The organism is Dysosmobacter sp. Phy, assembly GCF_054476235.1.
In genome coordinates this window covers 2534106-2587467 of the sequence record NZ_CM136997.1, presented here as the reverse complement: position 1 = coordinate 2587467, position 53362 = coordinate 2534106, and the positions used below count along the sequence as shown (strand labels likewise).

At 63.3% G+C, this 53362-nt stretch carries 60 protein-coding genes and 1 tRNA gene (2 of these 61 only partly in view); 13 read left to right on the top strand and 48 right to left on the bottom strand.

Annotated elements, in window-relative coordinates:
- A protein-coding gene (gene hprK, locus ACVDHE_RS12845) for an HPr(Ser) kinase/phosphatase (protein WP_458884782.1) crosses the window boundary here: on the bottom strand, positions 1-777 show its 5' portion. The gene continues 171 nt to the left of window position 1, outside the view; the window shows 777 of its 948 coding nt (coding positions 1-777); its start codon is at positions 775-777; its stop codon lies off the left edge, out of view.
- 254 nt (positions 778-1031) lie between these two features.
- Here hprK and rpmB point away from each other — a divergent pair, with 254 nt between their 5' ends.
- Together rpmB and ACVDHE_RS12835 are read left to right on the top strand one after the other, a co-directional pair.
- Complete coding sequence (gene rpmB, locus ACVDHE_RS12840; RefSeq protein ID WP_213038355.1) at positions 1032-1220, top strand: 50S ribosomal protein L28; 189 nt, start codon at positions 1032-1034, stop codon at positions 1218-1220.
- A 50-nt stretch (positions 1221-1270) separates the two neighbouring features.
- Positions 1271-1510: a DUF6485 family protein gene (locus ACVDHE_RS12835; RefSeq protein ID WP_458884781.1), complete on the top strand. Its 240-nt coding sequence runs from the start codon at positions 1271-1273 to the stop codon at positions 1508-1510.
- A gap of 63 nt (positions 1511-1573) precedes the next feature.
- Here ACVDHE_RS12835 and ACVDHE_RS12830 read toward each other — a convergent pair whose 3' ends face one another.
- Positions 1574-2131 carry a helix-turn-helix domain-containing protein gene (locus ACVDHE_RS12830; RefSeq protein ID WP_458884780.1) on the bottom strand — a complete coding sequence of 186 codons (558 nt, stop codon included), beginning with the start codon at positions 2129-2131 and terminating at the stop codon, positions 1574-1576.
- Between the two features lie 109 nt (positions 2132-2240).
- Between ACVDHE_RS12830 and ACVDHE_RS12825 the strand changes: the two genes are divergently transcribed.
- Positions 2241-2822, top strand: a complete 582-nt coding sequence (locus ACVDHE_RS12825) for a LysE family transporter (protein WP_458884779.1) — start codon at positions 2241-2243, stop codon at positions 2820-2822.
- Positions 2823-2969: 147 nt separating this feature from the next.
- On the opposite strand, the gene ACVDHE_RS12820 is transcribed toward ACVDHE_RS12825, so the two are convergent.
- From ACVDHE_RS12820 to ACVDHE_RS12765, 12 genes are all read right to left on the bottom strand, one after another.
- Entirely contained in the window at positions 2970-3374 is a 405-nt protein-coding gene (locus tag ACVDHE_RS12820) for an RrF2 family transcriptional regulator (protein ID WP_325226961.1), read from the bottom strand.
- Positions 3375-3422: 48 nt separating this feature from the next.
- Positions 3423-4481 (bottom strand): tRNA 2-thiouridine(34) synthase MnmA, encoded by a 1059-nt coding sequence (mnmA, locus tag ACVDHE_RS12815; RefSeq protein ID WP_458886182.1) that lies wholly within the window; start codon positions 4479-4481, stop codon positions 3423-3425.
- Positions 4482-4495: 14 nt separating this feature from the next.
- Positions 4496-4927: a Fe-S cluster assembly scaffold protein NifU gene (gene nifU, locus ACVDHE_RS12810; RefSeq protein WP_213039942.1), complete on the bottom strand. Its 432-nt coding sequence runs from the start codon at positions 4925-4927 to the stop codon at positions 4496-4498.
- An 11-nt stretch (positions 4928-4938) separates the two neighbouring features.
- A complete protein-coding gene (gene nifS, locus ACVDHE_RS12805) occupies positions 4939-6129 on the bottom strand; it encodes a cysteine desulfurase NifS (RefSeq protein WP_458884778.1) in 1191 nt (396 codons plus the stop codon).
- A 17-nt stretch (positions 6130-6146) separates the two neighbouring features.
- Positions 6147-7079 carry a cysteine synthase A gene (cysK, locus tag ACVDHE_RS12800; protein WP_458884777.1) on the bottom strand — a complete coding sequence of 311 codons (933 nt, stop codon included), beginning with the start codon at positions 7077-7079 and terminating at the stop codon, positions 6147-6149.
- Between the two features lie 494 nt (positions 7080-7573).
- Positions 7574-8578 (bottom strand): NAD(P)H-dependent glycerol-3-phosphate dehydrogenase, encoded by a 1005-nt coding sequence (locus ACVDHE_RS12795; protein WP_325226967.1) that lies wholly within the window; start codon positions 8576-8578, stop codon positions 7574-7576.
- Complete coding sequence (gene plsY / locus ACVDHE_RS12790) at positions 8575-9267, bottom strand: glycerol-3-phosphate 1-O-acyltransferase PlsY (protein WP_418725492.1); 693 nt, start codon at positions 9265-9267, stop codon at positions 8575-8577. Before plsY ends, ACVDHE_RS12795 begins: the two co-directional genes overlap by 4 nt.
- 4 nt (positions 9268-9271) lie before the next feature.
- Positions 9272-10597 (bottom strand): ribosome biogenesis GTPase Der, encoded by a 1326-nt coding sequence (der, locus tag ACVDHE_RS12785; protein ID WP_213038346.1) that lies wholly within the window; start codon positions 10595-10597, stop codon positions 9272-9274.
- Between the two features lie 115 nt (positions 10598-10712).
- On the bottom strand, positions 10713-10907 hold the full coding sequence (gene rpmF, locus ACVDHE_RS12780) for a 50S ribosomal protein L32 (RefSeq protein ID WP_213038345.1): 195 nt from the start codon (positions 10905-10907) through the stop codon (positions 10713-10715).
- Positions 10908-10959: 52 nt separating this feature from the next.
- Positions 10960-11457, bottom strand: coding sequence for a YceD family protein (locus ACVDHE_RS12775; RefSeq protein ID WP_325226972.1), 498 nt, complete (start codon positions 11455-11457; stop codon positions 10960-10962).
- A gap of 109 nt (positions 11458-11566) precedes the next feature.
- Entirely contained in the window at positions 11567-12046 is a 480-nt protein-coding gene (locus ACVDHE_RS12770) for a hypothetical protein (protein ID WP_213038343.1), read from the bottom strand.
- Positions 12043-12375, bottom strand: a complete 333-nt coding sequence (locus tag ACVDHE_RS12765) for a hypothetical protein (RefSeq protein ID WP_325226975.1) — start codon at positions 12373-12375, stop codon at positions 12043-12045. The genes ACVDHE_RS12770 and ACVDHE_RS12765 overlap by 4 nt, the downstream gene beginning before the upstream one ends.
- A gap of 109 nt (positions 12376-12484) precedes the next feature.
- On the opposite strand from ACVDHE_RS12765, the gene ACVDHE_RS12760 reads away from it, so the two are divergent.
- The 6 genes from ACVDHE_RS12760 (at position 12485) to ACVDHE_RS12735 (ending at position 18153) form a co-directional block, all read left to right on the top strand.
- A complete protein-coding gene (locus ACVDHE_RS12760; RefSeq protein WP_213039940.1) occupies positions 12485-13456 on the top strand; it encodes an RluA family pseudouridine synthase in 972 nt (323 codons plus the stop codon).
- 154 nt (positions 13457-13610) lie between these two features.
- Positions 13611-14798, top strand: a complete 1188-nt coding sequence (locus ACVDHE_RS12755; RefSeq protein WP_213038341.1) for an ABC transporter ATP-binding protein — start codon at positions 13611-13613, stop codon at positions 14796-14798.
- The gene (locus ACVDHE_RS12750) at positions 14788-15669 is read left to right on the top strand and encodes an ABC transporter permease (RefSeq protein WP_458884776.1); all 882 of its coding nucleotides are present in this window, start codon (positions 14788-14790) and stop codon (positions 15667-15669) included. The genes ACVDHE_RS12755 and ACVDHE_RS12750 overlap by 11 nt, the downstream gene beginning before the upstream one ends.
- Complete coding sequence (locus ACVDHE_RS12745) at positions 15666-16532, top strand: ABC transporter permease (protein WP_418725153.1); 867 nt, start codon at positions 15666-15668, stop codon at positions 16530-16532. The genes ACVDHE_RS12750 and ACVDHE_RS12745 overlap by 4 nt, the downstream gene beginning before the upstream one ends.
- Positions 16533-16597: 65 nt before the next feature.
- Positions 16598-17677, top strand: coding sequence for an ABC transporter substrate-binding protein (locus tag ACVDHE_RS12740; protein ID WP_458884775.1), 1080 nt, complete (start codon positions 16598-16600; stop codon positions 17675-17677).
- Positions 17678-17757: 80 nt separating this feature from the next.
- Positions 17758-18153: a thioesterase family protein gene (locus ACVDHE_RS12735; RefSeq protein WP_458884774.1), complete on the top strand. Its 396-nt coding sequence runs from the start codon at positions 17758-17760 to the stop codon at positions 18151-18153.
- 246 nt (positions 18154-18399) lie between these two features.
- Here the strand turns inward: ACVDHE_RS12735 and ACVDHE_RS12730 are convergent, their stop codons facing one another.
- The 10 genes from ACVDHE_RS12730 to pyrH form a co-directional block, all read right to left on the bottom strand.
- The gene (locus ACVDHE_RS12730) at positions 18400-18912 is read right to left on the bottom strand and encodes a ferritin (RefSeq protein WP_325285050.1); all 513 of its coding nucleotides are present in this window, start codon (positions 18910-18912) and stop codon (positions 18400-18402) included.
- Between the two features lie 54 nt (positions 18913-18966).
- On the bottom strand, positions 18967-22935 hold the full coding sequence (locus ACVDHE_RS12725) for a PolC-type DNA polymerase III (RefSeq protein ID WP_458884773.1): 3969 nt from the start codon (positions 22933-22935) through the stop codon (positions 18967-18969).
- Positions 22936-23010: 75 nt separating this feature from the next.
- Positions 23011-24048, bottom strand: a complete 1038-nt coding sequence (ispG, locus tag ACVDHE_RS12720) for a flavodoxin-dependent (E)-4-hydroxy-3-methylbut-2-enyl-diphosphate synthase (protein WP_458884772.1) — start codon at positions 24046-24048, stop codon at positions 23011-23013.
- Positions 24045-24563 (bottom strand): GNAT family N-acetyltransferase, encoded by a 519-nt coding sequence (locus ACVDHE_RS12715; protein ID WP_213038334.1) that lies wholly within the window; start codon positions 24561-24563, stop codon positions 24045-24047. Before ACVDHE_RS12715 ends, ispG begins: the two co-directional genes overlap by 4 nt.
- A 13-nt stretch (positions 24564-24576) precedes the next feature.
- Positions 24577-25641: a M50 family metallopeptidase gene (locus ACVDHE_RS12710; protein ID WP_458884771.1), complete on the bottom strand. Its 1065-nt coding sequence runs from the start codon at positions 25639-25641 to the stop codon at positions 24577-24579.
- A 20-nt stretch (positions 25642-25661) separates the two neighbouring features.
- Positions 25662-26807 (bottom strand): 1-deoxy-D-xylulose-5-phosphate reductoisomerase, encoded by a 1146-nt coding sequence (locus ACVDHE_RS12705; RefSeq protein WP_458884770.1) that lies wholly within the window; start codon positions 26805-26807, stop codon positions 25662-25664.
- 49 nt (positions 26808-26856) lie between these two features.
- Positions 26857-27732, bottom strand: coding sequence for a phosphatidate cytidylyltransferase (locus ACVDHE_RS12700; protein ID WP_458884769.1), 876 nt, complete (start codon positions 27730-27732; stop codon positions 26857-26859).
- Entirely contained in the window at positions 27729-28490 is a 762-nt protein-coding gene (gene uppS, locus ACVDHE_RS12695) for a polyprenyl diphosphate synthase (RefSeq protein ID WP_458884768.1), read from the bottom strand. The genes ACVDHE_RS12700 and uppS overlap by 4 nt, the downstream gene beginning before the upstream one ends.
- Positions 28491-28501: 11 nt before the next feature.
- Positions 28502-29059, bottom strand: coding sequence for a ribosome recycling factor (gene frr, locus ACVDHE_RS12690; protein WP_325226242.1), 558 nt, complete (start codon positions 29057-29059; stop codon positions 28502-28504).
- Between the two features lie 51 nt (positions 29060-29110).
- The gene (gene pyrH / locus ACVDHE_RS12685) at positions 29111-29827 is read right to left on the bottom strand and encodes a UMP kinase (RefSeq protein WP_213038329.1); all 717 of its coding nucleotides are present in this window, start codon (positions 29825-29827) and stop codon (positions 29111-29113) included.
- Positions 29828-30102: 275 nt separating this feature from the next.
- Between pyrH and ACVDHE_RS12680 the strand changes: the two genes are divergently transcribed.
- Positions 30103-31659, top strand: coding sequence for a helix-turn-helix domain-containing protein (locus tag ACVDHE_RS12680; RefSeq protein WP_458884767.1), 1557 nt, complete (start codon positions 30103-30105; stop codon positions 31657-31659).
- 52 nt (positions 31660-31711) lie between these two features.
- Here ACVDHE_RS12680 and yihA read toward each other — a convergent pair whose 3' ends face one another.
- The 17 genes from yihA to ACVDHE_RS12595 all read right to left on the bottom strand — a co-directional run bounded on the left by yihA (position 31712) and on the right by ACVDHE_RS12595 (position 46847).
- Positions 31712-32308, bottom strand: coding sequence for a ribosome biogenesis GTP-binding protein YihA/YsxC (gene yihA / locus ACVDHE_RS12675; RefSeq protein WP_325226237.1), 597 nt, complete (start codon positions 32306-32308; stop codon positions 31712-31714).
- A gap of 16 nt (positions 32309-32324) precedes the next feature.
- On the bottom strand, positions 32325-34745 hold the full coding sequence (lon, locus tag ACVDHE_RS12670) for an endopeptidase La (RefSeq protein ID WP_458884766.1): 2421 nt from the start codon (positions 34743-34745) through the stop codon (positions 32325-32327).
- A gap of 63 nt (positions 34746-34808) precedes the next feature.
- Positions 34809-36131, bottom strand: coding sequence for an ATP-dependent Clp protease ATP-binding subunit ClpX (gene clpX, locus ACVDHE_RS12665; RefSeq protein WP_458884765.1), 1323 nt, complete (start codon positions 36129-36131; stop codon positions 34809-34811).
- 28 nt (positions 36132-36159) lie between these two features.
- Positions 36160-36744: an ATP-dependent Clp protease proteolytic subunit gene (locus tag ACVDHE_RS12660; protein ID WP_213038324.1), complete on the bottom strand. Its 585-nt coding sequence runs from the start codon at positions 36742-36744 to the stop codon at positions 36160-36162.
- A gap of 191 nt (positions 36745-36935) precedes the next feature.
- Positions 36936-38414, bottom strand: a complete 1479-nt coding sequence (tig, locus tag ACVDHE_RS12655) for a trigger factor (protein ID WP_458884764.1) — start codon at positions 38412-38414, stop codon at positions 36936-36938.
- Positions 38415-38504: 90 nt separating this feature from the next.
- Positions 38505-39191: a metallophosphoesterase gene (locus ACVDHE_RS12650; protein ID WP_418725044.1), complete on the bottom strand. Its 687-nt coding sequence runs from the start codon at positions 39189-39191 to the stop codon at positions 38505-38507.
- 28 nt (positions 39192-39219) lie between these two features.
- Positions 39220-40707 carry a threonine synthase gene (thrC, locus tag ACVDHE_RS12645; RefSeq protein WP_458884763.1) on the bottom strand — a complete coding sequence of 496 codons (1488 nt, stop codon included), beginning with the start codon at positions 40705-40707 and terminating at the stop codon, positions 39220-39222.
- Positions 40708-40751: 44 nt separating this feature from the next.
- Positions 40752-41114: a YraN family protein gene (locus ACVDHE_RS12640; RefSeq protein WP_213038320.1), complete on the bottom strand. Its 363-nt coding sequence runs from the start codon at positions 41112-41114 to the stop codon at positions 40752-40754.
- The gene (locus ACVDHE_RS12635; protein ID WP_458884762.1) at positions 41111-41734 is read right to left on the bottom strand and encodes a ribonuclease HII; all 624 of its coding nucleotides are present in this window, start codon (positions 41732-41734) and stop codon (positions 41111-41113) included. Before ACVDHE_RS12635 ends, ACVDHE_RS12640 begins: the two co-directional genes overlap by 4 nt.
- Positions 41735-41736: 2 nt before the next feature.
- The gene (locus tag ACVDHE_RS12630; protein ID WP_458884761.1) at positions 41737-42189 is read right to left on the bottom strand and encodes a hypothetical protein; all 453 of its coding nucleotides are present in this window, start codon (positions 42187-42189) and stop codon (positions 41737-41739) included.
- A 45-nt stretch (positions 42190-42234) separates the two neighbouring features.
- On the bottom strand, positions 42235-42717 hold the full coding sequence (locus tag ACVDHE_RS12625) for a hypothetical protein (RefSeq protein WP_458884760.1): 483 nt from the start codon (positions 42715-42717) through the stop codon (positions 42235-42237).
- A 2-nt stretch (positions 42718-42719) separates the two neighbouring features.
- Positions 42720-43046, bottom strand: a complete 327-nt coding sequence (locus ACVDHE_RS12620; protein WP_458884759.1) for a DUF3784 domain-containing protein — start codon at positions 43044-43046, stop codon at positions 42720-42722.
- 22 nt (positions 43047-43068) lie between these two features.
- On the bottom strand, positions 43069-43944 hold the full coding sequence (gene ylqF, locus ACVDHE_RS12615; RefSeq protein WP_458884758.1) for a ribosome biogenesis GTPase YlqF: 876 nt from the start codon (positions 43942-43944) through the stop codon (positions 43069-43071).
- Positions 43941-44579 (bottom strand): signal peptidase I, encoded by a 639-nt coding sequence (lepB, locus tag ACVDHE_RS12610; protein WP_325226214.1) that lies wholly within the window; start codon positions 44577-44579, stop codon positions 43941-43943. Before lepB ends, ylqF begins: the two co-directional genes overlap by 4 nt.
- Before the next feature lie 169 nt (positions 44580-44748).
- On the bottom strand, positions 44749-45090 hold the full coding sequence (gene rplS, locus ACVDHE_RS12605; protein ID WP_213038314.1) for a 50S ribosomal protein L19: 342 nt from the start codon (positions 45088-45090) through the stop codon (positions 44749-44751).
- Between the two features lie 139 nt (positions 45091-45229).
- A complete protein-coding gene (locus ACVDHE_RS12600; protein WP_458884757.1) occupies positions 45230-45826 on the bottom strand; it encodes a zinc metalloprotease in 597 nt (198 codons plus the stop codon).
- A complete protein-coding gene (locus tag ACVDHE_RS12595) occupies positions 45810-46847 on the bottom strand; it encodes a M23 family metallopeptidase (RefSeq protein ID WP_458884756.1) in 1038 nt (345 codons plus the stop codon). Before ACVDHE_RS12595 ends, ACVDHE_RS12600 begins: the two co-directional genes overlap by 17 nt.
- Before the next feature lie 205 nt (positions 46848-47052).
- Between ACVDHE_RS12595 and ACVDHE_RS12590 the strand changes: the two genes are divergently transcribed.
- Complete coding sequence (locus ACVDHE_RS12590; RefSeq protein ID WP_418724639.1) at positions 47053-47979, top strand: DDE-type integrase/transposase/recombinase; 927 nt, start codon at positions 47053-47055, stop codon at positions 47977-47979.
- Positions 47980-48061: 82 nt separating this feature from the next.
- Positions 48062-48137: transfer RNA gene (locus ACVDHE_RS12585), tRNA-Pro, on the top strand.
- Positions 48138-48561: 424 nt separating this feature from the next.
- On the opposite strand, the gene ACVDHE_RS12580 is transcribed toward ACVDHE_RS12585, so the two are convergent.
- Genes ACVDHE_RS12580 through ACVDHE_RS12555 form a run of 6 tightly spaced genes read right to left on the bottom strand, consistent with a single transcriptional unit; the run spans position 48562 to position 50892 of the window.
- Positions 48562-48753 carry a hypothetical protein gene (locus tag ACVDHE_RS12580; protein WP_418725995.1) on the bottom strand — a complete coding sequence of 64 codons (192 nt, stop codon included), beginning with the start codon at positions 48751-48753 and terminating at the stop codon, positions 48562-48564.
- A 51-nt stretch (positions 48754-48804) separates the two neighbouring features.
- Entirely contained in the window at positions 48805-49269 is a 465-nt protein-coding gene (locus ACVDHE_RS12575) for a hypothetical protein (RefSeq protein ID WP_458884755.1), read from the bottom strand.
- A gap of 34 nt (positions 49270-49303) precedes the next feature.
- On the bottom strand, positions 49304-49582 hold the full coding sequence (locus ACVDHE_RS12570) for a hypothetical protein (protein ID WP_458884754.1): 279 nt from the start codon (positions 49580-49582) through the stop codon (positions 49304-49306).
- Complete coding sequence (locus tag ACVDHE_RS12565; protein ID WP_418725998.1) at positions 49557-49967, bottom strand: hypothetical protein; 411 nt, start codon at positions 49965-49967, stop codon at positions 49557-49559. Before ACVDHE_RS12565 ends, ACVDHE_RS12570 begins: the two co-directional genes overlap by 26 nt.
- Positions 49967-50239: a hypothetical protein gene (locus ACVDHE_RS12560; RefSeq protein ID WP_458884753.1), complete on the bottom strand. Its 273-nt coding sequence runs from the start codon at positions 50237-50239 to the stop codon at positions 49967-49969. Before ACVDHE_RS12560 ends, ACVDHE_RS12565 begins: the two co-directional genes overlap by 1 nt.
- A gap of 14 nt (positions 50240-50253) precedes the next feature.
- Complete coding sequence (locus ACVDHE_RS12555; protein WP_458884752.1) at positions 50254-50892, bottom strand: hypothetical protein; 639 nt, start codon at positions 50890-50892, stop codon at positions 50254-50256.
- 255 nt (positions 50893-51147) lie between these two features.
- On the opposite strand from ACVDHE_RS12555, the gene ACVDHE_RS12550 reads away from it, so the two are divergent.
- A complete protein-coding gene (locus ACVDHE_RS12550; protein ID WP_458884751.1) occupies positions 51148-52206 on the top strand; it encodes a helix-turn-helix domain-containing protein in 1059 nt (352 codons plus the stop codon).
- Between the two features lie 97 nt (positions 52207-52303).
- Here ACVDHE_RS12550 and ACVDHE_RS12545 read toward each other — a convergent pair whose 3' ends face one another.
- Positions 52304-53362, bottom strand: partial view of a tetratricopeptide repeat protein gene (locus tag ACVDHE_RS12545; RefSeq protein ID WP_458884750.1) — the 3' portion only. The gene runs 180 nt beyond the window's last position; only the last 1059 of its 1239 coding nucleotides appear in the window; its start codon lies off the right edge, out of view — the gene reads right to left on this strand; it ends in the stop codon at positions 52304-52306.

The window sequence follows — 53362 nt, the reverse complement described above, 5'->3', positions numbered from 1 at the left end:
GATATCGATGTAGTGGTCCTCGATGCCCAGCCGGTCGTAGAACTTCGTGTTGTCCCACTGCTCGAACTGGACCACCAGGTTGATCTGGGACTCGGCGCGGATGGCGCTCATGCCGAAGAGCTGGCGCACGTCGATGACGCCGATGCCCCGCAGCTCGATGTAGTGACGGATCACCTCCGGCGCGGTGCCGATGAGCTGGTTGGAGATGCGGCGGATCTCCACCGCGTCGTCGGCCACCAGCCGGTGGCCCCGCATGATCAGCTCGATGGCGGACTCGCTCTTGCCGATGCCGGAGTCGCCGGTGATCATGACGCCCTCGCCGGAGATGTCCAGCAGCACGCCGTGGCGGGTGACGCAGGGAGCCAGATACCGGTTCAAAAACTCGATGGTGCGGCTGGTGAACTCCACGGTGGTGTCCTCCGTCCGCAGCAGGGTCCGGTCATGCTCCCTGGCGCTGTCCAGGCACTCCGGGAAGCAGTCCAGCCCCCGGGAGATCACCAGGGCCGGGATGTCATAGAGAAAGAGGTCGTCAAAGCACTTGCGCCGCCGCTGCTCCGTCAGCCCCTTCAGATAGGTGATCTCCGCCTTGCCCACCACCTGGAGGCGGCGGGGGTCAAAATAGTCGTAAAAATCGTGGAACTGGAGGCCGGGGCGGTTCACATCCGTGATGGTCAACAGCATGGTGTCAAAATCGGCGCCCTTGTTCAGCACCTCCAGATTGAATTGAGCCACAAATTCCGACATCTTCAGTCCGCGTTCCTGCATAGCCTTTTCCATTCCCTTTCCGGCCGCCGCACACTCCGGCGCGCCCACTCTGCCGCCTCTTTTTGAAGCGGCGCTATACTGTGTTTATTATATCTTACTTTGCCCGTTTTCGCAACACCCAGCCCCTTCGGCGGGCCCGGAGGAGCCCCGGAAAAAACCTTTGGATTTTTTGAAATTTTTGCTTGCATTTCAGAAAGTTTTCTGATATGATATCAGCTGTGCCTAAAAAAGGTATGGAAGTACGCAACAGCAAGGAGGTGCAACGGATGGCTAAGTGCGAGTTCTGCGACAAGGGCGTTACCTTTGGCATCAAGGTCTCCCACTCTCATCGGCGTTCCAACCGTACATGGAAGCCCAACGTCAAGCGTGTGAAGGCGATCGTCAACGGTTCTCCCCGCCATGTGTATGTTTGTACCCGGTGTATGCGTTCCGGCAAAGTCACCAGAGCGATCTGACTTGGACAAACAAAGATCCCGGACTTCGGTCCGGGATCTCTTTTTTTCCCATGTTCGTAAAGGAGGCTGTCATGGACCACTTCTGCCCCTGCCGCAACACCGCCTGCCGCTGCCACCCTTCCAACCATGACCAGGGCTGCTCCCTGTGCATCGAGAAGGAGCTGCGCAAGCGCGAGATCCCCAGCTGCTTTTTCGACCTGGTACTCCGGCCCGGCGAAACCGTGGAGGACTGCTCCATGGAGGCCTTCGCCCGAAGAGTGCTGGAAGCGCAGCGGGATGCCGGATTGTAAATACTCCCAAGCCGGAGGATACACGGAGGGGGACCCAAATTGGGTCCCCCTCCGTTCGTCCGCTCAGGTGGCCCTTCCATAGTAGATCAGCATGCTCAGCTCCGCGGTCTCCTGCCCCGGGTTGCGGTAGGCGTGAGGCGCGTCGGCCAGGAAGTGGATGGAGTCACCCTTTTCCAGCGCAAAGCTGCGGCCGTCCACGGTGATCTCCGCCCGGCCCGCAAAGACGGTGACATACTCCTCCGACCCGGCCAGGTGGGGCTGGGCGGACAGGGCGCCGCCCGGCAGGATCACGATGCGGTAGGTCTCGAAGAGCTTCTGCTCATCAAAGGCGAACAGCGGGTAGTTCAGATACCGCCCGTCGTCCTCGGCCAGGGGCGCCGTCTCCCCCTGCCGCAGCACGGACACCCCGCTCCCCCGGGGCTCCACCAGCGACGTGAAGGAGACCTTGTAGCCGTTGGCCATCTTCCACAGCACGGAGATGGTGGGGTTCACCTCTCCCTTCTCGATCTGGGCCAGCATGCTGCGGGACACGCCGGTGGCCGCCGCCGCCGCGTCCAGCGTCAGCTTCTTCTCCTCCCGGATCCGCCGGGCGTTGCCCGCCACCACGTTCGTAATATCCATAGCATTCCCTCTTGACAATATATCGGATTGCTCATACAATATAAAGGAAATCCAAGATATTGTACGATCATATCAGTATCATATCATTCAGAGGGAGGGCTTGTCAAATATGTTTCCCTGGTTCTCGTTTTTGACCTATGCCGTCATCACCGCCGTGACGCCGGGCCCCAACAACATCATGTCCATGTCCAACGGCAGCCGGAAGGGGTTCCGGGGCGCCATGCCCTTCACCTTCGGCATCTGGGTGGGCTTCACCGCGGTGATGCTGCTGTGCACCGCCTTCTGCGGCGCCCTGTCGGCCCTGATCCCCAAAATCAAGCTGCCCATGCTGATCCTGGGGGCCCTGTACATGCTGTATCTGGCCTGGGAGACCTTCCGCAGCTCCGGCGTGGAGGAGGACCACTCCCGGGACGGCTTCCTGGCGGGGCTGCTGCTGCAGTTCGTCAACCCCAAGATCTACATCTACTGCATCATGTCCATGGAGGCCTACATCCTCCCCTACTACCACACGGAGCCTTTGCCCCTGGTGGGCTTCGCCCTGCTGCTGGCCTTCATCGGCTACCTCTTCTGCCTGTGCTGGTGCGCCTTCGGATCCGTGTTCCGCCGGCTGTTCTCCCAGCACGCAAAGCCCGCCAACACGGTGATGGCGCTGCTGCTGGTGTACTGCGCCGTGTCGCTGTTTCTGGCATGAGCGGTCCGCCCGCAGCGGGCAGGATTTGGAAAGCGAGGAATTTTCCCCTCTTTGGCGAAATGATACAGCAGCGCGGACAAGCGCCCTCGCTTGTCCGCGCTGCATGAATTTAAGGGAAAATGCTGCGGGCAGTGTCACGCCGCACAGTCATTTTTTCATCAGATCCGCCAGCGTGATCTTCTCCAAATACCCGTTGACGAGCTGCCCCAGCTCCGTCCACATGGGAAGTGTGCGGCATTCCGCGGCGCGTTTGCACGCCTCTGCGCCGCATTCCAGACAAGACACCGGCGCAAGGCTGCCTTCCGTCAGCTGCAGGATCTCATTGATGGGATAATCCTGCGGGGCGCGGGTAAGGCGGTAACCGCCTCCTTTTCCCTGCACGCCCTCGATCAGATTGGCGGAAACAAGCAGCCGAAGGATTTTCTCCATATATTTCAGAGAGATCTCCTGCCGTTCCGCGACCGATTTCATAGCCATGTATTTGCCGTCGCCGTGTTCCGCCAGGTCGATCATGACGCGCAGGGCGTAGCGTCCTCTTGTGGATACCAGCATGACAGGTTCCCCCTTTGAATCTCATCATAGCACAACGCTCACAAGGCATCAAGTGCCGCCGGCGCTTTGGATCTCACCGCCGCCCAGGACCGTTTCTCCGTCGTACAGAACCGCGGCCTGGCCGGGGGTGACGGCCCGCTGGGGCCGGTCGAACTCGATCCGCACGCCGCCGGCTCCCTGCGGATAGACCGTCACCGGCTGCTCCTGCTGCCGTGAGCGTATTTTGGCAAAGCAGCGAAAGGGGAAATCGGGAGTTTTGCCGCAGATCCAGTGAACGTCTGAGAGGATCACGGTCCTGGAAAACAGCTCCTCCCAGTTTCCAACAACGACGGTATGGTCCTCTGCCTGAATTCCGCAGACATAAAGCGGCCTCCGGGAGGAAATTCCAAGTCCCTTGCGCTGCCCAATGGTATAGCGGATGATTCCGCGGTGCCTCCCCAGCACCTCGCCGCTTGTCGTTTGGAACACCCCCTCTGGGCATCGCTTTCCCGTATAGCTTTCGATCACACGGGCATAGTCGCCGTTCGGGACAAAGCAAATATCCTGGCTGTCCGGCTTGTCCGCATTGACAAAGCCGGCCTCTTTGGCGATTTTCCGCGTTTCGCTCTTGCGGAGCGCTCCCAGCGGAAAGAGCGTTCGGCTCAGCTGCTCCTGCGTCATCGCGTACAGAAAATAGCTCTGGTCTTTGGACGGATCAAGTGCTTTTTTCAGCACATACTCCTTGCCGTTGAATGCAATCCGGGCATAGTGGCCGGTTACGATCCGGTCGCAGCCAAGTACCCGCGCCCGCTCAAAAAGCCGGTCGAATTTTAAATACCGGTTGCAATCCACGCAGGGGTTGGGCGTTCTGCCGGCCTCATAGCTTCTGATGAATTTTTCAAGGACCCTGCTGCGGAACGCATCTTTAAAATTGAACACGTAATACGGCATTCCCATTCTCAGGGCGATGCTGCGCGCGTCCTCCACATCCTCCAGCACACAGCAGCTCCGCCCCCGCGCAGCGCCGTCATCGGGAGCGTCATACAGCTTCATGGTGCAGCCGATGCACGCATAGCCCATGCGCTTGGTCAGCAGAGCGGCGACGCTGCTGTCAACGCCGCCGCTCATGGCGATCAGGGCCTTCACCCGCCGCAGTGAGCGCAATGCCCACAGTCCGGAAACAGGCTGGAATCATAGGCGATGCCGCTTTTGTCGTAATAATCCTGGATCGCCTTTTTGATGGCCTCCTCCGCCAGCACCGAGCAGTGCATCTTATGCGCCGGAAGCCCGTCCAGCGCCTGGGCCACGGCCCTGTTGGTCAGCGCGAGGGCTTCGGACAGGGGCTTGCCCTTGATCAGCTCCGTCGCCATGGAGCTGGAGGCAATGGCGCTTCCGCAGCCGAAGGTTTCAAACTTCACATCGGTAATGATCTGATCCGCTATCTTCAGATAGATCCTCATGATATCTCCGCACACGGGATTACCAACCTCACCAACGCCATCGGCATCCTCGATGACGCCCACATTCCGGGGATTGCGGAAATGATCCATCACTTTATCGCTATACAAAGCCATCATATCACCTCTTATTCAGCAAATACATGGGGCCGTTTTCCGTTGACCAGATCCCGCCAGAAGGGGGACATATTCCGCAGGCGGGTCACCACGTCCGTGACGGCCTGAATGATCTCGTCCACATCTGCCTCCGTCATCTCCTCGCCGAGGCTGAGCCGCAGGGAGCCATGGGCCACCTCGTGGGGCCTGCCGATAGCCAGCAGCACATGACTGGGGTCCAGGGAACCGCTCGTGCAGGCGGAGCCGGAGGAAGCGCAGATGCCCCTCTCGTCCAGCAAAAGCAGCAGCGATTCGCCCTCGATGCCCTCAAAGCAGAAATTCACATTCCCGGGCAGCCGGCGCTCACGGTCGCCGTTCAGCTCTCCGTACGGAATCTGCTCCAGGCCGTGAATCAGGCGCTCACGCAGGCCGGTCAGCCGTGCGCGGTGCTCGTCCATGTTTGCACAGGCCTCTTCCAGCGCCGCTGCCATGCCCATGACGGCCGGGATATTCTCTGTGCCCGCGCGTTTTCCGCGCTCCTGGGCGCCGCCGCTGATGATGGTTTCCAGCGCCACCCCCCGCTTGGCATACAAGACGCCGATCCCCTTCGGCCCGTGGAACTTGTGGGCGGAAAGGGAGAGCAGGTCGATGTTCTGCGCCTTCACATCAATGGGCAGATGGCCTGCCGCCTGTACCGCGTCTGTGTGGAACAGGACGCCCTTTTCCCGGCAAACAGCCCCGATTTCCGCGACAGGCTGAATGGTGCCGATCTCGTTGTTGGCGTACATAATGGTCACAAGGCAGGTGTCCTCCCGGATGGCTTCCGCCACCTGCTCCGGCGTCACAAGGCCCGTGCTGTGCACGTCCAGCAGAGTGACCTCATAGCCCTGCTTCTTCAGCTTTTCCAGGGTATGCAGAACGGCGTGGTGCTCAAAGGCCGTGGAGACGATGTGTCGTTTCCCCCTGCGGGCCCCCAGCGCAGCGGCGGTCATGATCGCCTGGTTGTCCGCCTCGCTGCCGCCGGAGGTAAAGGTGATCTCCCTGGGATCGGCGTGCAGGCAGGCGGCGATCCGGCTCCGGGCGTTTTCCAGCGCCTCCCTGGCCTGCTGGCCGAAGGCGTAGAGGCTGGAGGGGTTTCCGTAATACTGTTCCATATAGGGCAGCATGGCATCGACCGCCACCCTGCTCATTTTTGTGGTCGCGGCATTATCTGCGTAAATCATAGCATACTCCTTGGTATTTAATCTGCAAACATGGGTGTGGAAAGGTAGCGCTCGCCGGTGTCCGGAAGCAGGACCACAATGGTCTTGCCCCTGTTTTCGGGGCGCTTTGCCAGCTGCGCGGCGGCCCATACAGCGGCGCCGGAGGAAATGCCCGCCAGGATGCCCTCCTGCCGTCCCAGACGCCTGCCGTAAGCAAAGGCGTCCTCGTCGGATACCGTCACGATCTCATCACAGATCCCGGTGTTCAGGTTGTCCGGCACAAAGCCTGCGCCGATCCCCTGGATCCTGTGGGCGCCGGCCACCCCCTGAGAGAGGACCGGGGAGGCCGCCGGCTCCACCGCCACGACCTTCACAGCGGGGTTCCGGCTCTTGAGATACTCTCCCACGCCGGTGATGGTGCCGCCCGTGCCCACTCCGGCGACAAAGATATCCACCTCTCCGCCGGTGTCGGCCCAGATCTCCGGGCCGGTGGCGGCGCGATGCGCGGCGGGATTTGCCGGGTTCACAAACTGGCCGGGAATGAAGCTGTCCGGGATCTCCTTCGCCAGCTCACTGGCCTTGGCGATGGCCCCCTTCATTCCCTTTGCGCCCTCGGTCAGCACCAGCTCCGCGCCATAGGCTTTCATCAGCTGCCTGCGTTCTTGGCTCATGGTCTCCGGCATGACGAGAATGAGGCGATAGCCCCTCGCCGCCGCAACAGATGCCAGGCCGATTCCTGTGTTGCCCGAGGTGGGTTCAATAATGACTGACCGGGCAGTCAGCAGCCCCTTCGCCTCGGCATCGTCAAGCATCGCCTTTGCAATGCGATCCTTGACAGATCCGGCGGGATTGAAAAATTCCAGCTTTGCCAGAATTCTGGCCTCCAGGTGCTCGGCTTTTCTGATATGGGTAAGCTCCAGCAAAGGCGTCCTGCCGATAAGCTGGTCAGCAGATGCATAAATGTTCGCCAAGATCATTCCTCCTTAACACTCTGAAACGGTTGTTCCAGGCCTGCGGTACTTCCGTCGATTTGCTTCGCGCTGACGGAAGGGGTCCGACAAGACATCGCTCTGCCCCGCGGTACTCTGCCGCCGGAACAGACGGCACATCCGCCCAAAGCGGAAGTCCTTCCGCACAAATCCAAACCTCCGGCTGTGGCTGGATGCCACTTTTACCTACCAATCTGGTATGTGATTGGATCATACCATCATTTGCCTACCAAGTCAAGGGGTAATTAGGCAAATTCATCGGTCAGCCAGTCCGCACGGGAATTCACAAAGCGGACATGGCCCGGCAAGCCAACCGCCGCAGGGCTGAAACTGCGGTTTCATCTGGAATAGCGGGAAAAAAGGAGGCTGCGTCAAAACGCAGCCTCCCGCAGGAACGAATATGGAGTTATGCAGAGAAGATTTTCACGGAGCGCCGGGAAAGGCCCGCGCTTCCCGGCAGCGGAACGGGAGCACCGTCACAGCCAGGCGGTCTCCAGCAGCTCGTCCTTCTTGGCCCGGGTCATCAGCTCCCCCACTACGGTGTGGACCTGCTTACCCTTGTAGAGAACCTCATACGCACACCGGCAGATGGGCATTTCCACGCCCTCCCGCTCCGAGAGCTGATGGACGCTCTCGGCGGCGTAGTAGCCCTCCACCACGGCGCCCACCTCCTCCATGGCGGCCTGGACGCTCTTGCCCTGGCCGATGAGGATGCCGGCCCGGTTGTTCCGGGAGTGCATGGAGGTGCAGGTGACGATCAGATCGCCCATGCCGGCGAGGCCGCCGAAGGTCAGGCGGGTACCGCCCAGCTTCTCACCCAGGCGGGTGATCTCCGCCATGGCCCGGGTCATCAGCAGCGCCCGGGTGTTGTCCTGGAAGCCCAGGCCCGCGCAGATGCCGCAGCTGAGGGCGATGACGTTCTTCAGCGCCGCCGCCAGCTCCACGCCGATGATGTCGTAGCTGGTGTAGACGCGGAAATAGTCGTTCATAAAGGCGTCCTGGACAAAGCGGGCCGCGTCCCGGTCCGGGCAGGCGGCCACGCACCCGGTAGGCATCCGGATGCCCACTTCCTCTGCGTGGGAAGGGCCGGAAAGGGCTACCACTTTACAGATATTCCCCGTCTCCTCCTGGAGCACCTGGCTCATGCGGAGGTTGGTGTCCCGCTCGATGCCCTTGGATACGGACACCAGGATGCTGTCCCGCCGCAGGTACGGCGCGATCTTCCGGCCCGTCTCCCGGACGGCGAAGGAGGGCGCCGCGGACACCACCAGGTCCGCCCCCTCCAGGCAGGAGAGGTCCCCGGTGACGGTCAGACGCTCCGGCAGGGCCACGCCCCTGAGCAGGGGGTTCTCCCGCTTTTCTGCCATTTCCGCCGCCTTGGCGGGGTTGTGGGACCAGAGCGTCACGTCGTGCCCGTTGTCGCACAGCACGATGCTCAGCGCCGTGCCCCAGCCGCCGCTGCCGACCACTACCGCCTTCATTGGGACCCCTCCTTTTTATGATGGAAGCTGAACTTGTTCTCGTTGCCGCGGATGAGCCGCCCGATGTTGGCCCGGTGCTGCCAGACCACCAGACCGCCCAGCACGAAGGCCAGCGCCACGATCACCGGATCGGGGTAGCAGTACCAGGAGATGAAGGGAAAGCTGGCTCCGGCCCAAACAGAGCCCAGAGATACGTACCGGGTCAGGACGGCCAGGAGCAAAAAGCCTCCCCAGACCACCAGCGCGATCCGCCAGTCGATCATGATGGCAATGGTGCCGCCGGAGAGGATGCCCTTGCCGCCCTTGAAGTGGAACATACAGGGGAACATATGGCCCAGCAGGCACCACAGGGCCGCCCAGTACTCCGCGAACAGCCTCCAGTGTTCCTCTGTCTGCGCCGCGGAGATGTAGATGGTGTAGCCCGCGAAGAACAGCTGCTTGGCCACCAGGATGGCCACCACCGCCTTGAGCACGTCGGTGAGGATGACCACGAAGGTCAACGCCCCGCCGAAGGTGCGGTAGAAATTGGTGAGGCCCGCGTTGCCGCTGCCGTGGTTGCGCACGTCGTCCCGCAGGATATACTTGGACACGATCACCGCCCCGTTGAAGCAGCCGCAGAAGTAGGCGATCACCGCCGTGACGGCGATCAGCAGCGGCAGGGGCACGCCGTTGGGAAACAGTCCCAGCATACGCTCACTCCTCCTTGTCGCCCTTCTGCCGGATGGAGAGGATCACCGGGGTGCCCTCCAGGCCGAAGGTATTTCGGATGCAGTTTTCCAGATACCGCTGGTAAGAGAAATGGAACAGCCGGGCGTCGTTGCAGAACACCACGAAGTGGGGCGGCTTCACGCCCACCTGGGTCATATAGTAGATCTTCAGCCGGCGGCCCTTGTCCGTGGGGGGCTGGACCCGGGTCTGGGCATCCGCCAGGACGTTGTTGAGCATGCCGGTGGTGATGCGGGTGGCAGCCTGGTTGGCCACGTAGTCGATCAGCTCGAACAGCCGGTCCACCCGCTGGCCGGTCTTGGCGGAGATGAAGAGGATGGGGGCGTAGGCCATGAAGGCCAGGTCCTGGCGGACCTTCTCCCGCATCCGGTCCATGGTCTTGTCGTCCTTTTCGATGAGGTCCCACTTGTTCACCACGATGATGCTGGCCTTGCCGGCCTCGTGGGCCAGGCCCGCCACCTTGGTGTCCTGTTCGGTGACGCCCTCAGTGGCGTCGATCATGATGAGGCACACGTCGCTGCGCTCGATGGCCATGGTGGCCCGGAGGACGCTGTACTTCTCGATGTCCTCGTCCACCTTGGACCGGCGGCGGATACCGGCGGTGTCGATAAAGACGAAAGCGCCCTTGTCGTTTTCAAACCGGGAGTCGATGGCGTCCCGGGTGGTGCCGGCCACGTCGGAGACGATGACCCGCTGCTCCCCCAGGATCTTGTTGACCAGGGAGGACTTGCCGGCGTTGGGCTTGCCGATGACGGCGACCTTGATGGCGTCGTCCTCCTCTTCCTCCTCGTCCTCCGGCGGGAAATACTGCACGCAGGCGTCCAGCAGGTCGCCGGTGCCGTGGCCGTGGACGGCGGAGACGGCGATGGGATCCCCCAGCCCCAGGTTGTAGAACTCGTAGTAGTCCGGGTCCGGGGCGCCGGTGGAGTCCATCTTGTTGACCGCCAGGACGATGGGCTTACCGCTGCGCAGCAGCATGTTTGCCACCTCGTGGTCCGAGGCGGTCAGGCCGGTCTTGATATCCGTCAGGAAGATGATAACGGTGGCGTTTTCAATGGCGATCTGGGCCTGATCCCGCATGAAGGCCAGGATCTGGTCGTCGGTCCGGGGCTCGATGCCGCCGGTGTCGATCAGGGTGAAGGACCGGCCGTTCCAGTCCGTCTCCCCGTAGATCCGGTCCCGGGTGACGCCGGGGGTGTCCTCCACGATGGAGAGCCTCCGTCCGATCAGCTTGTTGAACAGCATGGACTTGCCCACGTTGGGGCGGCCCACGATGGCGACGATCGGTTTCATGGGCGCTCACTTCCTTTCTCTTTCCACTCGATCTATATTATAAGCGAAACCCTTCGCGGTACGCAACGGAAAAAAAGAGGAGGGAAGTGTTCTTCCCTCCTCGCCCGATGGCTTCTTATTTCGCGACGACGGACTTCACGGTCTTGACTTCACGGCCGTTGTAAGTACCGCACTCCTGGCACATTCTGTGAGGCAGGTGCAGCGCACCGCATTTCGGGCATTTGACAAGGCCGGGAACCGCCAGCTTCCAGTGGGAGCTGCGCCGCTTGTCGCGTCTTGCCTTGGATACTTTTCCCTTAGGTACTGCCATTGTGACACCTCCTTGATCTTCAAAGGCCCGGAGTTACCGTCCTTAGTATTCCTTATTTGTTCTCCAAAAGCTTGGCCAGGACCGCCAGCCGGGGATCCGTCTCCTTTTGACAGGAGCAGGGGCCCAGATTGAGATCTGCGCCGCACCGGGGGCAAAGTCCCTTGCAATCTTCCGAACACAAAGTTTTCGTGTCCATTCCGAGGAGGAAGGCCGTCCGGGCCAGATCCTCCGCGTCCGCCTGGCCGTTTTCCAGCAGGACGATCTCGTCGTTGTCCTCGTTCTGGAGCTCCTCCGCCAGAAGGCAGCGGAAGGGGATCTCCTTGTCCTGGGCAAAGGCCTTGCCGCACCGGTCGCACACGGCGTCCAGGGTGCTGCGGGCCGTCAGCTCCAGTTCCAGAACACCGGCGGTGTTGCGCACGGTCCCCACCACCGTCACAGGGCGGGAGATGGGATATCGTCCGGCCAGCTCCACATCCGAAAGGTCCAGTTCAAACCGGAAATCCAGATGCTTTCCAGGCTCGTGCAGAATGGGTCTTACATCCAACAGCATAGTCTACCTCGCAATGACACGAGTAGTATTATAAGGGATTGACCACTCGTTGTCAAACAAATTTTTCATTTTTTTTCGTCTTTCTTCCAAAGGCCCCGCCGGAACCCCCTCAGAACTCCTCTTCCTCCCGGGATTCCTGCTCCCTGCGGTTGATAAAGCCGCTGACATCGATGCCCAGAATGGTGTTGCGGAACCCGGAGGCCAGCTTCTCATAGGAGGCGATGCGGTAGCCGTCCTTGGGACGCCGGGCGGACCAGGTGTCCCGCAGGGCCTTGGCAAAGGCCACGCCCAGCGGCGCCTCCAGCTCCACCAGCATGGGGGAGAGATACGCCACCATCATCTGCTTTTCATTGATCTGCACGGAGGTCCGGTTCCAGATCCGCTGGCGGCGCCAGCCGGCCTCCAGCTCGTCCATCAGCGATGCCGCCAGGTCCGCAAGGCCCGCCTCTCCGGCGGCGCGGATGGCCTCGGCGTACAGCGGGCCGAAGCGCTCCCCATACTCCCGGAAGGCCTTGTCGTACTGATGGCGGTCAAACCGCTTGAGATAATCCGTCTCCCGCACGGCGGGGGCCAGCTGCTCCAGGCTCATCTGGGCTCCTCCTTCCCCGCGTCCCCGTCCGGGGCTTCCTCCAGGGCCGGCGCGGCCTGGTCCGCTTCCTCCACGGGCTCGTCGGACCAGCTCTCCGGATCGTCGATATGCTCCTGGCCGTACCGGTAGGCCCGCCACTCCCGCAGCAGCATCAGCGCCGCCGCCACCGCGAACACCACGCCGCCGGCAACGTTCAGCACCGGGTTCTCCGCGTCCCCCTTCCACAGCCCGCTGAAGAGCTGGTAGGAAAGATAGATCAGATATCCTCCCGCCAGGACCCAGATGTAATTGACCCGGCCCGTGGGCTTTCTCCCCTGTTTTCCGCTCATAGCTTCAGTTTCTCCTAACTTCCAGAAAAAATTCTTTGTCCCGCCGCCTTTACATTCGCCCCCCGGACGGGTATGATGGATGCAGAAATCCAACACCGGGAGGCCCACCATGCGGGAGATCACCATTGGAAAAAACGACGCCGGACAGCGGCTGGACCGCTTCGTGTCCAAGTCCCTGCCCCTGCTGCCCCCTGCCCTGCTGCAAAAGTACATCCGCCTCAAGCGGATCAAGGTCAACGGCAAGGGCGCCAAGCGGGACGCGCGGCTGGCCGCCGGCGATACGCTACAATTATATATCAACGATGAGTTTTTTGACAAGCCCTCCGAGGAAAACATCTTCCTCACCCTGTTCCGCCCCCAGCTGGACATCGTCTACGAGGATGAGAACCTGCTGGTGGTCAACAAGCGCCCCGGCGTGGTGGTCCACGCCGACGAGACGGAGAAGGTCAACACCCTCATCAACCACATCCAGGCGTACCTCTACCAGAAGAAGGAGTGGAACCCCAGGTGGGAGAACGCCTTTGCCCCGGCGCTGTGCAACCGGATCGACCGCAACACCGGCGGCATGGTCATGGCCGCCAAGAACGCCGAGACGCTGCGCATCCTCAACCAGAAGATCCGGGACCACGAGGTGGAAAAATCCTACCTCTGCGTGACGGTGGGCCGCCCCTCCCCGGCAAAGGGCAAGGTGGAGGGCTTCCTCCTCAAGGACGAGGCGAAAAAGCAGGTCTCCTTCCACACCCGGCCCATCCCCGGCGGCAAAACCGCCGTGACGCTGTATCAGACCCTGGAGACCCGGGGAGAGCTGTCCTTGGTGGAGTGCCGCCTGCTCACCGGCCGGACCCACCAGATCCGCGTGTCCATGGCCCATCTGGGCTGCCCCCTGCTGGGGGACGGCAAATACGGCCGGGGCGACGTGAACCGCCGCTACGGCGAGACCCGCCAGGCCCTGTACTCCTACAAGCTCTCCTTCCCCTTCCCCACGGACGCCGGGCTTTTGGAGTACCTCCGGGGCCGCACCTTCACCGTGGCGGAGGTCCCCTTCCGGGACCGGTATTTCCCCCGTGAAAAAACTTCGTAAAAAGGCGGGGAAATCCGCGCAATCCCTTGACTTTTCCCGCTCTTTCCGATATCATTCTTTAATGCTGAATTTCGACGAGAAAGGTTCCCCCTCAACAGAGAAAAGAGGCTGATATTTCCATATAAAATATGTATGAAGAAATGGGGGAGGATACATGTCCAAAGAGTTGATCCGCCTGCGGGATGTCTGCATGGCCTTCGACGACGAGCTGGTTCTCGACCACTTAAATCTTTATTTCAATGACAAAGAATTCCTCACACTGCTAGGGCCCAGCGGGTGCGGCAAAACCACCACGCTGCGGATCATCGGCGGCTTCGCGACACCTACGTCCGGAGACGTCCTCTTTGACGGTGTGAGGATTAATGACGTTCCGCCCCATAAGCGCCAGATCAACACGGTGTTCCAGAAGTACGCCCTGTTCCCCCATCTGAACGTCTTTGAAAATATCGCCTTCGGCCTGCGGATGCAGCGCCGGCCCGACCCCTCCGATCCCACCGGCAAGCGCAAGGTGAAGATCCCGGAAAAGGAGATCCGGGAGCGGGTCATGGAGATGCTGGAGATCATCAGCCTCAAGGGCTTTGAAAACCGCAAGCCGGACGCCCTCTCCGGCGGCCAGCAGCAGCGGGTGGCCATCGCCCGGGCCCTGGTCAACCGGCCCAAGGTCCTTCTGCTGGACGAGCCCCTGGGCGCATTGGACCTGAAGCTGCGCAAGGACATGCAGATCGAGCTCAAGCGCATCCAGCAGCAGGTGGGCATCACCTTCATCTACGTCACCCATGACCAGGAGGAGGCCCTGACCATGTCCGACACCATCGTGGTCATGGACAAGGGCTGCATCCAGCAGATCGGCACCCCCGAGGACATCTACAACGAGCCCAAGAACGCCTTCGTGGCGGACTTCATCGGCGAGTCCAACATCATTGACGGCATCATGGTCCGGGACAAGGTGGTGAAGATGTACGGCCGGGAGTTTGCCTGCCTGGACGGGGGCTTCGGCGAGAACGAGCCCGTGGACGTGGTCATCCGGCCCGAGGACATCGACATCGTCCCCGTGGACCAGGGCCAGCTGGTGGGTACCGTCACCTCCGTCACCTTCAAGGGGATGCAGTACGACATCATTGTGGACTTCCGGGGCTTCAAGTGGCTGATCCAGACCACGGACCACTCCCCTGTCGGCGCCCGCATCGGCATCAAGATCGACCCCGACGGCATCCACGTCATGAAAAAGAGCCAGTACTCCGGTATGTTCGGCGATTACTCCTCCTTCTCCGAGGAGTACGACGAGCTGGACGACGCCACCCTGGTGTCGGAGGATGAGGAGGGAAGCGAGGATGCGGAATAAGCTCTCCTGGTTCGCCGTACCCTACGTGGTGTGGATGGCGCTGTTCGTGGTGGCCCCCATCATCATGGTGGTCATCTACGCCTTCTCCACCGCCGACGGCGGCTTTACCCTGGCCAACTTCACCCGGATGGGCACCTATACGGTGGTGTTCACCCGCTCGTTCAAGCTGGCGCTGGTAGCCACGCTGGTGTGCCTGCTCATCGGCTATCCCATCTCCTATATCATGAGCCGGGAGGGCCGGCAGTTCCAGCGGGTGGGCATGGTGCTGGTCATGCTGCCCATGTGGATGAACTTCCTGCTGCGGACCTACTCCTGGATGTCCATTCTGGAGAACAACGGCCTTTTGAACCAGTTCTTCCAGAACATCGGGCTCATCGATCTCTACAACCAGATCGCCATGCGCCTGGCCGCGGACCCCTCCGCCTATGAGCCCATCACCCACTTCCAGATGCTCAATACCCAGGGGGCCGTGGTGCTGGGCATGGTGTACAACTACCTGCCCTTCATGATCCTGCCCATCTACTCCGTGATCTTAAAGCTGGACCGCTCCCTGATCGAGGCGGCCCGGGATCTGGGCGCCAACACCTTCCAGGTGTTCCGGCGGGTGATCCTGCCGCTGAGCCTGCCCGGCGTCCTCTCCGGCATCACCATGGTATTCGTTCCCTCCGTGTCCACCTTCGCCATCAGCAAGATGCTGGGCGGCGGCACGGAGCTGCTGCTGGGCGATCTGATCGAGCAGCAGTTCATGGGCAACGCCTATAACCCCCAGCTGGGCGCGGCCATTTCCCTGGTGATGATGGTCATTGTGGTGGTGTGCATGTATGTGATGAATCGCTTCGGTGAGGGCGAGGAACAGGCGGTGATGCTGTGAAAAAGAATCACGTGTTTGTCAACCGCCTGTTCATGGCGCTGGTGTTTCTCTTCCTGTACGCCCCCATCATCCTGCTGATCATCTTTTCCTTCAACGCCGGCAACAGCAACACCGTCTGGAAGGGCTTCTCCCTGGACTGGTATCAAAAGCTGCTCCATGACCGGCTGATCATGCAGAGCGTCTACACCACGCTGCTGGTGTCCCTGCTGGCCACCGCCATCGCCACCGTGGCCGGCACCTTCGCCGCCATCGGCTTTTACGCCATGCGCCGGCGGGTGCGGGAGCCGCTGATGACCGTCAACAACATCCCCATGATGAACGCGGACATCGTCACAGGCGTCTCCCTGTGCCTGTTCTTCGTGGCCTTCTTCGGCTTCTGGGGGGACTTTGCGGCCTGGTTCAACGGCTTGCAGTCCCTGTTCCGGCTGCCCACCCGGCTGACCATGGGCTTCGGCACACTGCTCATCGCCCACGTCAGCTTCAACATCCCCTATGTGATCCTCTCCGTCGGTCCCAAGCTGCGGCAGATGGACAAAAACCTGGTGGACGCTGCCCAGGACCTGGGCTGCACCTGGATGCAGGCCTTCTTCAAGGTCATTCTGCCGGAGATCAAGCCCGGCATCGTCTCCGGCGCCCTGACGGCCTTCACCATGAGCATCGACGACTTCGTCATCAGCTACTTCACCGCCGGCTCCTCCGCCTCCACCCTGGCCATGACCATCTACGGCATGACCAAAAAGCGGGTCAGCCCGGAGATCAATGCCATTTCCACGCTGCTGTTCGTGACGGTGCTGATCCTGCTGGCCATCGTGAACCTGCGGGAGGCCCGGCAGGAGCGGCGGCGGGAGCTGCGGCGGATCTGAATGGTCCCATGGCCTTTTGGCCTTGAGATAGAACACTTTCAAACAAACACTGGAGGAATGATCAATTGAAAAAGACGCTTGCCTTGGCCCTTGCCATGATGATGGTGGCCGCCATGACCCTGACCGGCTGCGGAAGCGGCAAAGAAGAGCGGGTCGTCAACGTGTGCAGCTGGGGTGAATACATTGACGAGAACCTGATCTACCAATTCGAGGAAGAGACCGGCATCAAGGTCAACTACCAGACTGCCGAGAGCAACGAGGCCCTCTATTCCCTGCTCAAAACCGGCGCCGGAGACTACGATGTCATCGTCCCCTCTGACTATATGATCGCCCGGCTGATCGCCGAGGACATGCTGGCGGAGCTGGACTACAGCAGCATCCCCAACTATGAAAAGATCGACGCCCAGTACAAGGGCCTGAGCTTCGACCCGGAGAACAAGTACACCGTTCCCTACACCTGGGGCACCCTGGGCATCATCTACAACACCACCATGGTGGACGAGCCCATCACCAGCTGGGACGCCATGTTCGACGAGAAATATGCCGGCAACGTGCTGATGATCCGCAACTCCCGGGACGCCCTGGCCGCCGCCCTGCTGGACCTGGGCTATGACCTGAACACCACCGACGAATCCCAGATCCGGGAGGCCTATGAGCTGCTGGCCTCCGCCAAGGAGAAGGGCGTGTACCAGGCCTTTGTCATGGACGAGGTGTTCCAGAAGATGGAGGGCGGCAACGCCGCCATCGCCATGTACTACGCCGGTGACTACCTGACCATGCTGGAGAATAACCCGGACCTGGCCTATGTGGTGCCCGAGGAGGGCAGCAACTGGTTCGTGGACGCCATGTGCATCCTCAAGGGCGCCCAGAACGTGGAGGAGGCCCATGAGTGGATCAACTTCATCGCCTCCACCGAATCCAACCTGGCCAACATGGACTATATCTGGTATGCCTCTCCCAACGCCGAGGCTCTGGAGGGCTACCCCGCCTACTACGAGGAGACCTACGGCGAGCCTCTGGACATGGAGCTCTATGAGATCATGGCCGCTCCCAGCGACGTGCTGAGCCGCTGCACCCTGTACGAGAATCTGCCCGCCGAGACGCTGACGCTGTACAACGACCTGTGGACGGAGTTGGGCATCTGACCCCATGAAAAAAGAACCACGGCGCTGGCTTCCCGGCGCCGTGTTCCTTTTCACAAACTTCATACATCGGAGGAACCCATATGATCGTCATTGGAACCAAATGCCAGCTGCAGACAACCGTGACCGAGTCCCTGACGGCCTCCGCCGTGGGCTCCGGTGCCCTGCCGGTGTTCGGCACGCCCTTCCTGTGCGCCCTGATGGAAAACGCGGCAATGACCTGCCTCCAGAGCTTTCTGGAGGAGGGCCAGGGCAGCGTGGGCACCCACCTGGACGTGAGCCACGACGCCCCCACCCCCATCGGCATGACCGTCTGGGCCGAGGCGGAGATCACCGCCGTGTCCGAAAACGGCCGGATGGTGGACTTCGCCGTGAAGGCCTGGGACGAGAAGGGCCCCATCGGGTCCGGCACCCACACCCGGGCCATCATCAAAAACGAGAAGTTCCTAGCCAAGTGCAACGCCAAGCTGGACAAGTGACCCATGCAAAGCAAGAGCCGCGCCCCGATCGGGGCGCGGCTCTCAGCGTATCGAAAAAGTCTTTTCGACACGCTGAGCAAGTTTTCTGAACCTTTAAAAGGTTCAGAAAACTGATGATTGAAAACGAAAGGAACCCTTCCTGGGTTCCTCTCGTAACTCTCTTCCTTCCCGTCGCGCAAGTTTTTCTCCTTTTTGGACAAGCTCAAGAGCCGCGCCCCGATCGGGGCGCGGCTCTTCTCTGTTCCCTTACAGCACCAGGGACGGCGCGGAGTAGACCCGTGCGGCCAGCTCGCTGTTGAGCATGTACAGGCTCTTGGGGTCGGAGCCGAACAGTTCCATCTTGGAGATGAGGTCGTTGGCGTTGGTCTCCTCCTCCCCCTGCTCCTTGACGAACCAGTCCAGAAACTGCATGGTGCGGAAGTCCTTCACCTGGTAGGCGGCGGCGTAGATGTCGTTGATGAGGCCGGTGACATACAGCTCGTGGGCAAGGCCCGCCTTCAGCACGCCCATGTCGCTCTCCAAAGCCACGTCGGGCTTGGCGATGGCCTCCAGGGTGACGGCGGCGTTGTTGTTGTGGAGGTACTGGTAGAAGAGCATGGCGTGGTCCCGCTCCTCCTGGGCCTGGATCTTGTACCAGTTGGCAAAGCCGTCCAGCCCTCTGGCCGCGAAGTAGTTTGAGAAGTCCAGATACAGATAGGCGGAGTAAAATTCCTTGTTCACCTGCTGGTTCAGCAGGTCGCGCACGGTCTCGTTCAGCATAGGGATACCTCCAAAAATAAAGTGATGTATGGAACGCGGCCTCTGCCGCGGGGTTCAAAACAGCGTCAGCTGGCTGGTCTCCGCCATGCCGGCGAAGGCGCCCAGGGCCTTGAGCTGCTCGATGTGGGTCTTGGAGAGCTTGTTGCAGCACATGGCGAACTCCTCGATGGAGATGAACTCCTTCCCCTTCCGCTTTTCCACCGTGTCGATGGCCGCGGCCTCGCCCAGGCCGTGGACCGTGGTGAAGGGCGGCAGAAGGCCGTCCTTGGTCACCTTGAACTTGGTGGCGTCGGACTCGTAAATGTTGATGGTGTCGAAGTGGAAGCCCCGGAGGTAGAACTCGTAGCACACCTCCAGCGTGGTCAGCAGGTTCTGCTCCACGGCGGTGGCGTCCTTGTTGTTCTCGATCTCCCGGATCTTCCGCTTCACCGCGTCCAGACCCGCGCAGCAGTACTCCGCGTCGAAGGCCTTGGCCCGGACGGAGAAGAAGGTGGCGTAGAAGGCCAGGGGCTCGTGGACCTTGTACCAGGCGATGCGGAAGGCCATCATGACGTAGGCCACGGCGTGGGCCTTCGGGAAGAGATAGCCGATCTTAGCCAGGGACTCGATGTACCACTCGGGCACCTCGTGCTCCCGCATGGCCTCCACCCAGCCCTCGTCGAAGCCGCCCTTTTTCACCTTGCCCTTTCGGACCTTCTCCATGATCTTGAAGCTCATCTTGGGGTCCAGGCCCTTGGAGATGAGGTAGAGCATGATGTCGTCACGGCAGCCCACGGTCTCCAGAACGCTTGCCGTGCCGCTGACGATCAGGTCCCGGGCGTTGCCCAGCCACACGTCGGTGCCGTGGGAGAAGCCGGACAATCGCACCAGGGTGTTGAAGTCCTTGGGCTGGGTGTCCACCAGCATCTGGCGGGTGAACCGGGTGTTGAACTCCGGGATAGCCACGGCCCCGGTGGGGCCCAGGATCTCGTCGTTTTCGTATCCCAGGACCTTGCTGGAGGTGAAGATGGACATGGTATCCGGGTCGTCCAGAGGGATGTCGTGGGGGTCCACGCCGGTCAGGTCCTGCATCATGCGGACCATGGTGGGGTCATCGTGTCCCAGCATGTCCAGCTTCAGGAGGTTGGCCTCCATGGAGTGGTATTCAAAGTGGGTGGTGATGGTGTCGGAGTCATCGGCGTCCGCCGGGTGCTGGACCGGACAGAAGTCCTCCATGTCCATGTCGTCGGGGACCACCACCAGGCCTCCGGGGTGCTGGCCGGTGGTCCGCCGGACGCCCACGCAGCCTTGGGTCAGGCGGTTCTCCTCCGCCCGGCAGGCGGTGATGCCGTTTTCCTCCAGGTACTTCTTCACGAAGCCGTAGGCGGTCTTTTCCGCCAGGGTGCCGATGGTGCCGGCCCGGAACACCTGGGTCTCGCCGAACATCTCGATGGCGTGGCGGTGGGCCCGGGCCTGATACTCGCCGGAGAAGTTCAGGTCGATATCCGGCACCTTGCCGCCGCCGAAGCCCAGGAAGGTCTCGAAGGGGATGTCGAAGCCGTCCTTGACGTACTTCGTCCCGCAGACGGGACAGACCTTGTCCGGCATGTCGGCGCCGCAGCCGTAGGACCCGTCCAGGATGAATTCGCTGTTCTTGCAGTTGGGGCAGCGGTAGTGGGGCGGCAGGGAGTTGACCTCCGTGATGCCGGACATATAGGCCGCCAATGACGAGCCCACGGAGCCACGGGAGCCCACCAGGTAGCCGTTCTCCAGGCTGCGCTGGACCAGCTTTTGGGCCGACATGTACACCACGTCGTACTTGCCCAGAATACCGCCCAGCTCCACGTTCAGCCGGTCCACGATCAGCTTCGGCGGGTCCTCGCCGTAGAGCCGGTGGACCTTGTCCCACACCAGGGTGTTGAGCTCCTCCTCGGAGTTTTCAAGGCGCGGCGGGAACAGGTCCTTGGGCAGCAGCTCGAAAGACTCCACCATGTCGGCGATCTTCCGGGGGTTGGTGATGACCACCTCATAGGCCTTCTCCTCCCCAAGGTAGGAGAACTCCCGGAGCATCTCGTCGGTGGTCTTGAAGTAGATGGGCAGCGGCGCGTTGGCGTCCGGGAACTTCTTGGAGGCCAGGAGGATGTGGCGGTAGACCTCGTCCTCCGGGTCCAGGAAGTGGACGTCGCCGGTGGCGCAGACGGGCTTGCCCAGCTCCTCGCCCAGGCGGACGATGGTGCGGTTGAACTCCCGCAGGTCCTCCTCGGACCGGGCGTCGCCGTTGCGGAGCATGAAGGCGTTGTTGCAAAGGGGCTGGATCTCCAGATAGTCGTAGTAGGAGGCGATGCGCTTGAGCTCCTCCCAGTCCTTGTGGTCCGCCACGGCCCGGAACAGCTCGCCGGCCTCGCAGGCGGAGCCCACGATGATGCCCTCCCTGTGCTCGTTGAGCAGCGTCTTGGGGATGGTGGGCACCCGCTTGAAGTACTTGAGGTTGGAGGCGGAGATCATCTGGTAGAGGTTCTTGAGGCCCACCTTGTTTTGGGCGATGAGGATGATATGCTTGGGGAAGCGGTTGGTCTTGTTCCCCAGGGGCCGCAGCTTCTCCATTTCCTTGTTCACGGCCTGGAGGGTATCCACCCCCCGCTCGTGGAGCATCTTCCAGAAGGGGATCAGCATATAGCCCACGGTGGCGGCGTCGTCGCTGGCCCGGTGGTGGTTGAAGGTGGGCAGCTCCAGCCGGTCCGCCACGATGTCCAGCTTGTACTTCCCCAGGTCCGGCAGCAGGTTCTGAGCCAGGATCAGGGAGTCGATGTAGGTGGGCGTAAAGGGCAGACCCACCTTCTTGCAGCCCGCCCGGATGAAGCCGATGTCGAACTCGGCGTTGTGGGCCGCCAAGGGCCGCCCGCCCACGAAGTCCAGGAAGGCCGTCAGGGCCTCCTTCAGCTGGGGCGCGCCCCGGAGCATCTCGTCGGTGATGCCGGTGAGGCCGATGATCTCCGGCGTCAGGTGCCGGTTGGGGTCCACGAAGGTCTGGAACCGCTCGCAGACCTCCCCATTGCGCAGCACCACGGCGCCGATCTCGGTGATGGCCTCCCGGTCTACCTTCAGGCCGGTGGTCTCGATGTCAAAGCACACGATCTCCCCGTCCAGAGGGCAGTCCTGGCCGCCGTGGACCACCACCCGGTCGTCCAGGTTGTTGACAAAGTACCCCTCCACGCCGTAGAGCAGCTTGATCTTGTCCCCGGCGGCGTGCCAGGCGTCCGGGAAGGACTGGGCCACGCCGTGGTCCGTGATGGCGATAGCCGGGTGGCCCCAGCGGATGGCGGTCTCCACCGCCGCCTTGGTGTCCGTCAGGGCGTCCATGTTGCTCATGCGGGTGTGCAGGTGCAGCTCCACCCGCTTCTCCGGCGCGGTGTCCTCTCGCTTGGGATGGTCCGTGATGCAGATGTGGTAGGGGTTGAGCTGGATGTCCTTGCCGTCCCAGGTGGGCTCCATCTTGCCCTGGACCAGCAGCCACATGCCGGGCTTGATGGCCCCCTCCAGCTGCTGGGCCTCCTTCTCCGTCAGGTTCTTCTGGACGGTGACGGAGTTGGTGTAGTCGGTCATGTCGAAGCTCAGCCGCCACATGCCCGGCCGCCGGGTCTCCCGGCACTCGAAGGCAAAGACCTTGCCCTCCACCGTGGCGGTGCCCATCTTCAGGTCCAGGTCCTTCATGGGGCCGGGCCGGGACTTGATGGGCTTGCCCATGAGCACCTTGCCGGGCTTGGGGGCCTCCTTCTTCCCGCCGTTTCCGGCGGAGGCCGCCGGGGCGGCAGGCTCGAAACGGGGCTGCGGGGCCTTGCACACGGCCTCCACCTCCACGGTCCGGAAGCCGTAGACCCCGGAGAGCAGGCGCTTGAGCTCCGCCGCCTCCGCCTCCCCCAGTTCGATCTGGGTGGTCAGGTGCAGCTTCAATGCCATGGCGGCCTGGTCGATGGAGGCGCTGTTGATGACGGCGCCCGCCAGGGCCAGGCGCAGCTCACCGGACAGCTGCAGCTCCGTAAACATTTCAAAAAACGGGATATCTCTTGACATGCTTGCCTCTCTTGTACGCATTCTTTCAAACGGACCTCCATGGCCCGGTCACAGCTTCTCGATCTCCTCCATCAGCTTGTCCACAAGCTGCTCTTGGGGGACCTTGTAAAGGATCTCCCCTTTCCGGAAGATCAGGCCCTCGCCCTTGCCGCCGGCGATGCCGATGTCCGCGGCGGCGGCCTCGCCGGGGCCGTTGACGGCGCAGCCCATCACCGCCACAGTGATGTTCTTTTCGCAGTTCATGAGCCGCCGCTCCACCTCCTCGGCCATGGGAATCAGATCGATGCGGGTGCGGCCGCAGGTGGGGCAGGCGATCAGGTTCACGCCCTCCTTCCGGAGGCCCGCCGCCCTGAGGATCTTCTTGGCGGCATAGATCTCCTCCACCGGGTCGGCGGTCAGCGTCACCCGGATGGTGTCCCCGATGCCCATGCACAGCAGGCCGCCGATGCCCATGGCGGACTTCACCATCCCCATAGAGGGCGTGCCCGCCTCGGTGACGCCCAGGTGCAGGGGATAGTCCGTCCGCTCGGAGAGCAGCCGGTAGGCCGCCATGGTCAGCGGCACGTCGGAGCACTTGACGGAGATGCAGATATCGTCAAAGTCGAACTTGTTGAGAAGGGCCACGTGGCCCATGGCGCTCTCCACCAGCGCCTCGGCGGTGACGCCGCCGTACTTGGCCCGCAGCTCCTTTTCCAAAGACCCGCCGTTGACGCCGATGCGGATGGGGATGCCCTTGCTGCGGCACATGTCCGCCACGGCCTTGACCTTGTCCTCCCCGCCGATGTTGCCGGGGTTGATGCGGATGGCGTCGACGCCCCGCTCGGCGCACGCCAGGGCGTACTTGTAGTTGAAGTGGATGTCGGCGATCAGGGGGATGCGGATGCGCTCCTTGATCTTGTCCACCGCCTCCGCCGCCGCCTGGTCGGGGATGGCCACCCGGATGATCTCGCACCCGGCGGCCTCCAGGGCCAGGGTCTGGGCCACGGTGGCGTCCACATCGTCGGTCTTGGTGTTGCACATGGACTGAATGGAAACGGGGGCGCCGCCGCCCACCGGCACAGCGCCCACCATCAGTCGTTTCGTCATGTCCGTTCCTCCTTCAGCAAGGCGTAGACGCAGGCGTCCGTCACCTGTCCGTTTTTGTACACAGCAGCGCGCCGGGTCCCCTCCAGGGTGAACCCGGCTTTTTCCAGCACCCGGCGGGAGCCGGTATTAGGGGCGAACACCTCCGCCTGGATGCGGAGGATGTCCCAGACGGAGAAGGCCAGGCGGCACATCCGCCCCACCGCCTCCGTCATGATGCCCTGGCCCCACCAGGCCCGGCCCAACCAGTAGCCCAGCTCCGCGCTCCTCCGGCCCACGTCGGTGCCGAGGGTCACGGTGACGCAGCCCACGGCCTCGCCGCCGAGGGCGATGGCCCGGCACAGCTGGTCCCGGCCCTCCCGATCCATGCAGTCCCGGAGGAACCACGCCGCGTCCGCCGGGGTGTAGGGGCTGGGGAACACGTCCCGGAGGTTGGCAGCCACGGCCGGGTCGTCGGCCCAGCGGACCAGGGAGGCGGCGTCCGCCTCCTCCCAGGGCCGCAGCACAAAGTCCGTCACGGCGTCCGCCTCCTCACCGGATCAGCTTGAACACATCCTGGAAGGTGACCACCGCCATGAAGCCCATCAGCACCACGAAGCCCGCGGTATTGACGGCCATCTCGTACTTCTCCGGGATCTTCTTCCGGAACAGGCGGAAGGCCAGGGTGTCCACGATCAAAAAGAAGATCTTCCCCCCGTCCAGGGCGGGAATGGGCAGCAGGTTCATCACCGCCAGGTTCACGGCGATCATGGCGGCGAAGTACAGGATGTTCTCCACCGCGTCCCGGAGGGTGGGAGACTCCGACCCCACCTGGGTGATGGCGGAGACGATGCCCACCGGGCCGCTGAGGTCCTCCATCCCGGCCTCGCCGGTAAAGAACATCTGCAAGCTCAGCCGCACGATCCGCACAAAGTCGATGGTGTTGAGCCAGCTGGTGCGCAGCTTGGCGCCCAGGGTGGCCTTTTCCACACCGATGGTCCAGCCCAGTCCCTGGTACGGCTCGCCGTTTTCGTCGGAGTAGGTGCCGTAGGCCAGGGGGATCTGGCCCAGGTCCACCACCTCCCCGTCCCGGCGGACCTCCATGTCCACCAGACCGTCGCCGTCCAGGCTCAGCAGCAAGCTCACGTCGCTGTACAAATACACCCGCTCGCCGTTGATGGTCCAGAGCTGGTCCCCGGGCTGGAGACCGCCGTCCCCCTGGGCGGGGAACTCCGGCGCGAAGTCCAGGACCTGGGTGGTGTAGAAGGCGGCGGTGCCGCTGTACAGGATCAGCACGATCAAAAGGCCCGTCAGGAAATTCATGATGGACCCGGCGGCGAAGATCAGCGCCTGCTTCCAGAAGCCCTGACGGGTCAGGGACCGCTCGTCGTCAGAGGTGCTGTCCTCTCCCTCCATGGCGCAGAAGCCCCCGATGGGCAGCGCCCGCAGGGAGTACTCCGTCTCCCCCACCGTGCGGCCCCAGATCTGGGGCCCCATGCCGATGGAGAACTCGTTGACCCGCACGCCGCAGAGCTTGGCGGTGATAAAATGGCCGAACTCGTGGACGGCGATCAGCACGCCGAAGATCAAAATGGCCGCCAGGATATACAAAATCATGCGCGTTGCTCCTCAAATTCTTAAAATCGTGCCCGGACCACGTCCCTTGCGGCGGCGTCCGCCGCCAGGATATCCTCCAGGGCTGGGTCCTGCCGCACGCCCACCTGCTCCCGGGCCAGGGCCACCAGGCGGGGAATGTCGTAAAAGCCGATCTTCTCCGCCAGAAACAGTCCCACCGCCTCCTCGTTGGCGGCGTTCAGCACGGCACAGGCGGTGCCGCCCGCCTCCGCAGCCTCCTCCGCCAGCGAAAGGCAGGGAAACACCTCCCGGTCCGGCCGGGCAAAGGTCAGCGGCGGGCAGGTCAGCAGGTCCAGGGGCTCCGCCGGGCTCTCGCCCCGGTTGGGATACGTCATGGCGTAGCGGATGGGCAGGCGCATATCCGGCGTGCCCAGCTGGGCCAGCACGGCGCCGTCCCGGTACTCCACCAGGGAGTGGACAATGGACTGGCGGTGGATCACCACCGACACCTGGGAGAGAGGCAGGCGGTACAGACGCATGGCCTCGATGATCTCCAGGCCCTTGTTCATCAGCGTGGCGCAGTCCACGGTGATCTTGGGGCCCATGGTCCAGTTGGGGTGGCGCAGGGCGTCCGCCCGGGTCATCCGACCCGCCTCTTCCCTGGTCATGCCGTAGAAGGGCCCGCCGGAGCAGGTCAAAATCAGCCGCCGGATCTCCCGGCGGTCGCGGCAGCCCTGAACGCACTGGAAGATGGCGGAGTGCTCGCTGTCCACCGGCACGATCTCCGCCCCAAAGCGGTCCGCCGCGTCCATGACCAGCTGCCCGGCGCAGACCAGGGTCTCCTTGTTGGCAAGAGCGATGCGCTTTTTCGCCTCAATGGCGGCCAGGGTCGGCTTCAGGCCCACCATGCCCACCACGGCGGTGACCACCGTGTCCGCCTCCGGCAGCACGGCGGCCTCCAGCAGTCCCTCCGGACCGCCGATCACCTTCGTACCGGTGTCCGCCAGCCGCACGGCCAGATCCCTGGCAGCGGCCTCATCGGTGAGGACCGCCAGGGACGGACGGAATTTCCGCACCTGCTCCTCCACCCGGTCCACGCTGGACCGGGCGGTGATCGCCGCCACCCGCAGGCCCATCTGCTCCGCCACGTCCAATGTCTGGCGGCCGATGGAACCGGTGGAGCCCAAAATGGAAATCGTTTTGCTCATAGTCTATTCCTCAATGCTGAAAACAATCCTAAAATCCGCAAAGCGTCCCTCAGAGCAGCTGTAACAGCAGCCACACGAAGGGCGCCGCGAAGGTCACGCTGTCGAACCGGTCCAGGATGCCGCCGTGGCCCGGCAGCAGATGGCCGTAGTCCTTGACGCCGAACTCCCGCTTGATGACGGAGAAGCTCAGGTCCCCGATCTGGCTGACGGCGCTGCCCACCAGACCGAAAAACAGGATCTCCCGGGGGCCCATGAACGCGTCGGTGATGATATGCGCGCCGATCCAGGTCAGCAGCAGCGTGCCCAGCACGCCGCCGATCAGTCCGCCCACGGCGCCCTCCACGCTTTTCTTGGGGCTGACACGGGGGGACAGCCTGTGTTTACCCAGGGTACAGCCCACAAAGTAGGCCAGGGTATCGCTGCCAAAGGAGACGCAAAGGGGCAGAAAGACCATGATCCGGCCGACGATCTCTCCGCCCTCGCTGCCGTATGCCATCCGCAGCCGCAGCAGGCAGCTGAGCATCAGCGGGAACACCAGCCCGGCAAACACCGCGGCGGTCAGGACGGCAAAGGGCACGGGCCGCTCCCTGTCGTACCGGAGGATGGCCACTACGAACAGCGCCAGCACCAGCACCGCCCCCAGCAGCCCCGTCAGGGGCAGGACCGGCAGGGCGGTCAGCTTCGCGTACCGGATGGACTGCTCCCCGTACACACACACCGGCACCAGCGCCGCCGCCAGCACCGTCAGCGGGAGCAGGGGCTTCCCCGCCTCAGCGGCCACGGCGTGCATCAGCTCCCAGGCGCCGACGGCGCACATCAGGGCCAGCAGCACCATGGTCGCCCAGTCCGGGGCCCAGCCCAGCACCAGCAGCAAAAAGGGGATGCCCACCACGGCCACCAGGACCCGCGCTTTCAGAGAACTCATTTTTTCACGCCTCCAAATCGTCTGTCGCGGCTTTGATAGGCCGCGATGGCCCGGTCCAGCTCCGCCTCGTCAAAGTCCGGCCAGAGGGTGTCGGTGTAGTAGAACTCCGCGTAGGCGCACTGCCAGAGCAGGAAGTTCGAAAGCCGCTGCTCCCCGCTGGGCCGGATGATGAGCTCCGGGTCCGGGATGCCGGCGGAGTCCAGATAGGAGGAGAACAGCGCCTCGTCCAGGTCCTCCGGCCGCTTCTCTCCCGCCGCGCACTCCGCGGCAAAGCGCCGCGCCGCCCGGAGGATCTCGTCCCGGCCGCCGTAGTTGAGGCAGACGTTGGCCTGGAAATCATCCTTGGACAGGTGCTCGGTGATCTCGTCGGTCTCCCGGGCCAGGGCCCGCAGCTCCGGGGCGATGGGGGTCATGTCCCCGAAGAAGTGGAGCCGGATGTGGTCCCGCTCCATGGTGTCCACCGCCTCCAGCAGATACTTCTTCAGCAGCAGCATGATGGCGCCCACCTCGCTCTCGGAGCGCTTCCAGTTCTCCGTGGAGAAGGCGTAGACGGTCAGATACTGCACACCTAGTTCCTTGCAGTAGGTGGCGATGCGGCGGAAGGTCTCCGCCCCGGCCTTGTGGCCGGCGGTGCGGGGCAGGCCCCGGCGGGTAGCCCAGCGGCCGTTGCCGTCCATGATGATGGCGATGTGCCGGGGGACCCCCATCTCCTTGGAACAGGGCAGGCCGGCGGCCTGCCCTGTCTCGTTTTGTCTCATACGTTCTGCCATCAGACCGCCATCAATTCTTTCTCTTTCTTGGCCAGCAGGTCGTCCAGCTTCTTGCAGCTGTCGTCGGTGAGCTTCTGCAGGTCCTTTTCCACCTGCTTCATCTCATCCTCGGTGATCTCCGCCTTCTTCTCCTGCTTCTTGAAGTTGTCCATGGCGTCCCGGCGGATGTTGCGGATGGCCACCTTGCCGTTTTCCGCGTACTTGCGGATCTGCTTGACCAGCTCCTTGCGGCGCTCCTCGGTCAGCTGGGGGAAGCTCAGGCGCAGGCTGCGGCCGTCGTTCTGGGGATTGATGCCCAGGTCGGAGTTCTGGATGGCCTTCTCAATGGACTTGACGGCGCTGGTGTCCCAGGGCTGGATCAGCAGCGTCCGGGGGTCCGGGGTGGAGATGGCCGCGATCTGCTGGATGGGGGTGGGGCTGCCGTAGTAGTCCACCATGATCCGGTCCAGCACGGCGGCGTTGGCCCGGCCCGCCCGCACGGAGGCGAAGTCGGCGGCCACAGAGTCGATGCTCTTTTGCATCTTGTCCTCGTACTTCTTGTATTCGTCCTTCAACATCCTGTGTTCCTTCCTTTCATGTCGAAAACTTGGGGCAGCGGCGTCGCCGCGTCATTCCTTCACGATGGTGCCCACGTTCTCTCCGCACAGAGCCCGGATGATGTTCCGGGGGTCCTTCAGGGCGAAGAGCAGCACCGGGATGTGGTTGTCCATGGAGAGGGACGTGGCGGTGGAGTCCATCACCATCAGGTGCTGGGCCAGCACGTCGTCGTAGCTGATGGAGTCGTACTTCACGGCGGTGGGGTCCTTCACCGGGTCGGCGTTGTACACGCCGTCCACGTTCTTGGCCAGCAAAATCACGTCGGCCCCGATCTCCGCCGCCCGCAGCACCGCCGCGGTGTCCGTGGAGAAGAAGGGGTTGCCGGTGCCGGCGCCGAAGATCACCACTCTTCCCTTCTCCAGGTGCCGGATGGCCCGGGAGCGGATGTAGGGCTCGGCGATGGCCCGCATCTCGATGGCGGTCTGGACCCGGACGGGGATGCCCTTCTGCTCGCACACATCCGCCACGGCCAGGCAGTTCATCACCGTGGCCAGCATGCCCATGTGGTCGGCACGGGTGCGCTCCATCTTGCCGCCGCTGTTCTTGGCGCCCCGCCAGAAGTTACCGCCGCCGATGACCAGACCCACCTGGACGCCCATGTCCAGGCACTCCTTGAGAATATCGCAGACCTGGCTGATGACCTCAAAATCCAGGCCGGAGTGCTTGTCGCCGGCCAGGGCCTCGCCGCTGACCTTCAGCAGCACCCGCTTGTAAACAGGCTTTGCCATGGTAAAATCCTCCCTCTGCTTGCAGTCCATGATAACGGCTATATTTTACCGTATTTTTCGCCGTTTGCATAGGGGGGTACGAGAAGTTTTTCCCGGAAAAAGCCGGGGCGCCGGGCCGGCCCTTTGGTCCTGAACCAAGCGCGCCCCCGTGGGGCGGGAGGCGGTTTTCCGGCCCGGAGCCGGATTTTTTCCCGCCGCAACCGATATTCGACACCCGGGTGGTGGCCTTTTCCCCGGAAATCTGCTATCCTGGAACCAGCAAAGGAGGAATGTCCATGACGCTGGGACAGCGGATCAGTGGGTATCGAAAGGCCCTGGGCGTCTCCCAGGAGGAGCTGGGGGCCCGGCTGGGCGTGAGCCGCCAGGCGGTGAGCAAGTGGGAGACCGGCGCCGCCGCGCCGGATATGGAGAATTTGCTGGCCCTGGCCCGGGAATTCGGCGTCAGCGTGGCGGAGCTGACCGCCACGCCGGAGCCGCCCGCTCCGGCAGAGGCCGCCGGAGGGCCGGAGCCTCCTCCCCCGCCCCGGCGGCGGGGCTGGTGGATCGGAGTGGCGCTGGTCCTGGCACTGCTGGTCTTCATGACGGGGACGCTGATCGTCCTGGGCCTCCGCTCCACAGCGGGGCAGGTCAGCGACATCCCGGAGCCGGTGGACGCGGCGTTCTATCTCACCTGGCAGGTCCCCCGGCTGGGACATCAGGCGTGGTATGAATACCTGTCCCTGGGCGCTCAGGAGGGCACTTTCCCCTACGGCACCTCCCTGGTGCTGACGGAGCCGGAGGAAGTGCTGGATACGGACGACTCCCTCTCCACCCTCCACCGGGCGGACTGCGGGGACCTGCATCTGGAGTACCTCCACACCGGTTATGACCCGGAGCAGGATCCGGAAGCGCCGGAGCGGGAATTCATCACCAAGATCACCACCATCGTGCCGGGGTACACCACCCCCTGTGGCATCGGCGTGGGCGACACCAAGGAGGATGTCCTGCGATCCTACGGCGACGAGCTGGTCTACTGCCTCAAGGAGCAGGACGGGTATTCCCTGGTGAAGCACGACTACTATTACGCCTTTCAGACACCGGAGACCTTCGGACAGAGCCTGTGCCTCTATATACGGGACGGGCTGGTGGCGGGCATCAAGCTGGAGCATATGTTGGACGCAGGGAATACGGCCTACGCCCCCAACAACGTGACCCGCTTCCCTCTGGCGGACGGCGAGCCGGACTTCTCAGCGCTGCAGGAGCCGGAGCGGGAGGAGATCAGTGACACCCGGAGGGTCTACATCGCCTGGAACCGGCTGGTGACCGACAGCAATCTCTCCGCTGAGGAGCGGTACGCCTGCCGGCGGGACGTATTCAGCCTGCTGCCGAATATGGACTGGGGCGAACTGCGGCAGATGGGCAGCGCGGAAAATCCGGACGACGCCATTTTCGGTTTGATGACCTGGCTGGAGGACCAGGCTTCCTACTCCTCCGCCGAGATCCTGTGGCTCCAGATGGGCTGCACCGCCCAGGGGCTGGACGGGGCCTATACGGAGGGCTACTGCCGCATCCTCTCCCGTGCCCTCTTCTCCGACCCGGTGACCTTTTCCAAGTCCCTGGCCGCGGAGGGCGCGGATGAGACCGGAAAGCGCAGCGCCCTCCACCTCACCGCCTACGACGCGGACCTGTACCCGGCGGATCTGGAAAAGGCTTTGGCCACACTGGATGCCGCCCTGGCAGACAACGCCTTCACCGACGCGGAGCGGGGCTGGGCGGAGCTGCTGCGGCTGTACCTGACCACGCCCCTGGAATCGCGCGGGGATCTCCCCGCCTCTCCGGCGGAACTGGGCTGACCGGCCGGACAGACGGCGCGGGGGAACGGCGTTGCCGTTCCCCCGCGCTGTCTTATTGCTCGCCGGCCGCCGTCAGCAGCCGGATCAGGGCGTCCTTCCCCTCCCCCTTCTCCGCGGAGAAGGGCACCAGGGCGTCGGCCTCCGTCAGCTCCAGGGTCTCACGGATCAGCGCCAGGGCCGGTTCGATCTGGCTCTTTTTCAGCTTGTCCAGCTTGTTGGCCACAATGATCTCCGGGCAGCCGGACTGGCGGAACCAGTCGTGCATGGTCACGTCGTTGGCCGTGGGCTTGTGGCGGATGTCCACGATCAGCACCCCGGCGGTGATGCGGCCGGTCTCCTCCTGGAAATAGCTCTCCATGAGGCGGCCCCACCGCTCCTTCTCCGCCTGGCTGACCTTGGCGTAGCCGTACCCCGGCAGGTCCACCAGGTAGGCCCGGCTGTCCACCAGGAAGTAGTTGATCTGGGTGGTCTTGCCCGGGGACGCGCCCACGTAGGCCAGGTTCTTCCGGCCCACCAGTCGGTTGATGACCGAGGACTTTCCCACGTTGGACCGGCCCGCAAAGGCGAACTGGGGCAGGCCGTCCCGCAGGAAGTGGTCCCGGTGGGAGGCGGAGCGGACGAACTCCACTTTGTTGAAATTCAAAGCCATGTACAGGTGTTCTCCTTTACTGCCGCAGAGCGGCGTCTCCCCCGTTTTCCCGGCCGGGCAGGGGCGCGAAGGCAGCCACCGGCCGCTCCTCGTGGACCGGGGCGGAGACCTCCGGGCACAGCGCCGCGGCGAACACCTGGTCCACCGTCTCCACCGGCACGAAGTGCAGCGCGGAGCGGACCGTGGGGTCGATCTCCTCCAGATCCCGGACGTTGTCCTTGGGGATCAGGACCGTGCCGATGCCGTTGCGCAGGGCGGCCATGGTCTTTTCCTTCAGTCCGCCGATAGCCAGCACCCGGCCCCGGAGGGTCACCTCGCCGGTCATGGCGACGCCCGCCCGGATCTTCCGCCCGGTCAGGGCGGAAAGCATGGCCGTGGTCACGGCGATGCCGGCGGAGGGGCCGTCCTTGGGCACCGCGCCCTCCGGGAAGTGGACGTGGATATCCAGGGTCTTGTGGAAGTCGGCGGGCAGGTTCAGCGCCGCGGCGCGGCTGCGGAGGCAGCTGAGGGCCGCCTGGGCGGACTCCTTCATCACGTCGCCCAGGTTGCCGGTGAGCTCCAGCTTGCCCGAGCCCTCCATGACGTTGACCTCCACCTCCAGAATCTCGCCGCCGGCTTCGGTCCAGGCCAGGCCGTTGACCACGCCCACCTCCTCCCGGTCCGTGTGGAGGGCCGGAGGATAGGGCTGGCAGTCCAGCAGCTTGGGAAGGTCGTTTTCCGTAACGGTGATCCGCTTTACATCGCCTGTCAGCAGGCGCATATCGGCCTTGCGGCACACCGCCGCCAGCCGCCGCTCCAGCAGGCGGACGCCGGACTCCCGGGTGTAGTCCCGGATGATGGCGCGGATCACGTCGTCGCCCATGCGCACCGCGCCCTTCTTCAATCCATGGGCGGCCAGCTGCTTGGGCAGCAGGTGGCGCTTGGCGATCTGGAGCTTTTCCTCGTCGGTGTAGCTGCTCAGGCGGATGACCTCCATCCGGTCCAGCAGGGGCCGGGGGATGGTGTCGGTGGTGTTGGCGGTGGTGATGAACAGGACCTTCGTCAGGTCCACGGGAATCTCCAGGAAGTGGTCCCGGAAGGCGTAGTTCTGCTCGCCGTCCAGCACCTCCAGCAGCGCCGCCGCCGGGTCGCCCCGGTAGTCGCTGCCCAGCTTGTCGATCTCATCCAGCAGCAGCAGCGGGTTCATGGACCCGGCGCGGCTGATGGCCTCGATGATGCGGCCGGGCATGGCGCCTATGTAGGTCTTGCGGTGGCCCCGGATGTCGGCCTCGTCCCGGACGCCGCCCAGGGAGAGGCGGGCCAGCTTGCGGTTGAGGGCCTTGGCCACGGAGATGGCGATGGAGGTCTTGCCCACGCCCGGCGGGCCCACCAGGCAGAGGATCTGCCCCTTGGCGTCGGGGTTCATCTGCCGGACGGCGATGGTCTCCAAAATCCGCTCCTTCACCTTTTCCAGACCGAAGTGGTCCTTCTCCAGCACCTTCCGGGCGGCCTCCACGCTGAGACGCTCGCGGGTCTCCACGTTCCAGGGCATCTCCAGGCACACGTCCAGGTAGTTGCGGATGACGGCCCCCTCGGCGCTGCCGAAGGGCTGCTTGGAGAGCTTCGTGACCTCCTTCAAAAGGTGCTTCTCCGTCTCCTCGTCCAGCTTGAGGGCGGTGATCTTCTCCCGGTAGGCGGTCAGCTCATCGGTCTCGGTCTCCTCGCTCTCTCCCAGCTCGTTCTGGAGGACCCGGATCTGGGTGCGCAGGATCTGCTCCCGCTGGGAGCGGACCAGCTGGTCCCGGACCTTGCTCTCCATCTCGTGCTCGAAGCCCAGGACGTTGTTCTCCCGGGCCAGGAAGCCGTTGAGCTTGCGCAGGCGGATGTAGGGGGAGAACTCCTCCAGGATCTCCTGCTTGTCGGTGTACCGCAGGCTGATGTTCTGGGCGATGTAGTCCGCCAGGAAGCCGGGGTCCCGGCTGTCCATGACGGTGGAGAGGACCTCGTCGGCCACGCCGCCGGCCATCTGGGCGTACTCCCCGAAGAGGGTGTACGTCTGGCGCAGCAGGGCCTCGGTCCGGGGGCTGCGCTGGAAGGCCTCGGAGTACGTCTCCTCGGGGATGGCCTCCACGTTGGCCTGGAGGTAGGGCGTGGTCTGCCACAGCCGCTTCAGCCGGGCCCGCTGGCTGCCCTCCACCACGCAGCGGACGGTGCTGCCCATCCGCAGCAGGTGGGAGATGTGGGACACGGTGCCGATCTCATAGAGGTCGGCCTCCCCGGGCTCGGCCGTGCCGATCTCCCGCTGGGTCACCAGGAAGATGTCCTGGTCCGTCTCCATGGCCCGCTCCAGGGCGGCGATGGAGATGGGCCGCTCCACATCGAAGGTCAGGTTCATATGGGGGAAAACCGTCAGGCCCCGGAGGGCCAGGACGGGGATGTTCCAGTTGCTCAGTTCCATGGGCGGTTTCCTTTCTTGGAAAAAAGACAGGGGGAAGGGCACCGCGTCCCTTCCCTCTGCGCTTTAAGAAGCCGACGCGGGGGACGAGGAACCGGAGACCGGTTTGCCCTCTCCCTTGCCGGTGTTCAGTTTCACGGAGTAGTTGATCTTCCGGGGGTCGTGGGTCAGGACGGGCTGCCCCTTCCCCTCCACGCAGTCCCGGGTGATGACCACCTTGGCGATGGTGGGGTCGGAGGGCACGTCGTACATGATCTGGGTCAGCATCCCCTCCATGACGGCCCGCAGGCCCCGGGCGCCGATGTTCCGGGCGATGGCCTGGTCGGCGATGGCCTCCAGGGCCTCCGGCTCGAACTCCAGCTCCACGTCGTCGTACTCCATCAGCTTCTTGTACTGCTTGACCAGGGCGTTCTTGGGCTCCGTCAGGATCCGCACCAGATCCTCCCGCCGCAGGGCGTTGAGGGGCGCGATCACCGGCAGGCGGCCCACCAGCTCCGGGATCAGGCCGAACTTCAGGATGTCGTGGGGCTGGACCTCGTGGAGAATCTTGCTGATGTCCTTGTCCTTCTTCCCCTGGACGTTGGCGCCGAAGCCGATGGACTTCTGGTCCAGGCGCTTTTCGATGATCTTCTCCAGACCGTCAAAAGCGCCGCCGCAGATGAAGAGGATGTTCTTGGTGTTGACCTGGATGAACTCCTGGTGGGGGTGCTTGCGGCCGCCCTGGGGCGGCACGTTGGCCACGGTCCCCTCCACGATCTTCAAAAGCGCCTGCTGCACGCCCTCGCCGGACACGTCCCGGGTGATGGAGGTGTTCTCGCTCTTGCGGGCGATCTTGTCGATCTCATCCACGTAGATGATGCCGTGCTCGGCCCGCTCCACGTCGAAGTCCGCCGCCTGCAGCAGCCGCAGCAGGATGTTCTCCACGTCGTCGCCCACGTAGCCGGCCTCGGTGAGGGTGGTGGCGTCGGCGATGGCAAAGGGGACCTTCAGGATCCGGGCCAGGGTCTGGGCAAACAGGGTCTTGCCGGAGCCGGTGGGGCCCAGCATGAGAATGTTGCTCTTCTGGAGCTCCACGTCCTCGTCGCCGCCGAAGAAGATGCGCTTATAGTGGTTGTAGACCGCCACGGACAAGGCCACCTTGGCCTCGTCCTGGCCGATGACGTACTGGTCCAGCACGTCCTTGATCTCCCGGGGCGTGGGGAGCTGATCGGGGATATCCTCCAGCGCGCCGCTGCCGCTGTCCTCGAACCCGTCGTTGAGGATGCTCATGCAAAGCTGCACGCACTCGTCGCAGATGCGCACTCCGGGCCCCTGGATCATCCGGTGGACCTGGCTCTCATGCTTGCCGCAGAAGGAGCACCGCAGGGTCTTTTTGCCGTCGTCGTTCATGGTATTACCTCGTTTTCAGGATTTGCGCTTATTTTTTGTTGCGGATGATCTTGTCCACCAGACCGAAGTCCAGCGCCTCCTGGGCGGTCATCCAGTTGTCCCGCTCAGAGACCTCCTTGATCTGCTCGGCGGTCTTACCGGTATTCTGCGCCAGGATCTCATTCAAATTCTTCTTGATCCGCAGGAAGTGCTCCACATCGATCTCCATATCCGTCACCTTGCCCTGGGTGCCGGCGGAGGGCTGGTGGATCATGATCTCCGCGTTGGGCAGGGCGAAGCGCTTGCCCTTGGCGCCGGAGGAGAGCAGGAACGCGCCCATGCTGGCGGCCATGCCGATGCAGATGGTGGACACGTCGCACTTGACATACTGCATGGTGTCGTAGATGGCCATGCCGTCAGTGACGGAGCCGCCGGGGCTGTTGATATAGAACTGGATATCCTTGTCGGGGTCCTGGGCCTCCAGATACAGCATCTGGGCCACCACCAGGCTGGCGGTGGTGGCGTTGACCTCCTCCCCCAGGAAGATGATGCGGTCGTTCAGCAGGCGGGAGAAGATGTCGTAGGACCGCTCGCCGCGGTTGGTCTGCTCCACCACATAGGGTACTAAGCTCATTGGTATAACCTCCTTGAATCTGCGCCGTGTACCGGGCGCGCTCGGACAGGAATATGGCAAAAGCGCCCCCGCCCCTTTCGGGCCGCCGGCGCCCCTGCCAACGCACGTGCCCCTATCCTACTACAAAGGCCGTGCGGGAATCTGTCAAATTCGCGGGAACGCCCCCGGACCATTGGACAGGATACCCGGAATCACTTGGATTCAGCGCTCTCCTCGTCCTCTTTTTTCTCAGCGGCCTTCTTGGTGGACTTGCGGGCGGGCTTCTTCTCCTCGCCCTCGGTCTCCTCGGCCTTCTTCGCGCTCTTGCGGGCGGGCTTCTTCTCCTCGCCCTCGGCCTCCTCGGCCTTCTTGCTGGACTTCCGGGCGGGCTTCTTCTCCTCGTCCTTCTTCTCCGGCTTGGTGGCCACGGCGCTGTCCACCACCACGGCAACGGCCTTCTGGGTGGTGACCTGGTCCTTGACCTGGTCGGCCTGGAGGTACTTCTTCACCATCTCCAGATCCATGCCGTACTGGTCGGCCATCTTCTTGAACTCGGCCTCCACTTCCTCGTCGGAGACCTCGATGTTCTCGGCCTTGATGATGGCGGCCAGGGCCAGATCCAGGCGCACCTGCCGCAGGGCGGGCTCCTTGGCGTCCTCCAGCAGCTTCTGCTCATCCATGCCGGTCATCTTCATGTACTGGTCATAGGGGATGCCCTGCTGGGCGATCTGCATCTTGAAGTTCTCCAGGAACTGACGGGCCTGGCCCTCCACCATGGCGTCGGGCACATCGGCGGTGATGCCCTCCGCCACCTGCTCCATCAGGGCGTCCTCAAAGGCGCGGTCGGCGTCCTTCTGGCGCTCCTCGGTGATCTTCTTCTTCAGATCGGCCTTCAGGTCCTTGAGGGTGTCGAACTCGCTGACGTCCTTGGCGAACTCGTCGTCCAGGGCGGGGACCTCCTTCTCCTTGACCTCGTGGACCTTCACCTTGAACACCACGGCCTTGCCGGCCAGCTCGGGGGTGTAGTCCTCGGGGAAGGTGATGTCGATGTCCTTCTCCTCGTCGGCCTTCATGCCGACCACCTGCTCCTCAAAGCCGGGCACGAAGCTGTGGGAGCCCAGCTCCAGGCTGTGGTTGGTGCCCTTGCCGCCGTCAAAGGGCTTGCCGTCCAGGAACCCCTCGAAGTCGATGACGGCGGTGTCGCCCTCCTTGGCCTCCCGGTCCACGGACACCAGACGGGTGTTGCGGTCCTGGAGGATCTTCACCCGCTCGTCCACGTCGGCGGCGGTGACCTTCACCTCATCCTTGGGGGCGGACAGGCCCTTGTACTGGCCCAGGGTCACCTCGGGATAGACGGGCGCGGTGGCCTTGAAGGTGAAGCCCTCCTTGGTGCACTCGCCCACCAGCTCCACGGTGGGATAGCCCACGACCTGCAGCTCCTGCTCCTTCACCGCGGCCTCATAGGCCTCGGGGAAGGCGGCGTTGATCGCTTCCTCATAAAACACCTCGGCGCCGTACATCCCCTCGATGATCTTCCGGGGGGCCTTGCCGGGGCGGAAGCCGGGCACATTGATCTTGCGGCGCATCTTCTGATACGCCTTCTCAACGGCGGCCTCAAACTCTGCCGCGCCCACCTCGATGGTCAGCACGACCTGGCTTTTCTCTACTTTTTCGCAGCTTTTCACACTCATGTCGTTTACTCCTCCGTTCATCACCGGTCGGGCGCCGGTGCGAAATGGTATTTTATCATAGTTAGGCCGAAAAAGCCATACTTTTTTACATTATTCACAAATTTTTTTAGGAACAAACCCCAGATGGTCCGCGGAGATCAGGGAGAACTCCGTCTGCCCCCGCCGCCCCTCCATCCTTCGCTTGATGGTGGGCCCGTGGAGGTGGCCGTAGCAGCACAGCTCCACCGGGTACCGCTCCAGCGCCTCCAGGATCTCCGGGCACTGATAGCCCTGGTACAGGGGCGGATAGTGGAGGAAGCAGAAGATGGGCCGCCCCTCCGCCGCCCGGAGGGATGCCTCCAGCCGTCCCACCTCCCGGTTCAAGACCTTGGCGTTGTGAGGCTTCTGGTCCTCCTCCAGGAACCACCCCCGGGTGCCGCAGAGGGCGTAGTCTCCATAGAGGGCGCAGTTGTTGTGGAGAAAGTCCAGCGTGGTGATGCCCTTCTCGTTGAAAAAGTTCTTCATCTTGGACACCGTGGACCACCAGTAGTCATGGTTGCCCTTGATGAGGTACTTTTTGCAGGGGAACTGGTCCAGGAAGCGGAAGTCCGCCTCCGCCTGGGGAAGGTCGATGCCCCAGGAGGTGTCCCCCGCCAGGACCAGCACGTCCCCGGCGGTGAGCTGTCCCAGGGACGCCTCGATGCGGCTGACATAGTTCTCCCAGGCGGGGCCGAACACCTCCATGGACTTGTCGGCCGTCAGGGACAGGTGCAGGTCCCCGATGGCATAGAGGGCCATACGCGCCCCTCCCTTCCGTGCGGATCTCTTATTTCAGGAAGTCCAGCACCACGCCGTCCATGCCGGGCTTCTCACAGGTCAGGTCGAAGCGGCGGGCCTTGCCCTTGAGGGCCGCCAGCCGCCGGGGTACGGCGGTGCCGGTGACATCGTGCAGCTGGTCCAGCAGTTCCACGCCGTCGCCCGCGGGGGTCTGGCCGATGGCGCTCAGGACGCTGTCGCAGAACTTGTAGGGGGACGCCGTGGAGACAAAGACCGTGGGGGTCTTGTCGCCGCTTGCGGCGCGGTACTGCTCCATGACGCTGGCGGCCACGGCGGTGTGGGTGTCGATCAGGTAGCCGTAGTCCTTGTAGTATTTCGCGATGGCGGCGGTGGTGCCGGCCTCGTCGCAGAAGCCGCCCCAGTACTGCTCCGCCAGGGCCTTCTTGATGGCATCGGACACCTCATAGCGGCCGGTGGCCGCCAGAGCGTCCATGTAGCGGCGGACCTCGGCGTCGTTCTCCCCGGCCAGGTCGAACAGCAGCCGCTCCAGGTTGGAGGAGATCAGGATGTCCATGGAGGGGCTCATGGTGGTGTGGAAGGGGCGGTTGCGGTCATAGACGCCGGTGCGCAGGAAGTCGGTCAGCACGTCGTTGCAGTTGGAGGCGCAGATCAGCTTGCCCACGGGCAGGCCCATGCGCTTTGCGTAGTAGGCGGCCAGGATGTCGCCGAAGTTGCCGGTGGGGACGCAGAAGTTCACCTTGTCCCCCATGACGATCCGGCCGTCCCGGACCAGATCGCAGTAGGCGGAGATATAGTAGACCACCTGGGGCAGGATGCGGCCCCAGTTGATGGAGTTGGCGGAGGAGAGGAAATAGCCCCGCTGCGCCAGGGTCTCCCGGATGGCGGCGTCGGAGAAGATGCGCTTCACGCCGGCCTGGGCGTCGTCAAAGTTGCCCACCACGGCGCACACGCCTACGTTCTCGCCGTCCTGGGTCACCATCTGGGTCTCCTGGACACGGGACACGCCGTCCTTGGGATAGAACACCATGATCTTGGTCTGGGGCACGTCGGCAAAGCCCTCCATGGCGGCCTTGCCGGTGTCGCCGGAGGTGGCCACCAGGATGCAGACGGTCTTGTCCTCCCCGGTCTTGCGCAGGGCGGCGGAGAGCAGCTGGGGCAGCATCTGGAGCGCCATGTCCTTGAAGGCGCTGGTGGGGCCGTGCCACAGCTCCAGGCAGTGGGTGGTCTCGTCCAGGGTGCGGACGGGGGCCACGGCGTCGGTGTCGAACTTCTCCGGGCCGTAGGCGTTCTCAGCAAAGGTCAGCAGCTCCGCCTCGGTGTAGTCGGTCAGGTACAGCGCCATGACCTTGGCGGCCCGCTCCTGATAGCGGACGTGGACCAGGCTGTTCAAAAAGGCCTCGTCGATCTGGGGGATCTCGCAGGGGGTCAGCAGTCCGCCGTCCCGGCTCAGTCCCATCTCGATGGCCTCCGCCGCGTCCAGGCGGACGGAGCGGTCCCGTGTGCTCAGATACTTCATAATGGCAAAACCTCCACGATTGATTTTTCTATCTCCTCCGCCGGTCACCGGAACGCGTCCGCAAGATACGTCACGCCGGTGATCCGGTGGTTTTCGTCGGTGTAGACCTCCGCCACGTCGAAGCGGGCGGGGGCGTCGATCTCGTGCTGGCTCAGGTACAGCGCCGCGGCGCTGCGCAGGCGCTGCTGCTTCCGGAGATCCACCGCCTCCCGGGGCAGAGACATTCCCCCCGTTTGGCGGAGCTTTACCTCCACGAAGCAGACGGTGCCGCTGCGGTCCCGGGCCACCAGGTCCAGCTCCCCGTACCGGCAGCGCCACTGGCTGGCCAGCAGCGTGCAGCCCCGTTTGCGCAGATAGCGGGCCACCTCGGCCTCGCCCCGGTTCCCCAGGTCCTTTCGGCCGGTCATGGCTTCCGCGCCTCCCACTTTTTGAGGAACGTCCGCCGGTGGGCGGGACACGGGCCGTACTGGTCCAGCATGGCGTAGTGCAGCTTCGTGCCGTAGCCCTTGTGCTTTGCAAACTGATACTGGGGGTACTGGGCCTCCAGCTCCGTGGACACATAGCGGTCCCGGCTGACCTTGGCCAGGATGGAGGCCGCCGCGATGGAGGCGCTCTTCCCGTCGCCGCCCACGATGCACCGGTGGGGCGCGGTAATAGCCACGGAACTGCCGTGGTCCCGGTTGCCGTCGATCAGGCACAGGTCCGGTGTCTGGGAAAGGCCCTCGATGGCCCGGTTCATGGCCAGCATCCGGGCGTTGAGGATGTCCATTTCGTCGATCTCCTCCGCCTCGACCCGGGCCACACTGTACGCCACCGCCTGGGCGGTGATGAGGCCGTACAGGGCCTCCCGCTTCTTCTCCGTCAGCTTTTTGGAGTCGTCCAGGCCGGGTATCTCGATCTCTCGGGGCAGGATCACGGCGGCGGCGTACACCGGCCCCGCCAGGGGCCCGGCCCCTGCCTCGTCCACGCCGCAGACGGTCTCATACCCCGCGGCCCACTGTTCACGCTCATAGGTCCAAAGCTCCACGCTCAACGCTCCTTCAGTCTCCACGTCCGGGCCAGGATCTGATAGACCCCGCCCTCCGTCTGCTGCTGGTACAGATGGTAGTCCGCCGGGTCGAACCGCTCCAGAGGGTCCATACAGTTGAGCAGATCCGCGGGGTCCTCCGCCTGCCAGTCATAGCCGGTCAGGAGGAAGTCCCGGCGCCGGCCGGCAAAGTTCTCCTTCAGCAGCCGCAGCTTTTCCTCCTCACCGGCCAGCTCATACAGGCCGAAGAGCTCCGAGCCGGCGGAGCTGCCCAGATAGTTCACGGAAAACCGCACCGCCGCCACATCGGAAAATTCCACGTCCGCGGAAACCAGCCGGTCCTCCCGGTCCCAGTACCGCGTGTGCAGCAGCACCCGGGTCCGTCCGCCGTCCGGCAGCACTTCCAGGCGCGGCATGGTCCCGTCAAAATTCTTCAGAAGGCAGACAGCGCTCATAACCCCTCCGGCAGTATTGGTGTAACGTGTTCCCGCCCGCCGCGCTCACGGCGCGCTTCCCCGGCGGCTGAGCCGGACATACCACAGCAGGTGCGCAAGGCACCAAAACAGCACCGCGGCGGCCCCCACGGCGGCGGTCAGGCCGCTGTTTTCCCAGGGCCAGCCTCCGTAGTACCTGGAGAAGATCTGCCCGTACGGCAGGATGGCGGCGCTGAGCAGCACCAGCAGAATGTCGCCGCAGCCGCCCAGCCACTGCTCGCCCCAGATCAGCCAGGCGCCGGCGCACAGCGTGGCCGCCAGCCAGTAGCCGCTCAGGGAGCGGGCGGCCCGGCGGCTGCCGAGACGCCAGAGGGCCCGGTCCAGCAGCCACAGGCAAAGGGCATAGGCCGCCAGCAGGGCAAGCCGCAGCCACGCCCGCTCTTCCTCCCAGCTCAGGCCCGCCCAGAGGGTCAGGGTATGGATGCCCAGCATCCAGAAGGCCAGCTTCGCGGACCGCTCGGACCAGTCCGCACTGCCTGTGCGCTCCATGGTCACTCCCCCTTCGTCCCCTTCAAAAACCGGCCGCCGGTGTTGGCGTAGATCGCGCCGCCCAGGGCCGACGCCAGGAACAGTCCGATGCCAAGCCAGTAAAGCCACATCTCGGCCCAGGCCGCGCCCAGACCCATGACCGCCTGACAGGCGGCCAGCAAAAACATCAGCTTCCCCATAAAGCGGCACAGGGCCTTTTCATCGTACCGGGCCCTCTCCGCCGCAGAGGCGGTGTTGTACCCGGCGATCAGAAAGGCGCCCTTTCCCCGGGAAAAGAGCACGCCCAGCAGCACGAACACGGCCGCCATGGCGGCGTTGGCGATCCACACGGTCCGTTCACCTCCTGTGCTCTTACAGGTCCTCCGGCAGCTCCAGGGTAAAGCGTCCCAGCTTGCCGCCCCGGAACTCGTCCAGCAGGATCCTGGCCATCCGCTCCGTGTCCACTTCCCCGCCGGAGATCAAAAAGCCCCGCTTGCGCCCGGCGGCCTCCAGCAGGCGGTAGCCCCAGGCGATGTCGTTCTCCCCTTCCTCCCGCACGGGAAGGGCGGGCAGCTTGTAGGCGGCGGCCAGGGGCACCGGATAGCGGGTCCCCAGGTAGGCCATCAGGTGACAGCCCAGGGTCTCCGTGTCTAAGATATCGTCCTTGACAGCGCCGGTGTAGGCCAGGTTCAGCCCTACGCTCTGGTCCTCGAACTTGGGCCAGAGGATGCCCGGCGTGTCCAGCAGCTCCAGGTTCCGGTCGATGGGCACCCACTGCTTGGAGCGGGTGACGCCGGGCCGGTCCTCGGTCTTGGCGGTCTTGCGGCCGGCGACACGATTGATAAAGGTGGACTTGCCCACGTTGGGGATGCCCAGGATCATCACCCGCAGCACCCGGTTCTGGCCCTTTTCCTCGTAGGCCCGGATCTTCTCCGCCAGCAGCTCCCGGACCGCCCCGGCGAACCGGGCGGTGCCCTGGCCGCTCCTGGCGTCGGACTCCATCACCGCGTAGCCCCTGTTCCGGAAGTAGGCGGCCCAGCGGTCCGTGGAGGACCGGTCCGCCTGGTCCACCCGGTTGAGGACCACCAGCCGGGGCTTGCCCGCCGTCAGCTCATCCACGTCCGGGTTCCGGCTGGAAATGGGGATCCGGGCGTCCAGGATCTCGCACACCGCGTCCACGTTCTTCAGCTGCTCGGCGATCATCCGCCGGGTCTTGGTCATGTGACCGGGATACCACTGAATGTTCATGCTTCCACCCCGCCGATCAGGCCGATGCGGCCGAAGTTCCGCTTCCCCGTCGCCTCGTCGGCGCCGGGGAACAGCAAAAACACCGCCCGGCCGATGACATACCGGGTGTCCACGGTGCCCAACTCCGCGTTGCGGCTGTCGTCGCTGCGGTTGCGGTTGTCGCCCATGACGAAGATGGACCCCTCCGGCACCGTCAGGGGGAACTCCGTGCCCTCGTCGGTGTAGGTGGGCTCGTTGATGTAGGGCTCGTCCAGAGCCTCGCCGTCCACATAGACGATGCCGTTTGCAAAGTCGATGTCCACGGTCTGGCCCTCCGTGGCGATGACCCGCTTGACGATGGGGTCGCCGTCGGCAAAGGTGCCCTTCTGGATGATGACGATGTCTCCGTAGCGGTACTCGCCGCTGAGCAGCGACGTGGTCACCAGCAGCCGGTCCCCGTCCTGGAGGGTGGGCACCATGGAGTGGCCGTCCACGCCGATCAGCCGGATGACGAAGGTGAACAGCACCACCACCGCCAGCACGGAGCACACCAGGGCCTGGACCCACTCATAGGCCTCCCGGCCGCTCTTTTCCTCCTTGGCCGGTTCCTCCCCGGCGGTCTCCTCCAGGCGCTTGTCCTGTTCGTTTTCGCTCATGTCGTCTCTCCTCGGTCAACGATCCCCCGGGCCGAAACCCATGGTGATCCAGAATAATCTTATATAGTATAGCAAAGAACCGCTCAAATCACAAGCCAAATCCCGCGGGACGGCGCGATTTCTCCCGGACAACAAAAAAGAGAGGCTTTCGCCTCTCTCTTTGTCTCTCTTAGAGCTTCTCCTTGACCTTGGCGCCCTTGCCAACGCGGCCGCGCAGGTAGTACAGCTTCGCGCGCCGGACAGCGCCGTTGCGGACCACCTCGATGGTGGCGATGGAGGGAGAGTGGATGGGGAAGACCTTCTCCACGCCCACGCCGTAAGAGATGCGGCGGACGGTGATGGTCTCCTCGATGCCGCCGTGCTTCTTGGCGATGACGGTGCCCTCGAAGATCTGGATACGCTCGCGGGAGCCTTCCTTGACCTTCACGTGCACGCGGACGGTGTCGCCGATCTTGACCTGGGGCACTTCGTTTGCCAGAGTCTCTTTGTTCAGTTCCTTGATGAGATCCATGGATGTTCCTCCTAAAAATATAGGTGTTCATGCCGCTTTTCTCCGGCACATGGGCGCACATCGGCGCGTGCACGGCAGAGGACCACCCTTTGTAGCCCTGATAGGATACCACAACCTGGATGCAAATGCAAGCATTATTTCACAAAAACTTCCCGTTTTCGCACAGCAGCTCCCGGCCGCCGGCCATGGCCAGTCCCACCGCCGCCGGCAGCAGCCACAAGCTCCCTCCGCTGCGGACCATCACCCACGCCAGGACCGTGGCTAAAGACAGCGCGGCGCAGCCTCCGATCCAGCGGCACAGGGCCTCCCCCGCCGCCGGCCCCGCCGCCCAGGCCGCGGCCAGATACAGCGCCCGTCCCCCGTCCAGGGGCCGCACCGGCAGCAGATTGAACGCGCACAGCACCAGGTGGGCGCCGGCCGCCGCCGGATATCCCAGCCGGGCCAGGGCAAGCCCTGCCAGCAGGTTCGTCAGCGGGCCCGCCAGCACCGCCGCCAGCTCCCGGCCATAGGACAGCCGCCCGCCCTCCGCCGCCAGCTCCGCTCCGAACACGCTGATCCGCAGGGCCGTGACCGCCCCGCCCAGCAGCCGCAGCGCCGCCAGGTGCCCCAGCTCGTGGAGGGCCGCGGCGGACAGGACCAGCCCCGTCAGATGCCAGCCGTTCACCACGGCGAACCACCCCACCAGCAGGCAGGCGCCCGCGGACACCCGCACCTCCATCTTACGCAAGGGCCACATAGTAGATGGGGTTCAAGTACCGCTCCCCCTGGTGCAGCTCCAGGTGCAGGTGGGGTCCCGTAGCCACGCCGGTCTGGCCCACCTCCGCGATGGTCTCTCCCTCCTTCACCGCCTGGCCGGAGGCGGCGATGATCCTGCTGCAATGAGCGTACAGGGTGGAAAAGCCCCCCGCGTGCTCCACGATCAGATACTTGCCGTAGCTGCTGCTGTCCCCCACGGCGGTGACGGTGCCGTCGGCAAAGCAGCCGATGGCCGTGCCGGTGTCGGCGGCGATGTCGATGCCGTAGTGGAACCGCTCCTCCCCCTCCACCGGGTGCTCCCGGTAGCCGAAGCCGGAGCTGAGGACCCCCATGACCGGCGTGCAGTAGTCAAAGCCCAGCAGGGCCTGCTCCAGGTTCACGTTTTCCGGCAGGTTATTGTCGGAGTAGAGCACATAGGCCAAAGTGGAGACCTCCGCTCCCGTCTCCTCCGCCGTCTCCGCTCCGGCAGTCTGCGTCCCGGCCGTTTTCTCCAGGTCGGCAGCCTCTGCCGCATCGCTGTCCGCCGCCGCTTTGTCCCCGGCGGCAGGTCGGAACACCGTGAGGCTTTCCAGGGCGGAGGGCGTTTCCAGCGCCAGGGCGGGCCCGGCAGAACTGGCGGTCTCCACGGCCTCGCCAGCCTCCTGGGGCTGGAACACGGCCTGATATACCTCCCGCAGGCTGCCGCCCACGTCCTGTTCCCCGGTCACGGCATCCCCCACGGCGGAAAACACCGCCTGCACGTCCATGTTCTGATGCAGCAGGCCGGACAGCCGGGCGTTCACCGCGTCCATCTTCCCCGGCAGCAGCAGCTTGACCGCCACCAGCAGCACGAAGATGGCGCCGCAGGCCACCAGCTGGCCCAGCCGCCGCCTGTCCTTCGGCCCCAGGGGCGCGCTCTTCTGCTTCCCCGACTGCCGCGCTCCGCCTCGCTTTCTCCGGTCCGCGGGCCTGTGTTCCGCGGCGATGGTCCCAATCCGCCGCCCCGCCTGCCGTGAAGTCATGGCGCTCCCCCCTTGTTCAGTCTCTTCCGCAGTGTATGACCGGCCGGCGGGGAATATGCCGGACAGGCACAATTTGCACGGCAGGGGATTTTGTAGGACTACAATACATATTGGACAAGTGAATAAAAAAGGATGAAGGATAAGGCCTCATCGGTTAAAGTTGGAGTTGCAGACAACAACTGAACGAGAGGGGGCCATATCCTTCATGAGCAAGAGTATAACACAGGACATGGCATACAGGCAATCCCTGATGAAGTACGCGGAGAAATATGGAGTAGCTAAAGCCAGCCGGAAGTACAACAAAAGCCGGTCGTACATCTACTTCTGGAAGAACCGCTGGGATGGTACACCGGGATCCCTGGCCTGCCAGTCCCGGCGGCCCCACCACCATCCCAACCAGCACACACAGGCGGAGCTGAAGCTGATCCGGGACCTGCGCCGCAGGAATCCCAACCTTGGCATGGTGGAGCTGTGGCACCGGTTGCGGCAGCGGGGCTATACCCGCCGCCCGGAGAGCCTGTTCCGTGTCATGCGCAAGCTGGGGTTGTTTCCTGCGGCCGAGAAGAAGAAAGCATACAAGCCAAAGCCCTACCAGCAGATGACCTATCCCGGCCAGCGTGTCCAGGTGGATGTGAAGGTGGTGCCCCGCCGCTGCGTCGCCGACCCGGAGCTGCGCCTGTTCCAGTACACCGCTATTGACGAGTTTACCCGTCTGCGCTTCCTGGCCGCCTATCCCGAGCAGTCCACCTTTTCCTCCGCTGATTTTCTAAGAAAGCTGGTCCGCTGGTATGCCCGCCGGGGCATCCGGGTGGAATGCGTCCAGACCGACAATGGCCCAGAGTTTACCAACCGCTTCCTCACAGGTAGACAAGACAGCCCTTCCCTATTTGAGAAAACTGCCGCCGAGCTTGGCATCCGCCACAAGCTCATCCGTCCCTATACCCCACGCCACAACGGCAAGGTGGAGCGCAGCCACCGTGAGGACCAGAAACGCTTCTATTCCTGCCACAGCTTTTATTCCCTGGATGACTTCGCAAAGCAGCTCGCCGTTCACAACCGCCGCTCCAACAACTTCCCCATGAGGCCCCTCAACTGGTGTTCCCCCTTAGAGTTCGCCGTCCAATATGTTTGACAAACCTACAGGCACAATTTGCACGGCCGGGGATTTCCCCTTGACATCGGCAGGAAAATTCCGTATAATAATCAAGCTGCATCCGGGTGTAGCGCAGTTGGTAGCGCGCTTGGTTCGGGACCAAGAGGCCGTGGGTTCAAATCCCGCCACTCGGACCAAAAAAGTTGCGGTTTTTGCTTATTTTCTGCAAAAATCGTAACTTTTTTGTTGTATTTATTCGGTTGAATTTTCCCGTTTTCCCGGTGACCACAGGCCGCGCCACAGTTGGCGATCTCCCGCTGGACCGCCGCTTCCCCTCCTGAAAGGCGCCGTTTGTGCAAAACGGAGAAGGTGCGGCGCGTTCCGCTTCCGGGACAGCGCCCGGAAAAACACCTCTTTTTCATAGGAAGCACACACCCGCCGGGGCATCCCCGGCGGGTGTTTTTCATGCTTTCAGCGCCGCCTTTGCCCCTGTGGGCTCCAATAGCGGATCTGCTCCAGTTCCGCCGTGCTCAGTTCCCCGCAGAGGCCGCGCCAGTCCTGGGTCAGCTCGTTGGGGGGCCAAAAGCGCACCGGGCCTTCCGGCAGCCGGAGTCACTCCGGCTAGCGGGTCCAGATAAATCCGACAGAGGGGGTCTTCCTGACAAAGGCCGCATAGGGATAGTGGATGTTCTGCAAGAGGAAAGCAGAAGCGTCATACCGCCGGATCTCAGCAAGGCAGAAGTTCCTTGCAGCAGTGTCCGTATCCACTTCCGCCGCCGTCCCGCCGCTCTCCCGGGCCAATGCATGGCACATCCGGCGGAATGCCTGCTCGTCCAGAAACGGAGGGGGCGTTTCGCTTACGCTTCAAAATCCGGTGATCCCCTGGGGAAGCAGCGGCTGCTCATCCGGGCAGCGCTTCTGTTTAGAAGCAGCGATCCGCACAAATCCCTCCCCCCAGTGGCACTGGCCGATCCGATAGGCGTCCAGGCTCCACATCTGCCTTTTCATGCGCTGCCGGGCTTCGTCGAGGGCCCGCTGGGCGTCCTGCTCGTCCGTGTAGCAGCCGCTGCTCCAGATGCCTGTCTCGTTCCCGTTCGCGTCCTCATCCCAGCCCCAGATCATGTGGACCGTTTGGGATGAGCCGGCGGTCCCGATCACCGGCTTTTCCGTGATCTCGTATGTACAGGGGTGATCCCGAAAGCCGGGAACGGCGGACAAATAGTGCTCCGCCGTCTGCCGGGCCGCCTCACGGGATGGAAGCTGTACAGCATGGCGCCGCGCTCCTTTCGTGATCTGTTCTCTCTCAGTCTCCGATGCCCACAAGTCCACAACTCTGTTCCGCCGTAGTGCCACACAGCCCTGCTTACTCATCCTCTTCCGGCCAGACCGGCTCGCCCGGCGTGCCGTCCGCGTTGAGATAGTAGCCGTCGACGATGGTCCGCACACCGCCGCCGAAGCTCCAGTGGTTGGCCTCGATGAACGCCAAAAATAGGTCCAGGAACTGGTCCTCCGAAAGCTCCATGGGCACCTCCACGCACCCCTGGAACTCAAACTCCTTGCTGTGGGCCGGATGCAGGTCATCCAGGGGAGGATGCTTTTCCGCCGCCGGCTCTATTTCAGCTTTGCGGTTCAGTCGTTTCATCGTCAGATACCTCCGTTTCTTCAAAGGGCAGATGGATGGAATAGAGGTCCAGCACAAAGTGCTCCTCCTCAACTTTCGGATCGGGATGGCAGTCCGAGCGGCCAAAGGACACATCTCCGATCCGGTGGTTGAAGTCCTCCGGGCAGGTGCCTAGGACCACATACTGGCAGACGCAGTATTCCAGATCTCCCTTCTCGTCCGGCTCCAGCGGAGAGGTCTCAAAGGGCTTTTCGATGTCCACCCCCAGGGAGTCCAGATACCGGGCCACCTCCGGATAGGCCGCCTTGACTCTGGCGCAATAGTTCCGGCAGTAAGCGCAGTCGCAGATGTTCTCAGGGCCCAGCGCACGGTAATAGGCCCTTGTTTTTTCTATATTCGGCTTCATCACGGTTTCTTCTCTCCGTTTCTCTTCGCAGATTTCAGAATCTCCAGATAGCGGAAAACAGCTCCCAGCCCCAGAAACAGAAAGCCCGCTCTTCGCAGGAAGCTCCGGTCCCCCGGCAGGAAGGCCGCCAGGAACAGGCATACAATGACCGACAGGAGCAGCGCAGAGGTGATGAGAAGGCAGAGCCTCCATGTCCGCCTGGAGACCCGCTCCAAGTCCGCTCCGTCCGTCGTCCCATGAAGCAGCATATCCCGCACAATTTTCAGCCACATGGAAAGCCACCTCCTCACACCAAAAGCCAATGCTGTCCGTCCGGCATGGTGCGGAGGTTCCCCGGGATCCGCTCCAGCACTTCTCCGGTCTCATAATCCCGCACCAGGACTTCCTCCCGGTAGTCCGGGTCCTCGTACCAGACCGAAGTATACAGCCTGTTTCCTTCCAGAAACTCAAAAACCTCATGGTCCTCCACCGCAAAGTACCGGCGCTCCGGCCAGAGGATCTGGAACTGGTTGTCATGGGCCGACCGGGTCAGCAGAAGGGGCGACGCCTCCAGCATCAGGTTGTAGCAGTCCTCCACCATGGTGAGCGGCAGCACCGCCAGCGGCTCCGTGGTCCCGTCCGTCTCGCGGAAGACCAGGATGCGGATCTCTGCCTTTGGGAAGTCCACCAGCAGCAGTACCACCTGTCCGTCGCGGTACACCGGCCGGCCCAGATACTGCCCCGGTTCCGTGCGGATGGGCTCATAGACCGTGCCCTCCGGGCGATGGACCAGGATAAGCCGGTTTTTCTGAACGGGATGTCCGCTGCGGAACAGCTCCTCCGCCTCGTACAGATCTCCGCTGGCATAGTCGGCGCCCCAGTACCAGTCACAGCTGCCGATCAGCGGCTCCAGATTGGTGATCCCGTTTGTGACGATACGCTTCATATCAAACCTCCCTGGTGTTTTCTCTTTTTGGATCAGGTCCTGAGAGTATAACATGGAGAGCATGGGCAAGGCATGAATATTTTTTGAAGTTTTTGCTCCTGGACACAGGGCCCTGCTATTGTTTACAGCGGCGCAGCTTTTGAGGAGATCCATTTAACCGGCGGTTATTTTTTCCGTCCGTCTGCTGAACGACCAGGCCATTGCTCCGGCCTCCCGGCTCTGGTATCATGGAAGTACCAGAACCGGAGGTGCCGTATGAAAATTGGAGAGATCATTCGGGAAAAGCGAAGGGCGCAGTCCCTGACCCAGGAGCAGCTGGCAGACCTGCTGGGAGTGTCCGCTCCGGCGGTCCACAAATGGGAGAAAGGGACCACCTACCCCGACATCACCACCCTGCCCGCCCTGGCCCGGGTGCTGCATACCGACCTCAACACCCTGCTGTCCTTCCGGGAGGACCTGACGGCTGAGGAGATCGCCCGTTTTACCAACGACTTGGACAAAATGATCCGTGAAGAGGGGTATGAGGCCGCCTTTCAGCGGGGGATGGATGAGATCCACCAGTACCCCAACTGTGAGGCCCTGATGTATTCGGTGATCTTTTACCTGGACGGGGCCCGCTTTCTCTACGGCGTTCCAAATCCGGACGACTATACGGAGCGGCTGATGCCCTTTTATGAGACCATGTCCCACAGCCAGACGCCGGAGATCCGGGACGCCGCCCTCACCATGTGCATCGCCTATCACCGCAACCGGAAGGACTTCGCCCGGGCGGAGGAACTCATCAACACGATCCCCTCCACCCGCATCGACAAGGAGGAGCAGCTGGCCACCCTCTACACCCAGCAGGAGAAGTGGGAGGATGCCCAGCGGCTCTGGGAGCACCGGATCTTACAGAGCGCCACAAAGCTACAGACGGCTCTCATCCATCTGATGGAGATCGCGGAACAAGAGGGCCGCCCACAGGATGCCCAGTTCTGCGCGGACACCTATCAGCAGGTCTCCAGCCTGCTCCATGTGACCAAGTGGATCCCCTACACCGCCAAATTCCAGCTGGCCTCCCTCCGGCAGGACAGGGCCGCCTGTCTGGCCGCCCTCCGCCACATCCTGCCCGTGCTGAAGGAGCCCTGGAACCCCCAGGCGTGCCCCCTTTACCGCCACATGGGAGACGGGGATCTGACGGCCCTGGCCCGGTCCCTCTACGACCGGATCACAGAGGATCTGGAACACAGCCAGGAGTTCGCCTTCTTCCGGGGCAGCCCGGAATATGAACAGCTGCGCCCACTTTTGAAAGAGACAGCCGGCGCAAAGGAATGAGGACCGCGCCGCCAATCAAACACCGGGAGGACCGCGCCCTATTCAGGCGCGGTCCTCCCCCGGTATTCCGTGATATGATCTCTCCGCAGGGACCGGCTCACCGCCGGACCCACTTGCCGAAGAACGTCTTTTTATAGTGGCTCAATTCCTCTTTGACTTCCACATAATCGCCGGCCCTCTGGAGATATTCCACGCCCTTGGCGATGTCCTCCGGAACGCCCAGGCCGTTGCAGTACATCTTCCCCAGGAGATAAAACGCCTGAGGGCAGTCCCAGTCGACCTGATCCAGATAGGTAAAGGCTTTGGCGTAATCCTGCTGAGTCCCCTGGCCGTTGGCGTAGCAGGCGCCCAGGTAGTAAAGCATGGCCGGACCACCGTGGTCCTCCGCCCACTTCAAAAGCTGGAAGGCCTTGGCATAGTCCCGCTCCACGCCCCGGCTGTCATAGTAGCACATGCCCAGCCGGTTGGCGGGATTCACTTTTGCCTGGATGGGGGCCGAGAGGGCCTGCTGGTAATATTGGGCGGCCTGGGCGTTGTCCTTGGGCACGCCGTCGCCCAGCTCGTAGGAGTAGCCCGCCCAGAAGAAGGCCCGGGGCTCGCCTGCCTCCGCCGCATTCCGGTAGAGATCAAAGGCCTCGCCCTTTTTCCCCTGGTCGTAGAGCTCGTTGGAATAGTAAAAGAGGTAGGCCGGATCGCCCTGTTCCGCCCCGTAGCGGTACACCTCGACGGCTCGTTCCGGCCGGGGCGATATGAGCCCCGACTTCCCCTCCCGGTAGAAATTGGCCAGGTTAACGCCGCCGGAATTTCCGCTGCGCATGGACTTCCACAGCCAGTCCTCGCACTTGGCGTAATTCTCCCGCAGATAGCTCCGGACGGCGTCGTCGCTGTCAAAATCCTCCCGGGTCTTGCCCTGGATCTCCGGGAAATCGCCCCAGTAGTAGGCGTTGCCGACGATCATCTGGCACAGGGGCTCCCCGTGCTCCGCCTTGTCCAGCACGGTGTCAAAGGCCTCCTGGAGCGTCATGGGCATGGCCTGGGCCAGCTGCCGGTCCATCACGCCGCAGCGCAGGGACAGCAGCGCCCCAATGGCGCTGCCCTCCAGCACGGAGCGGCGCATGAGTTCGTCGCCCGCCCGCTCGTCCTGGGGGAAATTGTG

What these genes read in the sequence shown, in the direction of transcription:
- rpmB (WP_213038355.1), top strand. Translation starts at nt 1,032, where the DNA reads ATGGCTAAGTGCGAGTTCTGCGACAAGGGCGTTACCTTTGGCATCAAG.
- ACVDHE_RS12835 (WP_458884781.1), top strand. Translation starts at nt 1,271, where the DNA reads ATGTTCGTAAAGGAGGCTGTCATGGACCACTTCTGCCCCTGCCGCAAC.
- ACVDHE_RS12830 (WP_458884780.1), bottom strand. Translation starts at nt 2,131, where the DNA reads ATGGATATTACGAACGTGGTGGCGGGCAACGCCCGGCGGATCCGGGAG.
- ACVDHE_RS12825 (WP_458884779.1), top strand. Translation starts at nt 2,241, where the DNA reads ATGTTTCCCTGGTTCTCGTTTTTGACCTATGCCGTCATCACCGCCGTG.
- ACVDHE_RS12820 (WP_325226961.1), bottom strand. Translation starts at nt 3,374, where the DNA reads ATGCTGGTATCCACAAGAGGACGCTACGCCCTGCGCGTCATGATCGAC.
- mnmA (WP_458886182.1), bottom strand. Translation starts at nt 4,481, where the DNA reads ATGAGCGGCGGCGTTGACAGCAGCGTCGCCGCTCTGCTGACCAAGCGC.
- nifU (WP_213039942.1), bottom strand. Translation starts at nt 4,927, where the DNA reads ATGGCTTTGTATAGCGATAAAGTGATGGATCATTTCCGCAATCCCCGG.
- nifS (WP_458884778.1), bottom strand. Translation starts at nt 6,129, where the DNA reads ATGATTTACGCAGATAATGCCGCGACCACAAAAATGAGCAGGGTGGCG.
- ACVDHE_RS12795 (WP_325226967.1), bottom strand. Translation starts at nt 8,578, where the DNA reads ATGAAGGCGGTAGTGGTCGGCAGCGGCGGCTGGGGCACGGCGCTGAGC.
- plsY (WP_418725492.1), bottom strand. Translation starts at nt 9,267, where the DNA reads ATGCTGGGACTGTTTCCCAACGGCGTGCCCCTGCCGCTGCTGATCGCC.
- der (WP_213038346.1), bottom strand. Translation starts at nt 10,597, where the DNA reads ATGAAACCGATCGTCGCCATCGTGGGCCGCCCCAACGTGGGCAAGTCC.
- rpmF (WP_213038345.1), bottom strand. Translation starts at nt 10,907, where the DNA reads ATGGCAGTACCTAAGGGAAAAGTATCCAAGGCAAGACGCGACAAGCGG.
- ACVDHE_RS12775 (WP_325226972.1), bottom strand. Translation starts at nt 11,457, where the DNA reads ATGCTGTTGGATGTAAGACCCATTCTGCACGAGCCTGGAAAGCATCTG.
- ACVDHE_RS12770 (WP_213038343.1), bottom strand. Translation starts at nt 12,046, where the DNA reads ATGAGCCTGGAGCAGCTGGCCCCCGCCGTGCGGGAGACGGATTATCTC.
- ACVDHE_RS12765 (WP_325226975.1), bottom strand. Translation starts at nt 12,375, where the DNA reads ATGAGCGGAAAACAGGGGAGAAAGCCCACGGGCCGGGTCAATTACATC.
- ACVDHE_RS12760 (WP_213039940.1), top strand. Translation starts at nt 12,485, where the DNA reads ATGCGGGAGATCACCATTGGAAAAAACGACGCCGGACAGCGGCTGGAC.
- ACVDHE_RS12755 (WP_213038341.1), top strand. Translation starts at nt 13,611, where the DNA reads ATGTCCAAAGAGTTGATCCGCCTGCGGGATGTCTGCATGGCCTTCGAC.
- ACVDHE_RS12750 (WP_458884776.1), top strand. Translation starts at nt 14,788, where the DNA reads ATGCGGAATAAGCTCTCCTGGTTCGCCGTACCCTACGTGGTGTGGATG.
- ACVDHE_RS12735 (WP_458884774.1), top strand. Translation starts at nt 17,758, where the DNA reads ATGATCGTCATTGGAACCAAATGCCAGCTGCAGACAACCGTGACCGAG.
- ACVDHE_RS12730 (WP_325285050.1), bottom strand. Translation starts at nt 18,912, where the DNA reads ATGCTGAACGAGACCGTGCGCGACCTGCTGAACCAGCAGGTGAACAAG.
- ACVDHE_RS12725 (WP_458884773.1), bottom strand. Translation starts at nt 22,935, where the DNA reads ATGTTTACGGAGCTGCAGCTGTCCGGTGAGCTGCGCCTGGCCCTGGCG.
- ispG (WP_458884772.1), bottom strand. Translation starts at nt 24,048, where the DNA reads ATGACGAAACGACTGATGGTGGGCGCTGTGCCGGTGGGCGGCGGCGCC.
- ACVDHE_RS12710 (WP_458884771.1), bottom strand. Translation starts at nt 25,641, where the DNA reads ATGATTTTGTATATCCTGGCGGCCATTTTGATCTTCGGCGTGCTGATC.
- ACVDHE_RS12705 (WP_458884770.1), bottom strand. Translation starts at nt 26,807, where the DNA reads ATGAGCAAAACGATTTCCATTTTGGGCTCCACCGGTTCCATCGGCCGC.
- ACVDHE_RS12700 (WP_458884769.1), bottom strand. Translation starts at nt 27,732, where the DNA reads ATGAGTTCTCTGAAAGCGCGGGTCCTGGTGGCCGTGGTGGGCATCCCC.
- uppS (WP_458884768.1), bottom strand. Translation starts at nt 28,490, where the DNA reads ATGAGACAAAACGAGACAGGGCAGGCCGCCGGCCTGCCCTGTTCCAAG.
- frr (WP_325226242.1), bottom strand. Translation starts at nt 29,059, where the DNA reads ATGTTGAAGGACGAATACAAGAAGTACGAGGACAAGATGCAAAAGAGC.
- pyrH (WP_213038329.1), bottom strand. Translation starts at nt 29,827, where the DNA reads ATGGCAAAGCCTGTTTACAAGCGGGTGCTGCTGAAGGTCAGCGGCGAG.
- ACVDHE_RS12680 (WP_458884767.1), top strand. Translation starts at nt 30,103, where the DNA reads ATGACGCTGGGACAGCGGATCAGTGGGTATCGAAAGGCCCTGGGCGTC.
- yihA (WP_325226237.1), bottom strand. Translation starts at nt 32,308, where the DNA reads ATGGCTTTGAATTTCAACAAAGTGGAGTTCGTCCGCTCCGCCTCCCAC.
- lon (WP_458884766.1), bottom strand. Translation starts at nt 34,745, where the DNA reads ATGGAACTGAGCAACTGGAACATCCCCGTCCTGGCCCTCCGGGGCCTG.
- clpX (WP_458884765.1), bottom strand. Translation starts at nt 36,131, where the DNA reads ATGAACGACGACGGCAAAAAGACCCTGCGGTGCTCCTTCTGCGGCAAG.
- ACVDHE_RS12660 (WP_213038324.1), bottom strand. Translation starts at nt 36,744, where the DNA reads ATGAGCTTAGTACCCTATGTGGTGGAGCAGACCAACCGCGGCGAGCGG.
- tig (WP_458884764.1), bottom strand. Translation starts at nt 38,414, where the DNA reads ATGAGTGTGAAAAGCTGCGAAAAAGTAGAGAAAAGCCAGGTCGTGCTG.
- ACVDHE_RS12650 (WP_418725044.1), bottom strand. Translation starts at nt 39,191, where the DNA reads ATGGCCCTCTATGCCATCGGGGACCTGCACCTGTCCCTGACGGCCGAC.
- thrC (WP_458884763.1), bottom strand. Translation starts at nt 40,707, where the DNA reads ATGAAGTATCTGAGCACACGGGACCGCTCCGTCCGCCTGGACGCGGCG.
- ACVDHE_RS12640 (WP_213038320.1), bottom strand. Translation starts at nt 41,114, where the DNA reads ATGACCGGCCGAAAGGACCTGGGGAACCGGGGCGAGGCCGAGGTGGCC.
- ACVDHE_RS12630 (WP_458884761.1), bottom strand. Translation starts at nt 42,189, where the DNA reads ATGAGCGCTGTCTGCCTTCTGAAGAATTTTGACGGGACCATGCCGCGC.
- ACVDHE_RS12625 (WP_458884760.1), bottom strand. Translation starts at nt 42,717, where the DNA reads ATGGAGCGCACAGGCAGTGCGGACTGGTCCGAGCGGTCCGCGAAGCTG.
- ylqF (WP_458884758.1), bottom strand. Translation starts at nt 43,944, where the DNA reads ATGAACATTCAGTGGTATCCCGGTCACATGACCAAGACCCGGCGGATG.
- lepB (WP_325226214.1), bottom strand. Translation starts at nt 44,579, where the DNA reads ATGAGCGAAAACGAACAGGACAAGCGCCTGGAGGAGACCGCCGGGGAG.
- rplS (WP_213038314.1), bottom strand. Translation starts at nt 45,090, where the DNA reads ATGGATCTCATCAAGGAACTGAACAAAGAGACTCTGGCAAACGAAGTG.
- ACVDHE_RS12600 (WP_458884757.1), bottom strand. Translation starts at nt 45,826, where the DNA reads ATGTGGCCCTTGCGTAAGATGGAGGTGCGGGTGTCCGCGGGCGCCTGC.
- ACVDHE_RS12595 (WP_458884756.1), bottom strand. Translation starts at nt 46,847, where the DNA reads ATGACTTCACGGCAGGCGGGGCGGCGGATTGGGACCATCGCCGCGGAA.
- ACVDHE_RS12590 (WP_418724639.1), top strand. Translation starts at nt 47,053, where the DNA reads ATGAGCAAGAGTATAACACAGGACATGGCATACAGGCAATCCCTGATG.
- ACVDHE_RS12580 (WP_418725995.1), bottom strand. Translation starts at nt 48,753, where the DNA reads ATGTGCCATGCATTGGCCCGGGAGAGCGGCGGGACGGCGGCGGAAGTG.
- ACVDHE_RS12570 (WP_458884754.1), bottom strand. Translation starts at nt 49,582, where the DNA reads ATGAAACGACTGAACCGCAAAGCTGAAATAGAGCCGGCGGCGGAAAAG.
- ACVDHE_RS12565 (WP_418725998.1), bottom strand. Translation starts at nt 49,967, where the DNA reads ATGAAGCCGAATATAGAAAAAACAAGGGCCTATTACCGTGCGCTGGGC.
- ACVDHE_RS12560 (WP_458884753.1), bottom strand. Translation starts at nt 50,239, where the DNA reads ATGTGGCTGAAAATTGTGCGGGATATGCTGCTTCATGGGACGACGGAC.
- ACVDHE_RS12555 (WP_458884752.1), bottom strand. Translation starts at nt 50,892, where the DNA reads ATGAAGCGTATCGTCACAAACGGGATCACCAATCTGGAGCCGCTGATC.
- ACVDHE_RS12550 (WP_458884751.1), top strand. Translation starts at nt 51,148, where the DNA reads ATGAAAATTGGAGAGATCATTCGGGAAAAGCGAAGGGCGCAGTCCCTG.